This is a genomic window from Amycolatopsis sp. NPDC051903 (assembly GCF_044452505.1).
Classification (GTDB): Bacteria; Actinomycetota; Actinomycetes; order Mycobacteriales; family Pseudonocardiaceae; genus Amycolatopsis.
The window spans coordinates 639,575-696,839 of the sequence record NZ_JBITBT010000003.1 but is presented as its reverse complement, the minus strand read 5'-3'; the positions used below and the strand labels follow the sequence as shown (position 1 = coordinate 696,839).

50 protein-coding genes are annotated in these 57,265 nt (G+C 70.8%); 21 read left to right on the top strand and 29 right to left on the bottom strand.

What is annotated here, in order from left to right; genetic code table 11:
* Positions 1 to 188: 188 nt before the first annotated feature.
* Genes ACIA77_RS10900 through ptsP form a run of 3 tightly spaced genes read left to right on the top strand, consistent with a single transcriptional unit; the run spans position 189 to position 3,448 of the window.
* Positions 189 to 1,058 carry a ribokinase gene (locus ACIA77_RS10900; RefSeq protein ID WP_395885594.1) on the top strand — a complete coding sequence of 290 codons (870 nt, stop codon included), beginning with the start codon at positions 189 to 191 and terminating at the stop codon, positions 1,056 to 1,058.
* 28 nt (positions 1,059 to 1,086) lie between these two features.
* Entirely contained in the window at positions 1,087 to 1,824 is a 738-nt protein-coding gene (locus ACIA77_RS10895; protein ID WP_395885593.1) for a hypothetical protein, read from the top strand.
* Positions 1,817 to 3,448, top strand: coding sequence for a phosphoenolpyruvate--protein phosphotransferase (gene ptsP / locus ACIA77_RS10890; RefSeq protein ID WP_395885592.1), 1,632 nt, complete (start codon positions 1,817 to 1,819; stop codon positions 3,446 to 3,448). The genes ACIA77_RS10895 and ptsP overlap by 8 nt, the downstream gene beginning before the upstream one ends.
* 98 nt (positions 3,449 to 3,546) lie before the next feature.
* On the opposite strand, the gene ACIA77_RS10885 is transcribed toward ptsP, so the two are convergent.
* Entirely contained in the window at positions 3,547 to 4,203 is a 657-nt protein-coding gene (locus ACIA77_RS10885) for a DUF1707 domain-containing protein (RefSeq protein WP_395885591.1), read from the bottom strand.
* 168 nt (positions 4,204 to 4,371) lie between these two features.
* Here ACIA77_RS10885 and ACIA77_RS10880 point away from each other — a divergent pair, with 168 nt between their 5' ends.
* The gene (locus tag ACIA77_RS10880; protein ID WP_395885590.1) at positions 4,372 to 5,334 is read left to right on the top strand and encodes a hypothetical protein; all 963 of its coding nucleotides are present in this window, start codon (positions 4,372 to 4,374) and stop codon (positions 5,332 to 5,334) included.
* A gap of 3 nt (positions 5,335 to 5,337) precedes the next feature.
* Here the strand turns inward: ACIA77_RS10880 and ACIA77_RS10875 are convergent, their stop codons facing one another.
* The 3 genes from ACIA77_RS10875 to ACIA77_RS10865 are packed head-to-tail and all read right to left on the bottom strand — an operon-like array spanning position 5,338 to position 8,328.
* Positions 5,338 to 5,988: a response regulator gene (locus ACIA77_RS10875; RefSeq protein WP_395885589.1), complete on the bottom strand. Its 651-nt coding sequence runs from the start codon at positions 5,986 to 5,988 to the stop codon at positions 5,338 to 5,340.
* Positions 5,985 to 7,133 carry a MacS family sensor histidine kinase gene (gene macS / locus ACIA77_RS10870; protein ID WP_395885588.1) on the bottom strand — a complete coding sequence of 383 codons (1,149 nt, stop codon included), beginning with the start codon at positions 7,131 to 7,133 and terminating at the stop codon, positions 5,985 to 5,987. Before macS ends, ACIA77_RS10875 begins: the two co-directional genes overlap by 4 nt.
* Positions 7,102 to 8,328, bottom strand: coding sequence for an AI-2E family transporter (locus tag ACIA77_RS10865; protein ID WP_395885587.1), 1,227 nt, complete (start codon positions 8,326 to 8,328; stop codon positions 7,102 to 7,104). Before ACIA77_RS10865 ends, macS begins: the two co-directional genes overlap by 32 nt.
* 328 nt (positions 8,329 to 8,656) lie before the next feature.
* Here ACIA77_RS10865 and ACIA77_RS10860 point away from each other — a divergent pair, with 328 nt between their 5' ends.
* Positions 8,657 to 9,736, top strand: a complete 1,080-nt coding sequence (locus tag ACIA77_RS10860; RefSeq protein WP_395885586.1) for a hypothetical protein — start codon at positions 8,657 to 8,659, stop codon at positions 9,734 to 9,736.
* 220 nt (positions 9,737 to 9,956) lie between these two features.
* Entirely contained in the window at positions 9,957 to 13,100 is a 3,144-nt protein-coding gene (locus ACIA77_RS10855; RefSeq protein ID WP_395885585.1) for a PE-PGRS family protein, read from the top strand.
* Positions 13,101 to 13,164: 64 nt separating this feature from the next.
* On the opposite strand, the gene ACIA77_RS10850 is transcribed toward ACIA77_RS10855, so the two are convergent.
* Positions 13,165 to 13,941, bottom strand: coding sequence for a dioxygenase (locus ACIA77_RS10850; RefSeq protein WP_395885584.1), 777 nt, complete (start codon positions 13,939 to 13,941; stop codon positions 13,165 to 13,167).
* Between the two features lie 69 nt (positions 13,942 to 14,010).
* The gene (locus ACIA77_RS10845; protein ID WP_395885583.1) at positions 14,011 to 14,394 is read right to left on the bottom strand and encodes a MarR family winged helix-turn-helix transcriptional regulator; all 384 of its coding nucleotides are present in this window, start codon (positions 14,392 to 14,394) and stop codon (positions 14,011 to 14,013) included.
* Positions 14,395 to 14,462: 68 nt separating this feature from the next.
* Here ACIA77_RS10845 and ACIA77_RS10840 point away from each other — a divergent pair, with 68 nt between their 5' ends.
* Together ACIA77_RS10840 and ACIA77_RS10835 are read left to right on the top strand one after the other, a co-directional pair.
* Positions 14,463 to 14,918, top strand: coding sequence for a MarR family winged helix-turn-helix transcriptional regulator (locus ACIA77_RS10840; protein WP_395885582.1), 456 nt, complete (start codon positions 14,463 to 14,465; stop codon positions 14,916 to 14,918).
* 275 nt (positions 14,919 to 15,193) lie between these two features.
* Positions 15,194 to 15,631 (top strand): hypothetical protein, encoded by a 438-nt coding sequence (locus ACIA77_RS10835; protein WP_395885581.1) that lies wholly within the window; start codon positions 15,194 to 15,196, stop codon positions 15,629 to 15,631.
* Positions 15,632 to 15,807: 176 nt separating this feature from the next.
* Here ACIA77_RS10835 and ACIA77_RS10830 read toward each other — a convergent pair whose 3' ends face one another.
* The 13 genes from ACIA77_RS10830 to ACIA77_RS10770 all read right to left on the bottom strand — a co-directional run bounded on the left by ACIA77_RS10830 (position 15,808) and on the right by ACIA77_RS10770 (position 26,713).
* On the bottom strand, positions 15,808 to 16,122 hold the full coding sequence (locus ACIA77_RS10830) for a hypothetical protein (protein ID WP_395885580.1): 315 nt from the start codon (positions 16,120 to 16,122) through the stop codon (positions 15,808 to 15,810).
* 477 nt (positions 16,123 to 16,599) lie between these two features.
* A complete protein-coding gene (dnaB, locus tag ACIA77_RS10825) occupies positions 16,600 to 18,006 on the bottom strand; it encodes a replicative DNA helicase (RefSeq protein ID WP_204092413.1) in 1,407 nt (468 codons plus the stop codon).
* Between the two features lie 710 nt (positions 18,007 to 18,716).
* Positions 18,717 to 19,520: an ESX secretion-associated protein EspG gene (locus ACIA77_RS10820; RefSeq protein ID WP_395885579.1), complete on the bottom strand. Its 804-nt coding sequence runs from the start codon at positions 19,518 to 19,520 to the stop codon at positions 18,717 to 18,719.
* A gap of 11 nt (positions 19,521 to 19,531) precedes the next feature.
* On the bottom strand, positions 19,532 to 20,881 hold the full coding sequence (locus ACIA77_RS10815) for a hypothetical protein (protein WP_395885578.1): 1,350 nt from the start codon (positions 20,879 to 20,881) through the stop codon (positions 19,532 to 19,534).
* 42 nt (positions 20,882 to 20,923) lie between these two features.
* A complete protein-coding gene (locus ACIA77_RS10810; protein WP_395885577.1) occupies positions 20,924 to 21,517 on the bottom strand; it encodes a DUF3558 domain-containing protein in 594 nt (197 codons plus the stop codon).
* Positions 21,518 to 21,523: 6 nt separating this feature from the next.
* Positions 21,524 to 21,883, bottom strand: coding sequence for a hypothetical protein (locus ACIA77_RS10805; protein WP_395885576.1), 360 nt, complete (start codon positions 21,881 to 21,883; stop codon positions 21,524 to 21,526).
* 242 nt (positions 21,884 to 22,125) lie between these two features.
* On the bottom strand, positions 22,126 to 22,587 hold the full coding sequence (gene rplI / locus ACIA77_RS10800) for a 50S ribosomal protein L9 (protein ID WP_204092416.1): 462 nt from the start codon (positions 22,585 to 22,587) through the stop codon (positions 22,126 to 22,128).
* Between the two features lie 11 nt (positions 22,588 to 22,598).
* Complete coding sequence (gene rpsR / locus ACIA77_RS10795) at positions 22,599 to 22,847, bottom strand: 30S ribosomal protein S18 (RefSeq protein WP_003098744.1); 249 nt, start codon at positions 22,845 to 22,847, stop codon at positions 22,599 to 22,601.
* Positions 22,848 to 22,887: 40 nt separating this feature from the next.
* On the bottom strand, positions 22,888 to 23,406 hold the full coding sequence (locus tag ACIA77_RS10790) for a single-stranded DNA-binding protein (protein ID WP_395885575.1): 519 nt from the start codon (positions 23,404 to 23,406) through the stop codon (positions 22,888 to 22,890).
* A 17-nt stretch (positions 23,407 to 23,423) separates the two neighbouring features.
* Positions 23,424 to 23,750, bottom strand: coding sequence for a 30S ribosomal protein S6 (gene rpsF, locus ACIA77_RS10785; RefSeq protein ID WP_204092418.1), 327 nt, complete (start codon positions 23,748 to 23,750; stop codon positions 23,424 to 23,426).
* Between the two features lie 102 nt (positions 23,751 to 23,852).
* Entirely contained in the window at positions 23,853 to 24,746 is an 894-nt protein-coding gene (locus tag ACIA77_RS10780; RefSeq protein ID WP_395885574.1) for a hypothetical protein, read from the bottom strand.
* Between the two features lie 97 nt (positions 24,747 to 24,843).
* Positions 24,844 to 25,752: a hypothetical protein gene (locus tag ACIA77_RS10775; protein ID WP_395885573.1), complete on the bottom strand. Its 909-nt coding sequence runs from the start codon at positions 25,750 to 25,752 to the stop codon at positions 24,844 to 24,846.
* 133 nt (positions 25,753 to 25,885) lie between these two features.
* Complete coding sequence (locus ACIA77_RS10770) at positions 25,886 to 26,713, bottom strand: hypothetical protein (protein WP_395885572.1); 828 nt, start codon at positions 26,711 to 26,713, stop codon at positions 25,886 to 25,888.
* Positions 26,714 to 26,813: 100 nt separating this feature from the next.
* On the opposite strand from ACIA77_RS10770, the gene ACIA77_RS10765 reads away from it, so the two are divergent.
* Complete coding sequence (locus ACIA77_RS10765; protein ID WP_395885571.1) at positions 26,814 to 27,587, top strand: deoxyribonuclease IV; 774 nt, start codon at positions 26,814 to 26,816, stop codon at positions 27,585 to 27,587.
* On the opposite strand, the gene ACIA77_RS10760 is transcribed toward ACIA77_RS10765, so the two are convergent.
* Positions 27,584 to 29,149 carry a glycosyltransferase family 87 protein gene (locus ACIA77_RS10760; protein WP_395885570.1) on the bottom strand — a complete coding sequence of 522 codons (1,566 nt, stop codon included), beginning with the start codon at positions 29,147 to 29,149 and terminating at the stop codon, positions 27,584 to 27,586. The two genes, ACIA77_RS10765 and ACIA77_RS10760, sit on opposite strands and share 4 nt — an antisense overlap.
* A gap of 36 nt (positions 29,150 to 29,185) precedes the next feature.
* Positions 29,186 to 30,253 carry an ROK family transcriptional regulator gene (locus ACIA77_RS10755; protein WP_395885569.1) on the bottom strand — a complete coding sequence of 356 codons (1,068 nt, stop codon included), beginning with the start codon at positions 30,251 to 30,253 and terminating at the stop codon, positions 29,186 to 29,188.
* Between the two features lie 57 nt (positions 30,254 to 30,310).
* On the opposite strand from ACIA77_RS10755, the gene ACIA77_RS10750 reads away from it, so the two are divergent.
* A complete protein-coding gene (locus tag ACIA77_RS10750; RefSeq protein WP_395885568.1) occupies positions 30,311 to 31,375 on the top strand; it encodes a Gfo/Idh/MocA family oxidoreductase in 1,065 nt (354 codons plus the stop codon).
* Positions 31,376 to 31,515: 140 nt separating this feature from the next.
* Here ACIA77_RS10750 and ACIA77_RS10745 read toward each other — a convergent pair whose 3' ends face one another.
* The 3 genes from ACIA77_RS10745 to ACIA77_RS10735 all read right to left on the bottom strand — a co-directional run bounded on the left by ACIA77_RS10745 (position 31,516) and on the right by ACIA77_RS10735 (position 37,829).
* Positions 31,516 to 34,110 (bottom strand): transglycosylase domain-containing protein, encoded by a 2,595-nt coding sequence (locus ACIA77_RS10745; RefSeq protein ID WP_395885567.1) that lies wholly within the window; start codon positions 34,108 to 34,110, stop codon positions 31,516 to 31,518.
* Between the two features lie 262 nt (positions 34,111 to 34,372).
* Positions 34,373 to 37,327 (bottom strand): transglycosylase domain-containing protein, encoded by a 2,955-nt coding sequence (locus tag ACIA77_RS10740; protein WP_395885566.1) that lies wholly within the window; start codon positions 37,325 to 37,327, stop codon positions 34,373 to 34,375.
* Positions 37,328 to 37,427: 100 nt separating this feature from the next.
* Positions 37,428 to 37,829 carry a DUF5318 domain-containing protein gene (locus ACIA77_RS10735; RefSeq protein ID WP_395885565.1) on the bottom strand — a complete coding sequence of 134 codons (402 nt, stop codon included), beginning with the start codon at positions 37,827 to 37,829 and terminating at the stop codon, positions 37,428 to 37,430.
* 248 nt (positions 37,830 to 38,077) lie between these two features.
* On the opposite strand from ACIA77_RS10735, the gene ACIA77_RS10730 reads away from it, so the two are divergent.
* Both ACIA77_RS10730 and ACIA77_RS10725 read left to right on the top strand, forming a co-directional pair.
* Positions 38,078 to 38,623 carry a PadR family transcriptional regulator gene (locus tag ACIA77_RS10730; RefSeq protein ID WP_395885564.1) on the top strand — a complete coding sequence of 182 codons (546 nt, stop codon included), beginning with the start codon at positions 38,078 to 38,080 and terminating at the stop codon, positions 38,621 to 38,623.
* 71 nt (positions 38,624 to 38,694) lie between these two features.
* Positions 38,695 to 39,783: an inositol-3-phosphate synthase gene (locus ACIA77_RS10725; RefSeq protein ID WP_395885563.1), complete on the top strand. Its 1,089-nt coding sequence runs from the start codon at positions 38,695 to 38,697 to the stop codon at positions 39,781 to 39,783.
* Between the two features lie 75 nt (positions 39,784 to 39,858).
* On the opposite strand, the gene ACIA77_RS10720 is transcribed toward ACIA77_RS10725, so the two are convergent.
* Positions 39,859 to 40,500, bottom strand: a complete 642-nt coding sequence (locus ACIA77_RS10720; RefSeq protein ID WP_395885562.1) for an HAD family hydrolase — start codon at positions 40,498 to 40,500, stop codon at positions 39,859 to 39,861.
* Positions 40,501 to 40,565: 65 nt separating this feature from the next.
* Here ACIA77_RS10720 and ACIA77_RS10715 point away from each other — a divergent pair, with 65 nt between their 5' ends.
* The 6 genes from ACIA77_RS10715 to ACIA77_RS10690 all read left to right on the top strand — a co-directional run bounded on the left by ACIA77_RS10715 (position 40,566) and on the right by ACIA77_RS10690 (position 48,434).
* On the top strand, positions 40,566 to 41,051 hold the full coding sequence (locus ACIA77_RS10715; RefSeq protein WP_395885561.1) for a MarR family winged helix-turn-helix transcriptional regulator: 486 nt from the start codon (positions 40,566 to 40,568) through the stop codon (positions 41,049 to 41,051).
* A complete protein-coding gene (locus ACIA77_RS10710) occupies positions 41,041 to 42,261 on the top strand; it encodes an MFS transporter (RefSeq protein WP_395885560.1) in 1,221 nt (406 codons plus the stop codon). Before ACIA77_RS10715 ends, ACIA77_RS10710 begins: the two co-directional genes overlap by 11 nt.
* A 161-nt stretch (positions 42,262 to 42,422) precedes the next feature.
* On the top strand, positions 42,423 to 44,507 hold the full coding sequence (locus tag ACIA77_RS10705; RefSeq protein ID WP_395885559.1) for a PhoX family protein: 2,085 nt from the start codon (positions 42,423 to 42,425) through the stop codon (positions 44,505 to 44,507).
* A gap of 56 nt (positions 44,508 to 44,563) precedes the next feature.
* Positions 44,564 to 46,000: an SdrD B-like domain-containing protein gene (locus ACIA77_RS10700; protein WP_395885558.1), complete on the top strand. Its 1,437-nt coding sequence runs from the start codon at positions 44,564 to 44,566 to the stop codon at positions 45,998 to 46,000.
* 68 nt (positions 46,001 to 46,068) lie between these two features.
* Positions 46,069 to 47,739: a hypothetical protein gene (locus tag ACIA77_RS10695; protein WP_395885557.1), complete on the top strand. Its 1,671-nt coding sequence runs from the start codon at positions 46,069 to 46,071 to the stop codon at positions 47,737 to 47,739.
* A 17-nt stretch (positions 47,740 to 47,756) separates the two neighbouring features.
* Complete coding sequence (locus ACIA77_RS10690) at positions 47,757 to 48,434, top strand: SDR family oxidoreductase (protein WP_395885556.1); 678 nt, start codon at positions 47,757 to 47,759, stop codon at positions 48,432 to 48,434.
* A 1-nt stretch (position 48,435) separates the two neighbouring features.
* On the opposite strand, the gene ACIA77_RS10685 is transcribed toward ACIA77_RS10690, so the two are convergent.
* Together ACIA77_RS10685 and ACIA77_RS10680 are read right to left on the bottom strand one after the other, a co-directional pair.
* Positions 48,436 to 49,743: an amidohydrolase family protein gene (locus ACIA77_RS10685; RefSeq protein ID WP_395885555.1), complete on the bottom strand. Its 1,308-nt coding sequence runs from the start codon at positions 49,741 to 49,743 to the stop codon at positions 48,436 to 48,438.
* 34 nt (positions 49,744 to 49,777) lie between these two features.
* Complete coding sequence (locus ACIA77_RS10680) at positions 49,778 to 50,248, bottom strand: hypothetical protein (protein ID WP_395885554.1); 471 nt, start codon at positions 50,246 to 50,248, stop codon at positions 49,778 to 49,780.
* A gap of 141 nt (positions 50,249 to 50,389) precedes the next feature.
* Between ACIA77_RS10680 and ACIA77_RS10675 the strand changes: the two genes are divergently transcribed.
* On the top strand, positions 50,390 to 51,421 hold the full coding sequence (locus ACIA77_RS10675; protein ID WP_395885553.1) for a CHRD domain-containing protein: 1,032 nt from the start codon (positions 50,390 to 50,392) through the stop codon (positions 51,419 to 51,421).
* Positions 51,422 to 51,496: 75 nt separating this feature from the next.
* On the opposite strand, the gene ACIA77_RS10670 is transcribed toward ACIA77_RS10675, so the two are convergent.
* On the bottom strand, positions 51,497 to 52,150 hold the full coding sequence (locus ACIA77_RS10670; RefSeq protein ID WP_395885552.1) for a response regulator: 654 nt from the start codon (positions 52,148 to 52,150) through the stop codon (positions 51,497 to 51,499).
* Complete coding sequence (locus ACIA77_RS10665) at positions 52,147 to 53,937, bottom strand: sensor histidine kinase (RefSeq protein WP_395885551.1); 1,791 nt, start codon at positions 53,935 to 53,937, stop codon at positions 52,147 to 52,149. The genes ACIA77_RS10670 and ACIA77_RS10665 overlap by 4 nt, the downstream gene beginning before the upstream one ends.
* 184 nt (positions 53,938 to 54,121) lie before the next feature.
* Between ACIA77_RS10665 and ACIA77_RS10660 the strand changes: the two genes are divergently transcribed.
* Complete coding sequence (locus tag ACIA77_RS10660) at positions 54,122 to 54,817, top strand: ABC transporter ATP-binding protein (protein WP_395885550.1); 696 nt, start codon at positions 54,122 to 54,124, stop codon at positions 54,815 to 54,817.
* Complete coding sequence (locus tag ACIA77_RS10655; RefSeq protein WP_395885549.1) at positions 54,814 to 57,078, top strand: FtsX-like permease family protein; 2,265 nt, start codon at positions 54,814 to 54,816, stop codon at positions 57,076 to 57,078. Before ACIA77_RS10660 ends, ACIA77_RS10655 begins: the two co-directional genes overlap by 4 nt.
* Positions 57,079 to 57,265 lie beyond the last annotated feature (187 nt).

The following is a 57,265-nucleotide window of genomic DNA, read 5'->3' as shown; positions in this document are numbered from 1 at the left end:
GGACAGTGACGCTCCACAAGAGCGGAACCCGTGTCAGAAGTGACGCGTGGGGGACATGGATCCCCCGATCGAGTGACGGGCAGCCGCTACTCGCCTGATTGTCGCACTGGGCGCCGGATAAGTTACAAAAACCTTCACTTTCCCGCTCGCTGGTGGGCTGACCTGCGCGTCGTGGCACAGTGACGGCCATGTGCGCAGCCGTGCTGGTGGTCGGATCCGCCAACGCCGACCTCGTCGTCCCCGTCGACCGCCGTCCCTCCGGTGGCGAGACCGTCCTGGGCGGCGACACGGTGCTGTCGCCGGGCGGGAAGGGCGCGAACACGGCCGTCGCGGCCGGCCGGCTGGGCGCGGACGTCGCGCTGCTGGGCGCCGTGGGCGACGACCCGTACGGCCGGCTGCTGCGCCAGTCCCTCTCCGGCGCGGGCGTCGCGACGGACCACCTGCGGACCGTCGAGCGGCCCACCGGCATCGCCTACATCACCGTGACCCCCGACGGCGAGAACTCGATCCTCGTCTCCCCCGGCGCCAACTCCGCGCTGACCCCGGCCGACATCACCGACGACGTCCTCGACGGGGTTCAAGTCGTGGTCCTGTCGCTGGAGGTACCGCTGCCGACGGTCGAGCACGCCGTCCGCAAGGCCGCCGCGAGGGGCATCCGGGTCGTGCTCAACCTCTCGCCCGCCGCGAAGCTGTCTGCGGAAACCCTGGGCGCACTGGACGTCCTCCTGGTCAACGAGCACGAAGCCGCCTACCTCCTCGGCTCCGCCGCGGACCCGCGCAAGCTCCTGGACCTCGGCCCGCGGGCGGCCGTCGTGACGCTCGGCGCGAAGGGCGCGCTGGTCATCACCCCGGACGGCTCGACGGACGTCCCGTCGCCCCAGGTCACCGCGGTCGACACCACCGGCGCCGGCGACGCCTTCGCGGGCGCCTTGGCCACGGCACTGGCCGCCGGCGCCGACCTCGTGGCCGCCGCCACGCGCGCCACCCGGGTCGCCGCCCTCTCCGTCACCCGCCCCGGCGCCCAGCCGTCCTACCCGAGCGCCGCCGAACTGGAATGACGCGAACCCGACCTGTGTTGTGCGTTACATGGGCGATTCGTTCGGTTCGGCCTGGTGGCGCGGGTACGCCGCGCAGCTGAAGGCGATCGCCGACGCGCGGCGGCCCGACGCACTGGCGTTGCTGCCCCTCGACGAGACGCTGGCGGCGCTCGGCAAGCAGGCCGAGGTCGACGAAGGGGTACGCGACGTGCCCGTGACGGGCGTGGTGGGGACCGTCGCGCGCGTCGGCGACTTCGATCGGCAGTTCCGGCCGCTCAACCGAGCCCTGCGCGGACGGTGGGAGGCACTGGCCGCCACCGCGGCCGACCTGCCGCCGGTGCGCCTCGTGCGGCTGGGCGAGCTCTACTTCGTCGAAGACGGTCACCACCGCGTGGCCCTGGCCCGGGCTCGAGGGGCCGAGACGGTGCGGGCGCGCGTGCGCTGGATCAGCACGGTGGCGTGCGCGTTGAGCTGCCTCACGCTGGCCGACCTGCCGTCGAAGACCGCGGAACGGCTGTTCCTGGAGCGCGTACCGCTCGCCGACGACGTGCGCACCGGCCTCTGGCTCGACGAACCGGCCGACTGGTTCCGGCTCGCGGATTCGGCGGAGGCCTGGGGTTTCCGGCAGACTTTGACCGGCCGCCCCCTGTCCAGCAGGCTCGAACTGGCCGACGCGTGGTGGGGCGAGGAGGTGCGGCCGGTGCTGGCACGAGTGCGCGCCCGCGGGTTGTGCGCGGCACCGCGAGAGATCGAAACGTATCTGAGCTATGGTCTAGACCATGTCTGAGAGTGAGGCGACGGTGCTGAGCGGTGTTGCGGTGAGCCCGGGGCGTGCGAGCGGTCCCGTGGTGCGCGTGGCGGAGCCGTTCGGCGAGCCGGCGAGCACGCCCGCGCCCGCCGATCCCGCGGCGGAGGCCGCGCGCATCGAGCCCGCCGCGCGGGCGGTGGCCGAGCGGCTGGAGGCGCAGGCGGAAGCCGCGACCGGCGAGGCCGCGACGATCCTCATCACGACTGCCGCGATGGCCGCCGATCCGGCGCTGGCCACGCAGGCCCACCAGCTGGTGACGGCGCAGAACCTTCCCGCGGCTCGCGCCGTCTACCAGGCCGCCGAGGGGTTCGCCGAGGCCTTGGCCGCGGCCGGGGGGTACATGGCCGAGCGGGTTCGCGACGTCCGCGACGTGCGCGACCGCCTCGTGGCCGAACTCCTCGGCGTCGCCCCTCCCGGGGTGCCGGAGCTCGCGTCGCCGAGCGTGCTCGTGGCGCGGGACCTGGCGCCGGCCGACACGGCGGGCCTCGATCCCGCGAAGGTGCTCGCGCTGGTCACCGAGGAGGGCGGGCCGACGAGCCACACCGCGATCCTCGCCCGCGCGCTCGGCATCCCCGCCGTCGTCGCCGTCCGCGGGATCCTCGATCTGGACGCGAAAGCGCTGGCCGTCGACGGTGACACCGGCGTCGTGCAGCTCGCCGACCCGGCCGCGCCGATCGTCAAGGCCGCGGTGTCCGGACCGGCCGAGTGGAACGGCACGGGCGCGACCGCCGACGGGCACGTCGTCAAGGTCTACGGCAACGTCGGCTCCCCCGCCGACGCGCAGGCGGCCGCCGAAGCCGGTGCCGAGGGCGTCGGCCTGTTCCGCACGGAGTTCAGCTTCCTCGACGCGCCGACCGAGCCGTCCGTGGAAGAGCAGCGCACGGCGTACGCGGCGGTGCTGGCGCCGTTCCGCGGCAAGCCGGTGATCGTCCGGACGCTCGACGCGGGCGCCGACAAGCCGCTGGCCTTCCTCAACCCCGAAGCCGAGCCCAACCCGGCGCTGGGCGTGCGCGGCCTGCGCGTCGCGTTCGACCGGCCCGAGGTCCTCGACCGGCAGCTGGAGGCCATCGCGGGCGCCGCGCAGGATTCCGGCGCGGTCGTCTCCGTGATGGCGCCGATGGTCGCGACGGCCGAGGAAGCCACGTGGTTCGCCGAACGCGTCCGCGCGGCGGGCATCGAGCGCGCCGGCGTGATGATCGAGATCCCGGCCGCGGCGCTGTCCGCGCGGGAGATCCTCGACGTCGTCGACTTCGTGTCCGTCGGCACCAACGACCTGGCCCAGTACACGTTCGCGGCCGACCGCCAGCTCGGCGCCGTCGCGAAGCTCAACGACCCGTGGCAACCCGCGCTGCTGCGCCTCCTGAAGCTGATCGGGGAAGCGGCGAAGGCCACCGGCAAGCCCGCCGGCGTGTGCGGCGAGGCGGCGGCCGACCCGCGGCTGGCGGTGGTGCTCGCGGGTCTGGGCCTCACGAGCTTGTCGATGAACGCGGCGGCCGTGCGCGCTGTCGGCGCGTCACTGGCGTCGGTGACGCTGGCCGAAGCCCGGGAACGCGCGGCCGGCGCGGTCGCCGCCGCGGATGCGGTGGCTGCACGTCAGGCCTAGCGCAGAAGGCTCAGTGCACAAGGTTCAGCGCCGAAGTTCTAGTACGGAGCCGGACCCGGCCGACGGATGGAAAACCGGGTCCGGCACCGCAACGCTGGTCAGCCGAAGAGGCCCCGCCGAGGGTTGCGGATGACCAGCGAGCCTCCGTGGATGCGGCCCGTGAAGACGTAGCGCGGGCTGCCGGCCCGGCCGTTGCTGCCCGTTTTGTCGTCGAGCGACCCGAACTTGATCTCGGTGATCGCGTTGTAGTCCACGGCCGCGTGCGGCGGGATGATCACCTCGACCGAGCCCCACTTCGAATCCAGCTCGATCTCGACCACCGGCGTCGACACCTGCGCCTCGGTGAAGTCGAGCTTCGTGCTGCCGTACTTGTTGCGCACGACCAGCGCCGGCGGCACCTGCCACGGGCCGCTGCGGTGCAGCGACGAGTACTTGGCGTTGAGCTCGAGCCGCTGGCCCGGTGCGTACGTGGTGGGGCCGGTGAAGGCCGGCGCCTGGTAGGTCGGCATCGCCTCGGGGTGCACGAGCCCGGGCAGGTCGGTGAGCACCGCGTTGAGGTCGCCGCGGGTGCGGGCCGCCAGGGCCTTGTCGGTGCGCTCCGTGAACTCGTCGAGGTTGAGCATCCCCAGCCCGATCGCCTTCTGCAGCACACCGACGACGTGCTCGCGCTCGTCGTCCGACACCCGGATGTCGCGTGCGGTCAACGGCTTCGTCTCGGTCGCGGCCTCCGCGCCGGTGGTCTCTTCCTCGGCCATATGAACGATGGTAGAACCGTAGTTCGCTCGTCAGATCGGGGAAAAACCCTGAACAGACCCGGGTTCCGAGCCGCAGCCGCGCTCGTCGCGGCGGGGTGCCTGCTGGCCGCGTGCACGGTTGGGACGCCGGATCAGCCGCCCACGTCGGCCTCGGCCGCCCCGGCGCCCGTGCCGAGCGGACCGCCGCCGAGCGGGCTGACCGGCTCGGTCACCACGGGCGGGATCGGGGTGGAGTTGCTGCTCGCGACATCGCCACCCACCGTGTTCGACGCGGACACCGGCGCCAAGGGCACGGTGCCCGGCGTCCCGGGCGGTGACCGGCTGGTGTCCGTCAGCCGCGTCGGGCGCACCCCGGTGTTCACGACCGCGCCGCGGTGCCGGCAGGACTGCCAGCCGAGCGACGTCTACGCCTACACCGGTCCGGCTTCGCCACCGACCTCGCTGGGCCAGGCGCTCAGCGTCGCGCCCGGGGCCGACACCCAGAGCGTGTGGCTCGTCCGCCAGGACTCCCCGGACAACTGCCGCCTCGAGCACGTCGCGCTCACCGGCCGTTCGCTCGGCGGTGGCGGCGTCGCGAGCTGCTCGACGATCCCGCGGCAGGAGACCTCGCACGGGCTGCTCATCACCGTCGGCAACGGCGGCCCGGAAACCGTCGACGTCCTCATCGACCCCGAAACGGGCCGCAGCGTGCAGCAGGCCCCGAGCATCCTCGCCGCCACCGGCGACCGGCTCATCCTGGGCGGGCTGACGGACCTGACCGTCGTCGACCTGCGTGACGGGAGCCGCAAGCGGATCCAGCCGCCGGTCGTCCAGACCAACCCGCTGGTCCTCCCCAGCCGTGAGGGCGCCTGGGCGGCCGTGGACTTCGGCTCACCCGCGTGGCACAGCTCGGACATCCAGACGCGCGACGTGTGGCTGCTCAACCTCTACGACCTGACCTGGCAGCAGGCCCCGTCGATGCCGTACAGCACCGACAACCTCAAACACTCCTCACTGGACTGGACCGACCACGGCGACCTCGTCCTCGACGACGGCGTCGTCGCGGCCTGGCACCCGGGCGAACCCTCCTGGCGGCTGGGCAAGGCGAAGCTGACCGATCCGCTGCAGGAGGCCGCGGTCGCGACGTCGTAGCCGTCAGTCCTCGTCGAGGCCGTGTTCGATGGCGTAGCGGGCCAGTTCGACGCGGTTGTGCAGCTGGAGCTTGCGCAGCGTCGACTGCACGTGGTTCTCCACCGTCCGGTGCGACAGCACGAGCCGTTCCGCGATCTGACGGGCGGTGAGCCCTTTCGCGACGAGGCGCAGCACGTCCGTCTCGCGTTCCGTCAGCCGCGGCGGGGTGGCCTCGCCGGACGAGGGCGTGTCGGCCATGCGCCGGTACTCGCCGAGCACGAGGCCCGCCAGGCCGGCCGTGAAGACGGGGTCGCCTTCGGCGGTGCGGCGGACGGCGTCCACGAGTTCCGCCACGGACGCCGACTTGACCAGGTAGCCCGAAGCGCCGGCCTTCACCGCTTCCAGCACGTCCGAGTGCTCGCCGGACGCGGACAGCACCAGCACCCGCGTGTCCGGCAGCTCCGTGGTGATCTCGCGCGTCGCGTCGACGCCGGAGGTGCCGTCCAGGTTGAGGTCCATCAGCACCACGTCCGGGCGGACCGTGCGCGCGATGCGGACGGCCGCGGGCGCGTCGGGTGCGGTGGCGCGCACGTCGAACCCGTTCTCGCCCAGGTCGCGGGCCACGCCGTCGCGCCAGATGGGGTGGTCGTCGACCACCATCACGGAAATCGTCATCGCCCGTCCCTCGTCGTGCCCGGCACCCGCACCTCCCACTCCGTGCCGCGGCCCGGAGCGCTGTCCAGGGTCGCGGTCCCGCCGAGATCGCGCACCCGGCCCCTGATCGACTCCACCACACCGAGGTGGCCCTCCGCCTCCGCGCGTTCGAGGCGTCCTTCGGGGATCCCGGGGCCGTCGTCGCGGACGCTCACCACGATCTCGGCACCCAGGTCCTCCAGCAGCACCCACGCGTGGGCGTCCGGGCCCGCGTGCTTCTCCACATTGGACAGTGCTTCGCGGGTCACCGCCACCAGTTCCGCCGTCACGTGCGCCGGCAGGTCCACGGTGCCCGCGGGCGTCGCGACCTGAACCGACGGCGTGGCCAGCAGCTGGAGCGCCGAGCGCAAGTCCGTCGTGCCGTCGGTGCGGGTCCACGTCGGTTCGGTCGTCACCAGGGCGCGCAACGCGATTTCCTGCTCTCCGGCCAGCTTCGCGAGCTCGGCCGCTTCCCCGCCGACCTCGAGCCCGCGCCGGCGCACGCGCGCGAGCACCTGCAGCACGCTGTCGTGGATCGAGCGCGCGAGCCGTTCTCGTTCCGCTGTCGCGGCTTCCGTGCGCAACGCCTTCGCGAGCGCCTCCGCGGAGCGCCTCGCCGTGGTGGCCGCCATGCCGATCAGCACGCTGCTGGCGCACAGCAGCACGCCGTCGCGGAACACGTCGAGGTCCAGCCGTTCGCGCGCGACACCCGTGCCGATCGCGACGACGAGTCCCGCCACCACTCCGGCCCCCGCGCCGAAGCGCGTCGCGGCCGCGAGTGGTCCCACCGCGGCCCACACGGTGGTGATGAGCGGCGCCGCTTCGGCGTACTGGACGTCGGACAGGATGAACGGCGACGTCAGCATCAACCCGGTCGTCACCACGACGTCGAGCACCACGAGCCACTGCCAGCGGCAGCCTTCACGGGCGTACGCGATTCCGGTGACGAGCGTCCAGACGCCCATCGCCCCGACGACCGCCCACGCGAGCCACTCCCGCTGGAACTCACCGCGGTGCGCGATCACCACACCGAGCGCGAACACCCACGTGACCACGCGCAACAGGACGACGCCGCGCCACAGCGGCGTCGCCGGGTCACTGGGTGTCGTTGTCGTCGTCGTCCTCATCGCCCCGCGTCGCCACTTCGGCTTGGTCCGAACCCGGTTCGGCGTCGTTCGGTTGCGCCGCTTGGTCGTGGAGCACGTCCACCGACTCGGGATCGGGGTTGTGCTCGTGCAGCAGCGACCGGATGCCCGCGTTGAGCACGGCCAGCAGCGGCACGGACAGCAACGCACCGGCGATGCCCGCCGCGACCAGGCCGGTGGCGATCGCGAGCACCACGGCCAGCGGGTGCAGCCGCACCGCGCGGCCGAGCAGGAGCGGCTGCAGCACGTGGCTCTCCAGCTGCATCACGCCGATCACGATCGCCAGCACGATCACCGCGCCGATGAACCCCTTGGTCACCAACGCGATCAGCACCGCGACACTACCGGCGATCACCGCGCCGATGATCGGGATGAACGCGCCGAGGAACACCAGCGTCGCCAGCGGGATCACCAGTGGCACCCCGACGATCCACAACCCGATGCCGATGCCGACCGCGTCGACGACGGCCACCGCGGCCGTCGCGCGGATGTAGCTGACGAGCGAAGCGAATCCGCGGCGGCCGGCGACGTCCACGCGCTTGCGCACGCGCGTCGGGATGCCGCGCACGAGGAACGACCAGATCTGGTTGCCCCCGGCCAGGAAGAAGATCGTGACGAACAGCGTCAGCACGAACCCGGTGAGGATCTCGCCGACGGTGCTCGCCGTCGTCAGCGCCGTGGTGGTCAGCGACGCCTGGTTGTTCTGGATGAAGCCGATCGCCTGGTCCAGGAAGTCCTGGATCTGTTCCTGGCGCAGGTGGATCGGGCCGTTGATGAGCCAGTCGCGGATCTGGTTGAGGCTGTTGTTCAGCTGTTGCTGCAGTTGCGGCAGGCCGCTGGAGAACTGCGTGATGACGAAGGCGAGCAAGCCGCCCAGCACGGCCAGCCCCGCGATCAGCACCAGCGCCGTCGCGAGCCCGCGCGGGAACCGGATCTGCACGAGCTTTTCCACGGCGGGCGCGAGCAGCGCGGAGAGCAACAGGGCGATGGACACGGGGATGACGACCGCGGACAGGTAGCCGAGCAGCCACAGCACGGCGTACAGCGCGGCGATCACCACGATGAAGCGCCAGGCCAGGGCGGCGGAAACCCGCAGTCCGCGGGGGATCAGGTTCGTGACGTCGGGATTCTCGGTGAGGAACGGTGGCTCGCGCCGTCCCCGTGCTGGCTGGCTCACAACGCCACCGTATCGGTCCGCCCCGTCTTTCCGGGCGAATCGCCCCGACGCGAGGGGCCGCGCGTCCCCGCGGTTCGCCCGAAGTGGCGCTTGACAGCCGGTGCTGGAGCGACTCCGGAGTAACCCCGCGCCGCCAGTGGGGATCACGCTTCGTGAGATCTGAGCACACACTGTGTTGTTCACACGATGGTGGCATCAAGTCGTGTCAATGATGCGTGACGGGTGTGGCTGCTGGTTTTCTCGGTTTCGCACCGGCGAGTCAGGACGCAATTCTCGCGTTCGTGAAAGCCGAAAGCCCGAATACATTTCGAGATCAGGAGAAGCACGAGTGACGAACGCTGCGGCGCACGAGAGGCGGGGCGCGAAACGCGTCGGCCGGCTCGCGTCGCGCGCGCTGTTCGTCTTCGGTGGCGCGGTCGCCGCGACCGCCGCCGCGTGGCTCGTTTCCTCCTCCACCGCTTCGGCGGACACGGTTCAGCCCGGTTCGGTTCAGGCCGGTGAGGTCAACGCGAGCGTCACGCCGGTCACCGACGCGTCGGTCGCGAGCCTCGGTGACGTCACGCGCGGCGTCTCGCAGTTCGCCGGCACCGTGGCCGGCACCGCTGCGAGCGCCGCGCAGGACGTTGCCGCGTGCGAGCAGGACGCCACCACGTGGTCCGAGCCGGGCCACGACCGGCCGATCTGCTCGCTCGACCCGCGCGACCACATCGGTGGCCCGCACCGCGACCACGTGCGCACGACCGCCGACCACGAGGTGTCCGGGCGGGTCAGCGACGCCGTCACCGACCTCGGTGAGGACGCGCTCCTGCACCCGGCGCAGCGCACTCTCGGCGCGGTCGAGCACATCGCCCGCAAGCCCGAGGACACACGCCGCGTGATCGACGAGGCCACGGCCCCGTCGCCCGCGGCGCAGGACTTCGGCCGCAAGGTGTGGGACCTGCTCGACCCGAGCCACACCGGCGCACTCGTCGGCCTGCCGGAGCTCCCGGGCTCGCCGCTCGAACCGGCCGCTCCGGTCTCCGCGGCCACCGGCACCACCGGCACCGCGGCGCAGAACCTCGGCGCCGCAGCGGTTTCCACTTCCGACGCGCTGCGGGCGATCTTCGACCGCTCCGCTCACGGGGACCTGAACTCGGCCGGCAGCACCGGTGCGCCGTCGCGCGACGACCACCGCAACCTGCCCGACCCGTTCTCCCCGGCGCAGCTCCCGATCGCGCCGCCCTCCGTCCCGAGCGCTCCCGGCGGCGGCAACAACACCGCCCCCGGTGGTCACCTCGACGGCCTCAACTTCGGTGTGCCCGCGTGGGTCACCGCTGCCGTCGACAACGCCGTGGCGGGTTCGACCCGCGCCGGTGTGCGGCACACGCCGCTGAACACGGGCGAGCAGCCCGGCGTCACTCCTGACTGATTCACCCCACCCGCGGGGTCGCTGACGCGTCCTTGAGCCGGGCACCTTCGTCGTGCCGGCTCGGCGTCACCGACTGAACCCCGCGGGTTTCTCGCGTCGCGCACCTTTTCGCGCACGCACTGCACCACCCCTCTGGTGCGCCTTTCCCTCCTTGCGAAACAAGCGAAAAGCGCACCTCCACAAGCCCGCAAGGGAACCCGAAATGAAGGAGAAAAACCCCATGCAGACCTGGGCAAAGCGCGGACTCCAGACCGCGTTGGTCACGGGTGGGTTGTTGATGCTGGGCACCGGCATCGCTTCGGCCGACGAGAACGTCAACCCGGACACCCCGGCCTCCCCGCTCGACCTCAACGTCACCGTGCCGATTCAGGCGGACAACAACGCCATCGGCACCCCGCTCGGGCAGGTTGACGTCCCCGGTTACCAGGGCGAGGTCAGCACCAAGCCCGTCACCTCCGCTGTGAAGGACGCGCTCGCTTCGGCGAAGTCGCCCGGCGGTGCGGCGAGCAACCTCACGGGCAGCCTGCCGAAGGCCGACGCGCCGCGGCAGCTGACGCCGACCCACGACGCCCTCAAGGGCAACAAGGTCTCGGGCGACGTCGTCGTCCCGATCCAGATCGTCGACAACGCCGTGGGCGTGCTCGGCGACGCGAAGGTCGACGGCACGTCGCACGACCAGACCTACTCACACAACCAGGACGTCGCGACCTCCGGTGAGAACTCCGGGCTCGCGGGCAACGTCGTCGCCCTCGACTGGGCGCTCCCCGTGCAGCTCGCCGGCAACGGCGTCGGCCTCGCGGGCGGCAGCGGTGCGGTGCACGGCGGCTCGGCCAGCCAGAGCGCCACCGAAACCGGCAACATCGACACCACCGGCAAGGGCTCCGGCCTGTCCGGCAACGTCGTCGCCGGCCAGTTCGCCACCCCGGTGCAGGTGACCGGCAACGCCGCCTCCTGGATCCTGGGCAACGCCTACAGCGAATACACCGCCGACTCCTCGGCCACCTCGGGCGGCTCCGCGCTGACCGACGGCGAGGGCGGCGCGGGCACCGGCAACGTGCTGGGCGCGCCCATCGCCCTGCCGGTGAAGTTCAACGGCAACGCCGGTGGCGCGTGGGGCTCGGACGCGGACACGAAGTCCAACTCCTCGGCCGACGCCAAGGCGGGCGACGAGCGGCCGGGCAGCCTGGGCGGCACCCCGACCTACCTCGAGACCAACGGTGACAAGTCGTTCCTCGGCGGCAACGCCGGCGCGGCTCAGCTGAGCCCGATCGCGGACGTCGCGAGCAACGCCGCGTCCTGGATCGGCAACGCCTCCACCGGCGGCGCGCTCGACCGCGAGGCCGGCGGCTCGACCTCCAGCACGGTCGACTCGGGCGGCTTCGTCAAGACCTCCGGCGAGAAGTCGGCCGGCGCCGGCAACGTGGTGGACCCGGCCGTGGCGCTGCCCGTCGACGTCTGCGGCGTGGGCGGCACGTACATCGGCAACTCGCACGCTGCGTGCGACAACACCGTCGACGCCAACGCGGGCGACGGCAGCTACACCCGCGGCAACGACGGGTTCCTGGGCGCCAACGTCGTCAACACGCAGGTCGCGGGCGCGCCCGAGGTCTACGGCATCGGCGGCAGCCACATCGGCAACGCGACCGGCACCGCGACCGAGGACAAGGTCGTCACCGCCGGCGGTTACGACGGCAGCCAGGGCACCAACTCGTCCGGCTCGGGCAACATCGTGCAGGTCCCGGTGGGCGTGCCCGCCGAGGTCTTCGGCATCGGCGGCTCGTTCGTCGGCCAGGGCTCGGGCCAGGCCGACGAGACCAAGGTCGTCCAGGCCGGCGGCGGCGGCAACACCGCCGACGACAACGGCTTCCTGAGCTCGAACCTCGGCACCGTCCCGGTGTCGACCCCGGTGCAGGTCTTCGGCATCGGCGGCGCGTTCGTGGGCCAGGGCCACGGCAACGCCAACACCGACACCACGTCGGGCGCCGGCTGGGACACGCACGCGACCGGCACCGGTGGTGCGGGCGCGGGCAACATCGTCCAGGCCCCGGTTTCGCTGCCCGCGCAGGTCCACGGCATCGGCGGCGCGCTGGCCGGCATCGGCACGGCCGACGCCGAGAACCTGACCGACTCCACCGCCGGCGGCAACTCCAGCACCGACGGCAAGGACGGCGGCCTCGCCGGCAACATCATCAAGGCGCCGGTCGCCGGCTCCGTCAGCCCCGCGGGCACCGGTGTCGCGGGTGCGGCGCTGGGTCACGGCGGCGGCTCCAACGACGTCGCGTCGACCGCGGGCGGCTCCTCGCTGACCAACGGTGACGCGGGCGCGGTGGCCGGCAACATCGTCGGCGCCGACCCGCTCGCGACCGTTCCGGTCGTGGCGGACGCGGTGTCCGCGGCGGGTGTGGCCTCGGGCAAGAGCCCGAACATGCAGACCGTCACCAACGCCGGTGACGACACCACGTCGGGTGTCGAGGGCTCGGTCTCGGGCAACATCCTCGACCTGCCCGTCAGCGCCGTGCCGTACGTCGTGAACGACGCCGTGACCGCGGCCGGTGTGGCGCACGCTTCGGGCGACAACACGATCACCGCCACCAACGGGGGCACCCCCACCACCGACGGTGACGGCAGCGCGCTGTCCGGCTACGACTTCTACCACCACCTCCCGGTGATCGTGCCGATCAACAGCACCGAGCTGCCGGTGCTGGGCACCGCGAGCACGGACGGCACCGACAACACCACGGTGTCCGAGCCGTCGATCGACACCCCGCTCGGCAGCGAGCTGGCTGTCAACGAGCTGCCGGCCCTGCCGAGCATGGCCGCGCTGCCGACTGCGGGCGCGCTCCCGGCTCTGCCGACCGCGGGCGCCCTGCCCGCGCTGCCGGACGCCGGCGCCCTGCCGGGTCTGCCCGCGATGGCGATGCTGCCCGGTGCCCAGCGCGCCGACCTGCCGGTGAACGGCCTGTCCGCCCTGAACGAGCTCAACCAGCTCAAGGGCGCGACCGCGCTGCCGACCGTGTCGGGTCTGGGCAACGGCGTCCACCTGCCGGGTCTGGCCGGTGGCGAGCGCGCCGACGCTCCGGCTCTGCCGCAGCTGCCGACCCAGCTGCCGGTGAAGGCGAACCTGCCGACCCTGCAGCAGCTCCCGGCCGTCACCGCTCTCCCGGCGCTGCCGGGCGTGCCGGCCACGCTGCCGACGTCGGGTGTCCCGGCTCTGCCGACCGCGGGTGTGCCGGCTCTGCCGCAGGTGCCCGCCGTTCCGGCGCTGCCGACGGCTCAGGTGCCGGCCCTGGCGGGCATGGACTCGTCGCCGCTGGGCGCGATCCAGAAGCTGGCCGCCAAGCTGACGGGCATGTTCAAGAAGTGAGCTGAACAGCAGTACTGAAACGGGCCCGGAAGCAGCCAGCTTCCGGGCCCGTTTTCTTGCTGTCTCAGGAAAATTCGAGCGAACGCTTCGCGAGGCCGTGCCAGAACCCGTCGATCACGGTGCGGCCGGCGGCCGCGTCGGAGCTCGCGCCGAGCGTGACGAACAGCGGCGCGAAGTGCTCGGTGCGCGGGTGCGCCACGGCGGCGGCCGGGGCCTTGTGCTGGAAGTCGAGCAACGCGTCGACGTCGCCGGTCCGGACCACTTCGTCGCCCCAGTGGTCGAATTCGGTGGACCACTGCGGCGGCGTGCCGTTCGTGCCGTCGGTTTCGCGCATGGCGCTGAGGTTGTGGGTGAAGAAGCCGCTGCCGATGATCAGCACGCCCTCGTCGCGCAGCGGTGCGAGCTTGCGGCCGAGGTCGAACAGCACCCGCGGGTCGAGCGAAGGCATCGAGACCTGCAGCACGGGCACGTCGGCGGTGGGGTACATCTCGACGAGCGGCACGTACGCGCCGTGGTCCAGACCACGCTCGGGCGATTCGTGCACGGGCGTTTCGGTGGAGTGCAGGAGTTTGCGCACCCGCGTCGCCAGCTCCGGCGCACCCGGCGCGGCGTACTTCACGTCGTAGAAGCGGTCGGGGAAGCCCCAGAAGTCGTAGACGAGCGGGACGGTCGTGGTCGCGCCGAGCGTCAGCGGCGCCTCTTCCCAGTGCGCCGAGACGACGAGGATCGCCTGGGGTTTGGGCAGGTCCGCGGACCAGCCGGCGAGCTGCCGGGTCCACGTCGCGTCGTCGGCAAGCGGCGGCGCACCGTGGCTGAGGTAGAGAACCGGGGTGCCGGCCATGGGTGCCTCCAAGTGTTTGAAACTTCAACTACTACAGTAGCTGACGCACCCGGGTTCCGCGATATTTCGTCAGGAGAGGTTTTCGGCCATCCGTTCGAGCGTGCGGACCGTGGTCACGTAGTCCTGCTCGGCGATGCCGTCGAGAGCCTTGGCGCGGAAGGCTTTCACGCGCTCCTCGACTTCCCGGTGCGCGGCGCGGCCGTCTTCGGTGAGCTGGTTCCGGCGGAGCCAGCCGCGCCTGGCGAACTCCCCGAGGTGCGGCGCCATCGTCCCTTCTGTGGCGACGAACGGCTCCAGCTCTTTGTCGACTTCCTCCATCGTGCCGGCCCCTTGTGCGACGGCGTTGAGCACTTGCCATTGCCGGCGCGTCAGGTTCAGCTCCAGCAGTGGTTGCGTGAAGGCTTGTTCGAGTAGCTCGTGGTTGTGCCGCAGCCAGTAACCGATGGGCTTCATGGATACTCCCTATGTCGAAGCGCAACTACATGTAGCTTTACATGCACTTGGCCAGGAGGAGCAACCCCATGACCGACCCGGTGGCCGACGTCGAACGCGCGATGATCGCCATCCGCCGGAGCCAGCAGCACCGCGCCCTCACTCGCATCGCCCGCGAACGCGGCCAGGGCGCCCCCGACCCGGTGATCGAACTCCTCGACGTCGTCGAAGAATTCGCCGATCGCGGCGAGCCCGCCACCGTGACCTCCCTCGCCACCGCCCTCGGCGTCGACCAGCCGCGCGCCAGCCGCCTCGTCGCCCGCGCCGTCGACCAGGGCGTCCTCCACCGCTCCGCCGACCAAGCCGACGGCCGCCGCACCGTCCTCGCCCTGACGGCCGCCGGCCGCTCCCACCTGGACACCCTGCACACCTTCCGCCGCACGGTCTTCGCCGAAGCGATGTCCCCGTGGTCTCCCGAGGACCGCACCGCGTTCGCCCGCCTGCTCACGAGCTTCGTCTCCAACTACGACGCCCTCGGCCACTGAGGTTTGTGGATTCGGCAGACCATTGGTAGCCACATGGCTACTATTCGTCACGGGACGTCGTCTCGGCGACCACGAAGGCAAGCTGACGCAGGCGGGGTGTTGGAGTGGCTGAAGATCGATGGGCTTTCACGGAAGCGTCCAGCCCGCACCGCCACTAACCGATGCAACCCGCTGCGCCTTGGCCTCCCCATCGCTGGCTCCCCGCCGCGTTCGTCGCGACGGCCCGCCGGGTCACCCTCCGCTCGGGCCTCGCGAGCGTCGTACTCGGCGTTGCCATGGCCCTCGCCGTGCCGATCCTCGGCTACGCCCTGCCGACGGCCTACGACCCGACCACGGTGGTCACCGTCGGGCTCGGAGTGCTGGTCGCCTACGCGCTGCTGATCTCCGGGATCGGTCTCTTGGTCGCGCGCTCGTTCGTCGCGCTGGGATACCTGGCGCACCGCAAGGAGTACTCCGCCCTCGCCCCCCAGCTCGGCACGTGCGTGCCGGCGTGGCTCGCCACGTGCGGCTTCGTCCCCTGGTACCTCCTCACCGTGACGACCTCCGGGGACTCCTCCGGCCACGACCAGCTCCCCTTCACCGCGCCGATCGTCATCTACACCGTGCTGCCGGTCGCCGCGTCGCTACTCATCACGGCGAACCTGGTCACGGTGTTCGCGCTCTTCTTCCCGTCCCAGCGCCGCCTGGCCGAGTACACCGCGCGCCCGACCTGACGGCGGGTTGAGGTTCTCGCGACTCGTGTTATAGAGAACGGCTCTGACCTGAGAGTTTCCGCGCTGTCTCAGCCCGTGCTGGCTGAAGCCGTGAATGGCGGCCGCCTGAGCCATGTCCAGGAGTTGGGCGGTGTCATGCCGAGATGATCCCAGGAAGCCTCCGCAGGGTCGAGAGGTCAGCGGGGCCGGGATTCGATCTGCCGACGGGCAAGACCCCAGACTTTCTCGAACTCCTCGGAGGTAAGTTCCTCGGGGTTGTGGCCGTCCCATTCTGAGATGGGCACCTCGGCTGTGCTCCCGAACCTGCGGTCGTACTCATCGAGGCGGCCGGCGTCGCGGGCCTGCTGCCATTCGTCGAGGGAGGCGGCTGCGATCGGTGTCAGCCCAGGCCCTTGGACTTCGACCTGCCTGGTCACCCAGCCTTCGGCGTCGACCTCGAAGTAGAACCAGACATCTTCCTCGTCCCAGTAGCAGCGAATCCACGCTTTCACGAGCCCATGATGGCAGCGGTCTGCTCACCAGCCGATGCGGTGTCCAATTCCTGTTGGATGGTCATCCCGAGTGCGGGGATGCTTCTGCTGTGACCACCACGACGAGCAACCTGCAGACCGAAGCAAGGTGCGACCCCTATTACCGTGTCCGCGCCGAAGGATTCGAGGCCCGGTTCCTCCCGAGCCCTGATGACGTGAGCCTTTCATCGCCTTTCCGCCCCCGAGTGACCTCCGGATTTCATGACGCTGCAGACCGTCGCAGTGAGGCTGTCCGTCGCGTACCCACACCCCACGGGCAACGACTCGTACAGCCAAGAGCGTCAGCGGAGCGACGACGGGCGGAGCGGGCCGGAACGCCGTCATTCGAGCGAGTGAGGGCCCCGACCAGCGAGTTTCACGAAGACGTCATAAGTGCCGCCGATGTGCCGTCGGACCTGAGACCGTGCCGCGAAATCTGAGATCCTGCAAACAAGTCCGTCAGTCGTGGGCGAGGTCGGCGAAGCGGCTGTAGTGGAGTTGGTGCGCGACGACGATGGTGCTCGTCGGGCCGGCGCGGTGCTTCGCGAGGATCAGGTCGGCTTCGCCGGCGCGGGGGTCGTCGCGTTCCCAGGCGTCGGGGCGGTTGATGAGGATGACGATGTCGGCGTCCTGTTCCAGGGAGCCGGATTCACGGAGGTCCGAGAGCATCGGCTTCTTGTCCGTGCGCTGTTCCGGGCCTCGGTTCAGCTGGGAGATCGCGATGACCGGCACTTCGATCTCCTTCGCCAGCAGCTTGAGCTGACGCGAGAACTCCGAAACCTCCTGCTGCCGCGATTCGACGCGCTTGCCGGACGTCATCAGCTGGAGGTAGTCGACGACCACGAGCTTCAGGTCGTGGCGTTGCTTGAGCCGGCGGGCCTTCGCGCGGATCTCCATCATCGTCATGTTCGGCGAGTCGTCGACGAACAGCGGGGCCTCCGACACCTCGCTCATCCGGCGCGCGAGCCGGGTCCAGTCGTCGTCGGACATCTTGCCGCCGCGCATGTCGGCGAGGCGGATCTTGGCCTCGGCCGAGAGCATGCGCATCACGATCTCGGTGCGGCTCATTTCCAGCGAGAAGATGACGCTGGTCAGGCCGTGCTTGATGGACGCCGAGCGGACGAAGTCCAGGCCCAGCGTCGACTTACCGACACCGGGGCGCGCGGCGACGATGATCATCTGGCCGGGGTGCAGGCCGTTGGTGAGCTCGTCGAAGTCGGCGAAGCCGGTCGGGATTCCCTGCGACTGGCCGCCGCGCGACGCGATCGCGTCGATCTCGTCCATGGTCGGCTGCAGCAGGTCCTCGAGGGCGACGTAGTCCTCGCTGGTGCGCCGCTCGGTGACGTCGTAGATCGCGGCCTGCGCGCGGTCGACGACCTCGTCGATGTTCGCGCCGTCGGCGGCCGCCGCGCCGTAGCCGTACTGGACGATGCGCGTGCCCGCCTCGACGAGCCGTCGCAGCACCGCCTTCTCCGACACGATCTCGGCGTAGTAGCCGGCGTTGGCGGCGGTGGGGACGGTCGCGATGAGCGTGTGCAGGTACGGCGCCCCGCCGACGCGGCCGAGCTCCCCGCGCCGCTCGAGTTCGGCCGACACCGTGATCGGGTCGGCGGGCTCGCCGCGGCCGTAGAGGTCGAGGATGCAGTCGTAGACCGCCTGGTGCGCGGGCCGGTAGAAGTCGCCGGGGCCGAGCGCTTCGATGACGTCGGCGATCGCGTCCTTCGACAGCAACATGCCGCCCAGCACCGACTGCTCGGCCGCCAGGTCCTGCGGTGGCTGGCGGTCGAACCCGCCGGGCCCCGGGTCGCTCGGCCCGGGGTCGGAATCCGCGTCGTACATCGGACCCCGGTCGTCGGTCAGCGCCACCGCCCCGGACACCTCCTCGACCGGCGGGCGAACCCGCGGTCATCCCCTCGACTGTTCACGTGCTGTGCCCGCGCGACCCGCCTGGGCGAGCGATCGTGCGAACACCTGTTCGATTATGCCGGAATCGCTCCGACATTCCCAGCCCGCCGCCGGGCCCGTCTTGATGATGGACCGGCGCCCCCTCGCCGGTGATCCGCCACGCCGGGCGCCACCGTGAGTGCTGGCCGAGACGGCACGCTAGATCCCCCGGACGGACGAGCGCAATTCCGGGTGTTGACCGTCCTGTGGATAACTTGTGGACGACTGCGGGCAACCAGTCACAGGTCTCGTCAACGCTGTGGACAAGTTGGGGACAGTGCTGATCGGCTTTGCTGAATCCGCAGGTCAGACCCTGTGTAGAGACTGTGGAGAACTTTGTCGAAACTCGTCCGGCGTGTCGCGGGCGGTGCACTGTTCGGCGTGTCGCGGCAGTGGCGCGGCTCGGTGTGGACACGTGCCTGTGGATGAATGCTACGGAGCGTAGAGGAGTTACCCGGTGGGCTGAACGAGTGTTGCCGCCCGCCGGGGCCCGCAGTTTCAGTGCGCTCTGTAACCGCTGAGTGAGAAGACGCTGGTAGATCCCCCGCGACACAAAAACCGGGTGGGGTTCACCTGACGGTCACTTGAACGTACCGCAGTCGAAACCCCACCCGGAGTAGCTCCCGGTCTGGTCAGCCCAATGCGCTCTGTGCTGTCCGTAGCCGATCGGCGATCGCCTTGGGCGTGCCCGGCGTGAGCACGATGAGCGAGTCACCGCGCCCGGGCCGCTCCTCCATCAGCCACCGGCCTTCGCTGGTGTCGATGAAGTTGATCGGCTTCGGGATCCGCCGGCGCCGCCCGCCGTTCGGCCGCGACGCCACGTACAGCGCGCCACCGCCGGTGCGCGGCGCCTTGAGGATCCGCTGGATCTCCTTGAGCGGCGCGAAGTCCTCGTTCCGCCCCGGTCCGCTCTGCATGATCGACCGCTGCGACACGTCCTCGGATCCGGCAGCCCGCCCACTCTCGAACTCGCTGCGGCTGGTCACCAGCGGCGACCCGGTGGCGGCCTGGCCTTCGGGGATGATGTCGAGGAAGGTCTGGAGCAGCAGGTCCGGGCGTTGCCGCGACACCGTCACGGTGGGGTCACCGATGACGCGCACCAGCGCGAACCCGCCGCCGTTGCCGCTGCCGACCAAGGCCGCGTAGTTCGAGGGGCTGCCGTCGTCGAACGCGCCGTCGAACCACCCGTAGTACTCGATCTGCGGGTGGCAGATCGATTCGACGAGCGCCAGGAGGTCGCGGTCCATGCCGCGTGGCCCCATCAACCCGAGCTCGGTGAGCACCGCGTTGACGTCCTGGTCGATCCGCCGCTCCGCGGTCGGGTCGTAGAACGTCGCCATGTCGGCGAACGTCTGGTGCGGCTCGCCGCCCCGGCGCTTGATCAAGTTGAACAGCGTCGGGGCGGTGAACTTCGTCGGTCGGTCGAGAGTGATCACGTCGTCGGTCCTCATTCACCGATCACGGGCGGGGCGGTCATCTCGTCGGTGCCGAACAGCTCGTTGGCGTCCTCCTCGACGAGGTACTTCGTCTGGTGTTCCTCGTCTTCGGTGCCCTTGCCGCCACCCCGCGCGCCGGCGCCCATGCCGCCCATGCCCGAGGTGCCGGCCTTGCCGGCCGCGCCCATGGCGCCACCGCGAAGACCCGCGGCGCCCGCGCCGGCACCGGCGCCGCCCATTCCCGCGGCAGCGCCCGACGCCGCTCCGCCGGCACCCATGCCGCCACCGAAGCCACCGGGGCCGAAGCCCGCGACGCCGCCGCTGAACGCACCGCTACCGGCCCCGCCACCGCCGCCCGGCCCGAAGCCGGCACCGCCACCAGGCCCGAAGCCCGCGCCGGGCCCGAAGCTGCTCCCGTCAACCGACGACGGCGTGAACCCCTGCGCCGACGTCGAGTCCGAACCCGGCGGGTTGAACGTGGAGTCGGTCGGGTAGTGGCCGTTGGGGTCGTTCACGCCGCCGCCGTTGATGTCCGTCGGCTTGGCGTCGAACTTGGGCGTGTCACCCGGGCTGAAGCTGCCGCCCCCACCGCCGGGGCCGCCGCTGAAGCTGGGCGTCTTCGGGCCACCGCCGGGCCCAACGGGCGTCTTCCCGCCGGGCGGCGTGTTCGACAGGTTGTTCCCCTGCCAAGCGCTGTACTGCGGCAGGCTCTGCGCATTCGTGCCCGAAGCGTTGAAGTAGTTCGTGTAGGCCTGAACGTTGGCCTTGGCGTTGTCGTTGTACTGGTTGATCTGGTCGTCTTTGTCGCTCAGCGGGTTGATCCCGTCGAGGAACCCGGCCGACGGCGGGTCCTTCGGCATTTCCTGGACCTTGCCCTTGACCGTGTGGAAGCAGTCGACCTGGTTGCCCAAGTACATGTCGCTCTTGCCGAGGTTCTGGGCCGAATCCTGCAGCCACGTGCTCAGCGGGTGCGCCCCGGCCTGCGCGGCGGTTGCAGCGCCACCCTGCCAGGCCTCGTCCATCTTCTTGTTCAGGGTGTCGATCTCGGTGACCCGGTCGCTGTGCACCGTTTTCAGGCTGCCGGCGGCCTTCGCGCCGCGTTCCAGCGACGAGGCGTCGCCGGCGTGGATCTTCTCGTAGATCGTGTACGCGTCAATCGAGCGGCCTCCCAGGTCCGCCGACTGGTTCTGCGCCTCGGGCCCGCCACTGACAAGACCGACCAAGCCGCCGACGACCGCCCCGACACCGGCACCCACCGCCGTCCCCACGCCGGGCACGACGGAACCGATCGCGGCACCGTAGCCGGCGCCGATCGCCATGCCCTTGACTTCCTTGCCGAGCGTGTTGGCGTCATTCCCCATGATGAGCCACTCCTTCCGAGCAGGGGATCAGGTGCGTGGTGATCACGCCGCCCCCTTGAGGTGTCCGACCATCACGGTCGCGAACTTCTGTGCGAGCCCGCACGGGTCGTTCTTGTTGTCGCCCACGCCGATCGCCGGGATCACGGCTACGGCGAGCTGGTCGGTCACGCCCACCCACAGGGTGCACGTGCCGGACGGTCGGCCGTCCTGGACGTCGGCGAACGCGCCGGGGTACCCATCGATCGTCGCGGGTTGAAAGTAGGCGTCCTTGGCCTTCTGGTCGTAGATGTCGCTGATCCCGCCCTTGTTCTGCGGCAGCGCCCGGATCGAGATCGCGTTCTGTTCGCTGCGCGTGGACGTCCAGGTGCAGCCGCCGAGCTGACCAGTGTCCTTCTTTCCGGGCGAAGCCAGGCCCACCGTGGTGGCTTCATCCGACGACAGCACGCTGCACGGGTCGTTCAGAATCGCGTCGGTCGGCAGCGGCGAGGGCACCTTCGGCCCTGACCCCGCGGCCTGGCTGGGTGCCGGCGCAGAGGACGAGGGCGTTGTGCCGTTGCTGCCACCACCACTGCACGCCGTAAGACAGGCCAAAGCAGCTACGGTTCCGGCGGCAACGCGGACGGTGCGGGAGATCATGCGGGCCTAGGCTCCAGACTTGAGATTATCGCGGGCGTTCTGCTGGTCGACGGTGATCTTGTTCTTGGCCGCTCTGAGTGCCGTGATGAAGTTGTTCACGTAGTCGTACATGCGCTGGTGCTGCTGCAGCAGTGTCTGTCCCGATGGGTCCGCGCCACCTTTGACGAAGTCGCTGCTGGCGAACTCATCGGCGGGCTTTTGGACCTCTGCGATCGCCCGGGCGTCAGCGAGATCTGACCTCATGTTCGTGAGAAGGTCTTCCCACTGCTTGATGACGCCGTCGACCTCGTCGTCGCTGAACTTGTACCCGCCGCCAGAGCCGTAGCCGCCGACCATGATCGGCGGAGTCGGTGGAACATCGGACATCGGCGTCGCCCCCTTTGGCTACTTCTCGCTCCCCAAACGGCGAGATCAGCAGGTTGGATGGTAACGCACGGCGGTTGGTTCCCGCTGGGAATCGGATGACCTTGTGCGCAGGTCGAAGCCGATCTTGTCGTTCGCTCGGACGGGTGGTTCAGGACGACGCACCGAGGTGGTCGACCGACGCCACCCAAAAGAGAAGCGCCCCCGGCAGTGTGCCGGGGGCGCTTCTCGCAAGAAAACAACCGTCAGTTCGAAGTCGCCTTGACTTCGAGGCGGACGTCGACCTTCACGTCGGGGTGGAGGCGGGCGTTGACGGAGTGCTTGCCGACCGTCTTGATGTGGTCGCGGAGGTCCAGGACGCGCTTGTCGAGCAGCGGGCCGCCCTGGGCCTTGATCGCGTCGACGATCTCGGCGGCCGTGATGGAGCCGAAGAGCTTCTTCGAGCCCTCCGCGGCCTTGCCGGCGAGCTGGATCGGGCCGAGACCCTCGAGCGTCGCCTTGATCTCCTTGGCGTGGTCGAGGTCGCGGATGCGGCGGGACTCCTGCGCGCGCTGGATGGTGCGCACGTTCTTCTCCGCACCCTTGCTGGCGACGATCGCGTAGCCGCGGGGCAGCAGGTAGTTGCGGGCGTAGCCGTCCTTGACCTCGACGATGTCGCCGGGGCCGCCGAGGTTCGCCACGTCGGTGGTGAGAATGATCTTCGCCATGACGAGCCTCCTCAGCGCGCAGTCGACGTGTAGGGCAGCAGCGCCATCTCGCGCGAGTTCTTCACCGCGATGGCGATGTCGCGCTGGTGCTGGCTGCAGTTGCCGGTGACCCGACGGGCACGGATCTTGCCGCGGTCGGAGATGTACTTCCGCAGCAGGTTCGTGTCCTTGTAGTCGATGAGCTCGGGACGGCCCTTCTTCTCGGCCTTGCAGAAAACGCAGACCTTCTTCTTGGGCTTACGAATGGGTGGCTTCGCCACTGTGTACTCCTGGAATCAAATCTTGAGGAAGAACGAAAGATCAGAACGGGGGCTCGTCGGAGAAGCCGCCGCCGCCGCCACCGCCGGCCGGCGGGGCCGAGCCCCACGGGTCGTCGGCCGGCATGCCGCCGCCACCGCCGCCGCGGTTGCCACCGCCGCCGCCACCGCCGAAGTCACCACCGCCGCCGCCACCGCGGCTGACCTTGTTGACCTTCGCCGTCGCGTAGCGCAGCGAGGGCCCGATCTCGTCGACCTCGAGCTCGACGACGGTGCGCTTCTCGCCTTCCTTGGTCTCGAAGGACCGCTGCTTGAGCCGGCCCTGCACGACCACCCGGGCACCGCGCGTGAGCGATTCGGCGACGTTCTCCGCCGCCTGGCGCCAGATGTTGCAGCGAAGGAAGAGCGCTTCGCCGTCCTTCCACTCGCCGGTCTGCCGGTCGAGCGTGCGCGGGGTGGACGCGACGGTGAAGTTCGCGACCGCCGCACCCGACGGGGTGAAACGCAGTTCGGGGTCGGAAGTCAGGTTTCCGACCACCGTGATGACGGTGTCTCCGGCCACGGGGACGTCCCTTCGGCTCAGGCCTTGGCGGCGACGGGCTTGGCCGCGGCGCGCTTGACCTCACGCCGCATGACCTTGGTGCGCAGCACGGTCTCCTGCAGAGACAGCTGCCGGTCGAGCTCCTTGACGGCGTCCGCGTCGGAGTTCAGGTCGAGCACCGCGTAGATGCCCTCGCCGTGCTTCTTGATCTCGTACGACAGGCGACGGCGGCCCCAGACGTCGACCTTCTCCACGCTTCCGCCCGAATTGCGGATCACGTTGAGGAAGTTGTCCAGCGTGGGGGCGACCGTGCGCTCGTCGAGCGTGGGGTCCAGGATGACCATTACCTCGTAATGGCGTGACACAACCACTCACCTCCTATGGGCTCTGCGGCCACGGCGGATCCGTGGCAGGAGGGTTTGTCCAGGTAAGGATACCCGGCGGGGCCGACAGCCCCGGCAAGCGGGTCAGGACACGCGGCGCAGTACCCAGGTGCGGACCAGCCCGGCCGTCACACCGGCGAGCACGATCACCGCCAGCAGCATCGGCAGCTGCACGCTCGACGCGCTGTCCGCCGAAGCGACCGACTCCGCGTCGCCCGCGTTGCGGATGTCCGGCCCCTGGCCCTGCGGGTTCTCGCCGCCGGTCACCGGCGCGGCGGAGCCGGGCAGCGTGCCCGCGCCGTAGCGGACGCCGGGCGCGACGGCGACGCCGGGCGTCGCGGTCGGGATGCCGTTGTAGTCGCGCCGCGGTGCGGTGCCGCCGGTCGAGCCCGGCACGAGGTTGGCGAGCGGGTCTTCGCCAGAGCCGGACGAAGACGGCGCGTTGGCGGACGCCGAGCTGGGCGCCGAGGACGACGTCGGCGGCTGGTAGTTCGTGGCGAGCGTGGTCAGCCCGCAGTTCGACGTGACCGCGCTGGTGATCGCGTCGAGGACCTGCTTCTTCGTGTCGGCGCTCCAGCCGAGCGCGGAGTTGCCCTGCAGCGCCTGCCCGACGGCGGCGCCGATGGCCTTGCCCTCGATCGTCCCGCCCGCGGAGCTGGGCACCTGCCCGACGGTGAGCGTCTTGGCGGCGAGCGCGTTCGCGACGCCGGTGGGGTCCACGCCGTTGAGCGGGATGAGCCCCAGCAGCGACTGCTGCTTCGCGGCGGCGGCCTGCTTCGCGATGGTGCTGACGGAAGAGCCCGGCACCGCGACCGTGTCACCCATGCTGCCGCTCACCGAGCCCGTGCACTGGCCCGCCAGCGTCGTCGCCGCCGACGCGGTTCCCGAGCCGAGGAACGCGCCGCCGGTCAGGAGTGCGGCGAGCGCGGTGACGCTGAGTGCACGCCGGGATCTCAGCCAGGTGGGGTTCGTCGGCACGAGCGCAGTCCTCCAAGGTCCGTGGGCGGGTCCGCGGGCAGGGACCATCGCGACAGGTAAAACGAACGGGACCTCGAAAAGATACTGGTGAGTCGGGCTAAGCCGCAGCGGCCATTCGGCGGAGCACCCAGGTCCGAACCAGTCCGGCGCTGACTCCGGAGAGTGCAAGAACTGCCACCAGCACGGGCCAGTCCAACCCGTTCGTGTGGTTGTCCCCGGCCGGCGGTAACGCCTGCGCCTCGCCCGCGTTCTGCACGCTCGCGTTGCCGGCCGACGGGGCCGGGTTCGCGAGGCCGTACTGCGGCGCGTAACCCGGGATCTGGCTGCCGTAGCGCAGCGCCGGCGACGGCGAGAACAGCCCAGCCATCGCCATCGGGATGTCGCTGTAGTCGCGCATCGGCGCGTACCCCGTGCTGAACGGCAGGTTCGAGAAGCCCGGGAAGAGCGACGCGAACGGACCGCCGCCGCCCGCGCCGGGCAGCAGCGGGCTGTTGGAGTCGGGGATCGGCTTCTGCCCGGACGGCGTGCCGCCCTGCGGCGCACCCGTCGCGCCCGACGGCGGCTGCTGCGGGCTGCCCGGGTTCTGCTGCGCGGGCGAGCCGCCGGTGAGCGTGCGCTGCGTGGAATCGACGCCCTGCTGCAGCGTGTTCGTGGTGCCCGCGACGGTGTTGTTCAGCGCCCCCGCGGCGGGCGCGCCGACGACCGGCACCGGGGCGACGGCGGTGTTGACCACGTTCACGGTGACCTTGCAGACCGTGCCGAGCAGCGCGTTGACGGTCCCCGTCAACACGCCGGACGCCTGGCCGACCACGCCGAGGTCGAGCGGGAGCCCGAGTAGCGGAGTCGTGCCCTTGACCTGGTCTCCGGGCTTCGCGGTGATCGTCGAGCCGCACGGGGCCGTGAGGGTGTCGGCGGACGCGGTCCCCGGCGCGGCGAACACGGCCGAACCGGCCAGCACGAAGGCCGCGGCGCCCACGGCCGTGGCCCTGCGTGTGCGGTGCTGCATGGCCGTCTGCTCCTTCGCGCGTCGCGGCGGACCCCGTCTCCCCAGGACAACGACGGTAACGGGAACGGGTGACGCCCGCTCAGCCACCGATGTCAGGCGTTCGGGTGCAAGTACGGGTCACGTCCCGTGAGCGTCAGGCGGGCTTGCGGCGCAGCCACGCCCGCACGAGCGCGGCCGCGACGATGGCCAGCGCCAGCACGGCGAGCAGCATCGGCAGCTTCGCCGGGGGCGTCACGGCGGGCAGCGCCTGTGCGGTGCCGGACTTCTTCGCGTCGACGGTCGGCACCTGGTCGGCGGGCAGCTGTCCGGGGATGACCTGCGTGATCACCGGTGGCGCCTGCACGAGCCCGGACGGCAGCATCGCGGCGTTGGTGAAGATGCCCGCGATGGACTCGAGGTCGCCCAGCTGGTCGCCGGGGCCGGTGACCACGGGGTTGAGGCTGCTGCCGGGCGGGTTCTGGCCCGGCGGAGTCTGCCCGGGCGGGTTGTCGCCCGGCGGGTTGTCCTCGGGCGGGTTGTCCTCGGGCGGGTTCTGACCCGGCGGGTTGCCGGTCGCGCCGCCGATCACGTTCTGCGTGGTGTCGCCGACGGTGTTTACGGTGTTCTGCGCGGCCGGGCACACGCCGTTCGCCGCCAGATCACCCACCGCCGGCGTTTCGCCGACGCCGAGCGTGCGCACGACGTCGCCCACCGGGAGCGTGAACAGCGGCTGCTGCCCGTCGGCTTGCTGCGCCTTCGAATCGAGGCCGACCGTGAGCCGGTCGGGGGCGTTGAGCGGGGCGCCGGCGTCGACGGACAGGCCCGTGCCGGACTTGCCGTTCTGCAGCGTGGCCGCGCAGTCGCCGTCGATCGTCGGGCTCGGATCCGCGGAGGCCGTGGCGGGGAACGTGAGCGCGGCCGAGAGAACCGGCACCGCGACGGCGAGCCCCAGGGTGGTGATCCGGCCGGCGTTCTTCCCCATGCAAACCCTCCGAGGTGGTTCACGGAACGCGCTCACGGTACTCGACGAGCGTGACCAACTGGGGCGTCAGGTGCGGATTCACCCGGGGTAGCGTGCTGTCATGCAGATTGGCGCCCATGTCCGCGACGACGATCCGCTGGCCGCCGTCGCCGAGCGAGAAGCCGACGTCGTCCAGTTCTTCCTGTCCGACCCGCAGGGGTGGAAGGCTCCGAAGCCGCACCCGCACGGCGAGGCGATCAAGGAGTCGCCCGTCGAGGTGTTCATCCACGCGCCGTACCTGATCAACGTCGCGTCGCTCAACAACCGCATCCGGATCCCCTCGCGCAAGAACGTCACGCAGCACGCCGACGGCGCCGCCGCGATCGGCGCGAAGGGCCTGATCGTGCACGGCGGGCACGTGGGCGCGGGCGACGACGTGGCCGAGGGGCTGACCAACTGGCGCAAGCTCTTCGAGCGCGAGGCCGAAAAGGGTGGCTTCGCCGTGCCGATCCTCATCGAGAACACGGCCGGCGGCGAGAACGCCATCACCCGCGAGCTCGACGTGATCGCGCGGCTGTGGGACGAGGTCGGCGAGTTCGGCGCCGGGTTCTGCCTCGACACCTGCCACGCCTACGCCGCGGGCTGGGAGCTGGCCGACGCCGTGGAGAAGGTCAAGGCCATCACCGGCCGCATCGACCTCGTCCACCTCAACAACTCGCGCGACGAGTTCGGCTCCAACCGCGACCGCCACGCCAACGTCGTCGGCGGCGACGGCACGATCGACCCCGAGCTGCTCTCCGAGGTCGCCCGCAAGGCCGGGGCCCCCGTCGTCGTCGAGACGCCGAGCGAGGGCCAGGCCGCGGACATCGCCTACGTGCGCAAGCAGGCCGGTTAGGACGTTCCGGGCACCGCCGGCGCGGATCGGCGGTGCCGGAACCCGGCGAACTTCACCCGGTCGCGGGTGCGCTCCAGCACGCCGCCGGCGGGGTCGTCGTCGCCGGCCAGGCGGACGAGGTCCGTGCGCGGGCGGTAGATCTCGCGGATCACGAGCACGCACAGGCCGACCACGGCGAGGTCGCGCACCGCGACCGTGCCGAGGAACCAGCCCTCCGGCAGGCCCTTGTGGTCGACGCCGAGGTAGTAGAACATCCGCGGCGCCCAGACCAGCGCGTCGATCACCATCCAGCCCAGCAGCAGGCGCCAGCGCGGGATCGCGAGTACGGCCAGCGGCACGAGCCACAGCGAGTACTGCGGGCTCCACACCTTGTTCGTCAGCAGGAACGCGGCCACCACGAGGAATGCGAGCTGGCCGAAGCGCGGGCGCCGCGGCGCGGTCAGCGCGATGTACGCGATGCCGGCGCAGCAGGCCAGGAACAGCACGGCGATCACGGTGTTGAGCACCGCCGGCGGCTGCCCTTTTTGGAGTACGCCGTCGAAGCCGGTCCAGCCGGTGGCGTACGAGAGCGCGTTGAAGAGCGAGTCCGGGTCCATCGGGCGCAGCGTGTTGAGCCGGAAGAACTCCCACCAGCCGCGCGTGGCGACGAGGATGAACGGCACGTTCACCACCAGCCACGCCAGCACGGCGAAGCCCGCGGTGCGGCCCCACGCGCGCAGCTTCCCGGCGCGCAGGCACAGCACGAACAGCACCCCGAGCAGCAGCAACGGGTACAGCTTCGCCGCGGCTCCCAGCCCGAGCAGCACGCCGGCGATCTCCGGTCGTCTGCGCGACCACGCGAGGATCCCGGCGGCCGTGCACGCGGTGGCGATCGCGTCGAAGTTCGTGAACGCCTGCACCAGCACCAGCGGCGAGATCGCCACCAGCACGGCGTCCCAGGGCCGGCGTTTCACGGTCCGCCCGGTCGCCCACACCGTGACGAGCCAGGCGAGGGCGAGCCAGAACGCGGAGATGTTGAAGTAGATCGCCACCGGCAGCGCGCCGGGCAGCCAGCCGGAGTCCGCGATGGACAGCCAGCCCGCGGCGAGCTTCGCGTTGATCCACTGGAACAGCCCCGTGAGCACGGGGTACTCCATGTACCGGGTCTGGTCCTCGGCCGTCTGCGTGTCCTCTTTCCAGGACGAGACGTACGGGAACGTACGCGGGTCGTTGAGCCGCTCCGAGCTGTAGAGCGGCACGATGTCGGAGTAGCACATCGCGACGAACGGGCGGCCCGCGCGCCAGTCGAGCTGGTTCACGCCCGCCGAGTCCGTGTACTGCTGGATGCAGGAGGCCTTGCCGAACCAGCACAACACCAGTGCGAGCACCGCGAGGCCGAGGCCCACGCGCTGGGGCGACCAGAACCAGTGCCGCCCCACGGCGGCGTGTTCGCCCAGCGGGCCGCCGATCGGTCTCGTCGCCGCGGCGGCCAGCGGGTCGTTCCAGCTGGGCACGATCCGCTCCGCTGGGGTCAGCGTGCGGGGAGCCGCGTCCGGCTCTTCGGCGGTGGCTTGGTCGGGCACGTCGCGGATGCTATCTGCCCGCAGGTCAGGCGCCTGTCATTTCGGGTCCTCGTAGAACCGGGCAAGTACCTCGAACGCCCCACCGAGGGCCACGGCCTCCTCGCCGAGGTCGCTCAGCTCCACGTCGGTGCGCTGCCACTGCGGCACCGGCAGCAGGTCACGCAGCTGCGCCGCCACCGTGTCGCGGTAGACGTCCGGCGCCGCGCGGATCGTGCGGCCGAACAACACGACGCGCTCCAGGTCGAGGACCTGCACGAGGTCGGCGAGCCCGATCCCGAGCAGCCGCGCGGCCTCGGCCGGCGTGGCCGCCGAGCGGTGCATGATCTCGACGCAGCCGCGGCGGCCGCAGGCGCAGCGCGGGCCGTCGTAGGCGATCGTGGTATGGCCGAACTCACCCGCGTTGGTGCGCGGTCCGCGGTACACGGTGCCGTCGACCAGCAGTCCGACGCCGATGCCCGTGCCGACGAGGACCACGGCCGTGGCCGTTGCCGGCGGGTCCGGCCACGTGTGCGCGACGGCGGCGGAGTTGGTGTTCTTGTCGAGCGTCACGGGCAGTCCGGTGCGCTCGGCGAGCAGGTCGCGAAGGGGCACGTCGTGCCAGCCCGGCATGTTTGTGGCGTCGCGGACGCGGCCCTCCCGGTGATCGAGTGGTCCCACCGCGCCGACGCCGAGGCCGAGCACCCGCTCGGGGGCGACGCCGGCGAGCAGCTGGTGCGTCGCGTCGGCCACGGCGGTCACGGCCTGCTCGGGCGTGAAGCCGGCGGGCAGCGCGCCCTCGGCCGACGCCTCGACCTCACCGGACAGGCCGGTGCGCAGCACGAGGAACCCGTCTCGGTCCAGCTGCGCGCCGAGGGCGCACCGCGCGCCGGGACGGATGCGCAGCAGCGTGCGCGGCTTGCCGACGCCGGCCGAGGCTTGGCGCTCGACGTCGAGCAGCTGCGTCTCGAGCAGCTCGGCGACGATCTTGGACACGGCCTGCTGCGTCAGGCCCGTGCGCTCGGCCAGCTCGACGCGGCTGAGCCCGCCCGCGCGCAGGATGTGGCCGAGCAGCAGCGCCCGGTTGTGGCGGCGCAGCCCGCGCAGGTTGACCCCGGTCTCTGCCATCCGGTGATCCTCCCGAAGAACTGGCCAATTACGCAACAGTGTTGTTTAATGTGGCCCATGGCTGATGACTTGCGGGTGGGCATCCTCGGGTACGGCATCGGTGGCCGCGTCTTCCACGCGCCGCTGGTCGCGGCGACGCCGGGGCTCACCCCGGCGGTGATCGTGACGAAGAACCCGGAGCGATCTTCGCAGGCGCGCGCGGAGTACCCGGACGCCGAGATCGTCCCGGACGCCGACGCGCTCTTCGCCCACGCGGAGGACCTCGACCTGGTCGTGGTGAGCACCCCGAACCGCACCCACGTGCCGCTCGCGCTGCAGGCGATCGAGCTGGGCCTGCCGGTGGTCGTCGACAAGCCGTTCGCGCCGACCGCGGCCGAGGCCGAAACGGTCGTCGCCGCCGCGAAGGCCAAGGGCGTCGGCCTCACCGTCTTCCAGAACCGCCGCTGGGATTCCGACTTCCTCACCGTCCGCAAGGTCATCGACTCCGGCCGGCTCGGCGACGTCTTCCGCTTCGAGTCCCGCTACGACCGCTGGGTGCCGAAGATCAAGGACAACTGGCGCGAACTCGGCGACCCCGCCGAAGCCGGCGGCCTGCTCTACGACCTCGGTGCGCACATCGTCGACCAAGCGCTGCAGCTGTTCGGCCCGGTCACCCAGGTCTACGCGGAGGTCGACCGCCGCCGCCCCGGCGTGCAGGTCGACGACGACGTGTTCGTCGCGCTGCACCACGCGAGCGGCGTCCGCTCGCACCTGTGGAGCTCCGCTCTGGCCGCCACGCGCAACCCGCGCTTCCGCGTGCTCGGCGACCGCGCCGCGTTCACCAAGTACGGCCTCGACGTCCAGGAACCCCAGATCAAGGACGGTCTGCGCCCCGGCGACCAAGGCTGGGGTGTCGAGCCCGAGGCCGACGCGGGCGTCCTGGGTGTCGACGACGGCACCGACCACACCGAGGTCGTGCCCACCGAGGTCGGCCGCTACGAGGACTTCTACGCGCAGGTCCGCGACGCGCTGCGCGGCGAAGGGGCGTTCCCCGTCGACCCGGCGGGGTCGGTCGCCGCGCTGCGCGTGATCGAAGCCGCGCACCGCTCCGGCACCGAAGGCCGTGTCATCACGCTCGACTGACCGCGGTCACCAGACCCGGCCGCGAACTCGGCGACCCCCAGCGTCGAACTCGCGGCCTCCCGCTCTACTGGCGGGCGCGAAAAGAGGCGCCCCCACCCGGTTTCCCGGATGGGGGCGCCTCTTTCTCGTGCGACTCCCGGTCATGGGGTGGGTGCGCCGCCCGTATCCGTCGGCGTCGGGTCACCCGTGGGTGTGTGCTTCGGCGGCTTCGGGATGTGCGAGGGGAACGACGGGAAGCTGCCGTCGGTCGGCCCGTTCGGGTCGCCCGGGTTCACGGGGTTGTTGCCGTCGCCATTACCCGGGTTGGGATCCGGCGTGTCGGTCGGGGTGATGCCCGTGGGCGGGACGCCTGCGTCCGTGGACTGGTCGGACGGCGGCACCTCGTTGCCGATGAGCGGCACCTGGTCGAACCTCTCGCCCGGCTTGCCCGTGAAGTAGGTGTTCATGAACTTCTGCCACAGCGGACCGGCGATCGTGGACCCGAAGATCGGCGAGCTGCCCTTGCCGTGCAGCGCCTGGTCACCGTCGGCGCCGACCCACACCGCCACGGAAACCGACGGCGTGTAGCCGACCATCCACGTCTGCGCGTTGGCGTTGGCCGCCGAAGCCGGCTCGTCCGGGCGCCGGGTGTGCTGCTGCGTCCCCGTCTTGCCGGCGCACTCGTGGCCGGTCGGGCACTTCAGCTTCGAGAACCCGATCACGGGCTCGAGCGTGTCGGTCACGTTGCCCGCGATCTGCTTGCTCAGCTCCGGGTCGCCGTCGGCGAACGCCGACTTGCCCGGCTGCGCCTCCGCTTCGTAGGCGACCTCGTTCTGCGAGTTCGTCACCTTCAGCACGAAGTGCCGGTCGCGCTGCTGGCCGCCCGAAGCGAAGGTGGCGTACGCCGAAGCCTGGTCGGCCGGCGTGATCTTGGTGTCGCCACCGCCGAGCGAGATGTTGTTGTTCGAGATGTCGATCTGCGAGTTGCCGCCGCCGTTGTCCTTGGTCTTCACACCGGCTTCCTCGGCGGCCTGCTTGACCGGGCCCTGCTTCGTCTGGTTGAGGACCATGTCGTAGAACACCGTGTTCGCCGAGATCTTCATGGCCTCCGCGACGGTGCACTGCTCCGAGCAGCTGTCGCTGTCACCGGCGTTGCGGACGATGCGCCCGTCGAACTCGCGGTTGTTGCGGCCGTCGAAGGTCGAGTTGATCCCCTTGCCCATCTTGAGGAACGCCGTCAGGTCGTACGGCTTCATCGACGAACCGGGGTTCTGCGGCGTGTCGGCCCAGTCGCGCGCGGCCTGCTTCTGGCCGTCCACGTCGACGATCGTCGGACCGCCGTAGTACGCGAGCACGCCGCCGGTCTTCGGGTCGACGGCCACGAGTGCGTCGAGCAGCCGGTTGTCCGACTGGTCCTTGAGCGCGTCGGTGCTCAGCTGCTCGGCCGCCGCCTGCGCCTTCGGGTCGATGGTGGTCTGGATCGTGTAGCCGCCGGAGTAGTACTGGTCGTCCGAGATGCCGTGGGCCGCGAGTTCGGCCTTCACCTGGTCGGTGATGAAGGCGTACGGCGCGCCCGAGTCGTCCTTGCTCTCCGACAGCGGGATCGGCGTGGGGAACTGCGCGGCCTTGCGGTCGGCCGCGGTGATGTAGTGGTTCTCCACCATGCGGTCGAGCGCGGTGTTCCACCGGTCGTGCGCGACCTTCGAGTTCTCCGACCGGCCCGGCTGCTGGATGAGGCCGGCCAGCAGCGCCGCTTCGGAGAAGGTGAGGTCCTTGACGTCCTTGTGGAAGTAGGCCTGCGACGCCGCGCCGACGCCGTACGCCCCGCGCCCGAAGTAGATGATGTTCAGGTACGCGGTGATGATGTCCTGCTTCGAGTACGTCTGGTTCATCTTGAAGGACTTGGCCAGCTCGGTCCACTTGCGGGTCAGCGTGGGCGCGTCGTTGTCCGTGGCCTTCTTGATGTACTGCTGCGAGATCGTCGACCCGCCACCGGTGCCGCCGGTGACCTGGTTGTAGACCGCGCGCAGGATGCCCGTGACGTCGAAGCCCGAGTTGGTCTCGAACGACGAGTCCTCGGTCGCGATCGCGGCGTGCTTCATGACGTCGGGGATCTGGTCGGCGGTGAGGATCTGCCGGTTGCCGCCGGACGGTACGTCCTTGCCCATCGGGCTGCCGTCGGCGTAGAGGTACGTCACGGCCTGGCTCTGCCCCTGCGCGACGCTCTGCGGCGAGGGCACGTCGACGCTGAAGTACGTGATCACGAACGCGATCGCGGGGATGACGATGAAGATGCCGACGAACGCGTACGCGCAGCGGCGGATGATCTTCCAGCGGCGCTTCTTGCGCTGCGCCGGCGTGAGGACGCGTCTGCCCTTCGCGTCGAGCGCCGGCTCGGCGGGGAAGACGTCGTCCGGGTCGAGGGGACCCTCGCCGTACGGGTCGTTGCCGTACTGGTCGTCCACGGTGCCGTTGTGCACGTGGTGCGTCATCAGCTCCGGCTCGCGCCGCGGCTGCTGCGGGCCCTGCCCGGGCCGGCGCGCGCCCGGCGGCGGCTGCCGGAACCCGGGCGGCGGTGTGCCGGGCCGGTTCGGCTGCACCCGCGGCCCCGGCGTGCCGGGTGGCGGTGTCCGCGGCGCACCGCCTTGCGGCTGGTTGCGGGCCCACGGCGGCGGCGCCTGCCCGCCCGGAGGGGGTGGTTGACGCCGCGGGTCGGGATCCCGGTCGGGCCAGGAGCGGTTGCGGTCGTCGTTCACGTGCGGATCCTCTTCTCGGACTCGGGCGTGCTGCGGGCGCAGAGCCCCTCTTCACAAGGGGACGCACCGAGGGTGGGGTGGGTTCACTCAACCGGCGGAATCTGTCTCTGCGTGACCACGCCGGCACGACGTGAACCGGACAAAAATACGGCAACTGTACCGGCTGGGCGATGTAGTCTGCGTCACTCGCGGGCGGGGTCCGACACGACGACGGGCTCCCCTCCGGCTGGAGAGGAGCCCTCGCGTTCGTCGGAACGGGCCGCTACCCGGTCGGTCTCGGCTCGGCGCCGGCCTCGCCACCTCCGCCGGTGATCGGACCACCGCCTTCGCCGGGACCACCCGGACCGCCGCCGAAGATCCCGGTTGGGCGGGTGCGCGAGGTGGTCGTCTCCGACGTGGTGGTCTCGCTCGTCGACGTGCTCGACGTGGTGGTCGGCGTCGACTTCGTCGTGGTCGGGCTGGACGTCGTGGTCACGGCGCTCGAGGTGCGGCTCGTGGTGGTCACGGTGTCCGCGTCCTTGCCGATGGGCTGGACCTTCGGGAACTTCTCGCTGGGCTTGCCCTTGAGGTAGGTGTCCATGAAGTCCTGCCACGCCGGGCCCGCGATGGTCGCACCGAAGATCGGCTTGTTGTTCTTGTCGTGCAACGGCTTGTTGCCGTCGCCGCCGATCCACACCGCCGCGGAGACGGACGGGGTGTAGCCCACCATCCAGGTCTGGGCGTTGCGGTCGTCGTAGGACGCCGGGTCGGTCTTCTTCGGGTCGTACTGCTGCGTACCGGTCTTGCCGGCGCAGTCGTGGCCGGTCGGGCACTTCAGGTGGGATTCCTTGATGACCGGCTGGAGCGCGTCGGTGACGTTGCCCGCGATCTGCTGGCTCTTCTGCTCGTCGGGGTCGAACGCCGGCTTGCCCTGCGTCTGGGTGTCGTCGAACTCCACCTCGTCCTGCGAGTTCGTGAGCTTCGAGACGAAGTGCTGGTCGCGACGGATCCCGCCCGACGCGAAGGTCGCGTAACCCGCGGCTTGGTCCTCCGGGGTTACCGCCGTCGCACCACCGCCGAGCGCGATGTTGGCGTCGTCGATGCCGAGCCGGGCCTTGCCGTTCGGAGCCGGCTGGACACCGGCTTCCTTCGCGGCTTCCGCGACCGGGGCGGGCTTCGTCACGTTCAGGACCATGTCGTAGAACACGGTGTTGGCCGAGACCTCCATGGCCTTCTTGACCGTGCACTGCGGGCCACAGCTGGCGCTTTCACCCGCGTTGCGCACGACGCGACCGCCGAGCTCACGGTTGTTGGTGCCGTCGAAGGTCTCGCCGAGGCCCTTCCCCATCTTGAGGAACGCGGTGAGGTCGTACGGCTTCATCGACGAGCCCGGGTTCTGCGGTGTGTTCGCCCAGTCGTTGGCCAGCGCGGTCTTGCCGTCGTCGCCCTTGACCGTGTTCGGGCCACCGTAGTACGCGAGGACCCCGCCGGTTCTCGGGTCGACGGCGACCAGAGCTCCCAGGATGTTCGAGTCGGTTTGACCCTTCATGTTGTCCTGCACCGCCTGCACGGCGGCTTGCTGCGCGGCGGGGTCGATCGTCGTGTAGATCTTCGCGCCGGTGGAGTAGAGCTTGTCCTGGTCGTAGCCCCTGGCTTCGAGCTCGTCCATGATCCGCTGCTGGATGAAGTAGTCCAGCGTGCCGGCGTCCTGCTTGCTCTGCGAACCCTTGGGCACCATCGTCGGGAACGTCGCCTTGGCGCGGTCGGCTTGGGGGAGCCAGCCGTTCGCCACCATCTGGTCCATGACGTAGCTCCACCGCTTCTGGGTGTACGCCTGGTCCTCGGAGCGGCTCGGGCCCTGGATCAGACCGGCCAGCAGCGCGCTCTCCGACGCGGACAGCTGGTTCACGTCCTTGCCGAAGTACGCCTTCGCGGCTGCCGCCACGCCGTTGGCACCGCGGCCGAAGTAGACGATGTTCAGGTAGCCCGTGATGATGTCCGATTTGGACTCTTCGTTGTTGAGCTTGAACGACTTCGCGAGCTCGGTCCACTTGCGGGTCAGCGTCGGGGCGTCGTTCTCCGTCGCCTTCTTGATGTACTGCTGCGAGATGGTCGAACCACCACCGGTACCGCCGGTGACCTGGTTGAACACCGCGCCCAGGATGCCCTTGATGTCGAAGCCCGAGTTGGTCTCGAACGTCTTGTCCTCAGCCGCGTACACGGCGTGCTTGACCACGTCGGGGATCTGGTTCGGCTGCAGCAGTTCCCGGTCGCCGCCGGGCGGGACGCTGCGGCCCATCACCTGGTTGTTGGCGTAGAAGAAGGTGACCGGCTGGCTCTGCAACGCCTTGACGTCCTGCGGGGAAGGAACCTTCACCAGGAAGTACGTGATGACGAATGCGACGGCCGGCAGCACGATGAACAGACCCACGAACGCGTACGCGCAGCGCCGGATGATCTTCCAGCGGCGCTTCTTGCGCTGCCTGGGCGTGAGCGGCTGCTTCACCGGCTTGCCGTTCTCGTCGAGCTCGGGGCCCTCGTCCTCGAAGTCGTCCTCGTCCGAGTACTGCGCCAGCGAGGTACCGTCGCGGTCGTAGTCGTCGTCGTAGCGGTCGTCGTACGGGTCGTAGCCGAAGCTGTCCATGCCGGTGTGCGCGGCGTGGGTGATCAGCTCCGGTTCGCGGTCCGGGTACGACGGCTGCGGGGGCGGCGGAGCCGGACGGCCCTGCGGCGGACGGCGAGCCGGTCCGGACCCGTTCGGGCGGCCTGGACCACCCGGAGCCGGCTGGCGGAAACCCTGTGGCGGGCTCGCGGGCGCGCCGTTCGGCCCCGGCGGGCGGTTGCCCGGGGGCGGCGGCGGTGGTTGCCGGCGCGGCGGCATCCCGCCCTGGCCGGTGGGGCGTTGCGGACGCTGGGGCGCCTGCCGCTGCGGCCGCTGCGGACGGCGGGGCGCGTCGTCGGACGATGGCCACTGTGGGTTCTGCTGGGGCTTCTGGGTGTTCTGCTCGTCGGAGCTCGGCCATTCGGGACCGCCACCGCCACCGCCACCGCCGCGGGCGGCTCGCTGCGGACGCGGTCCGCCGCCGTTCGGGTTGCGGCGCGGGGGCGCTTGCCGTTGCGGGCGGCGCGGCGCGTCCTCACCCGGCCACGCGGGTCCCGGTTCTTCCTCCGGCCACTGGGCACGGCGAGGTGCATCGGGCTCCTGGCCGGGCCAGGAGCGGTTGCGGTCGTCGTTCACGAATGGGCCTCCGAAGACGGCACTGTCGGCACTGCCGGCACTGACGGCCGGGAACAGCCGAAGCGCGCCGCCCTGTGCTCTGCAGCGGTCGTGGTACTCGTCACTGGCCCGCTGTCCTCCGCGGCCGGGTGGGTTGCGGCTCGCCCGTGCCGAGGACGTAGGACAGGACCAGGTGGTTCCAGTGGCACGTCCGGCACACCTCTACGTCGTAGACGGTGAACTCGCCGAACAGGCCCGCCATGCGGGTCAGTTCGTCGGGTGTCCGCGCCGATCCCGAGACGTGCTTCAGCTCGTCCCCGTAGACCCACGACACGAGGGTCAGCGGTGACCGGCGGCACATCGGGCAGGCGCGCTCGTCCGGCCTCCCGTGGAACTTCGCCGCCCTGAGCAGGTAGGGGCTCGCGTCGCAGACCTCGTGGTCGCCGACGCGTCCGGAGCGGACGCCGGCCAGCAGCGCACGGCGCTGTAAGGCGTAGTCCACAACCTGCCGCTGGTTAAGCACGAGGAACAGAGTACGGGCTCTTTCTGTGCGCGCAGTGCCCCCCGCGAATGGGCACCCAGGGCAACCGGTCGGACACGCCGTCGCTTCGATAACTGTCTGGTGACATTTGCCCTGGTCTGACTACTGCCGGGGGTTACTTCCGCCACTTCGATGTATCGGCGCGATATAGTCGGCGAGTAGGTTGACCGAGCCGTACGTCGTTTTGGCAACGGCGGCGGCCGCGGTTTGTTCCCGTGAGGAGGTGTCTTGTGCTCGAACTCGCGATCCTCGGGTTGCTCCACGAGGCGCCGATGCACGGGTACGTGCTGCGCAAGCGCTTGCACGAGACGCTCGGGATGTTCAGGACGTTCTCGTACGGCTCGCTGTACCCGACGTTGCGTCGGCTGCTGCGGGCGGGCTTCCTCGTCGAGGAGCTCGACGAAGCGGACGACCGGGCCTGGTCCCGGCGCGGCCGCCGCGTCTACAAGCTCACCGCCGAGGGCAAGGAGCGGTTCGCCGAACTGCTCGGTGACGCTGGTCCGCAGACCTGGGACGACGAGGGTTTCGGCGTCCACCTGGCGTTCTTCTCGCGGACACCGGCCGACGTCAGGATGCGGATCCTGGAGGGCCGGCGGCGTCGCGTGGAGGAGCGCCGCGAGGGATTGCGCGAGGCGCTGTCGAGGGCCGAGGAGAAGATCGACCGCTACACCCGCGAGCTGCACCGGCTGGGGCTCGAGTCGAGCGAGCGGGAGGTGCGCTGGCTCAACGAGCTGATCGCGCACGAACAAGCCGAGCAGCGCGACCCGAAGGACTAGGGGTGCGCCGTTCGGGCCGCAACGTCGCGGCAGACCTGCAGATGAAGAAAACGGATTAAGGAGACACCGGCATGGGCGAGAACCGCCGCGTTCGGGTGGCCATCGTGGGCGTCGGCAACTGCGCCTCCTCGCTGGTCCAGGGTGTGCAGTACTACCGCGACGCGGATCCCGGCACGCGCGTCCCCGGTTTGATGCACGTCCAGTTCGGGGAGTACCACGTGCGCGACGTCGAGTTCGTCGCCGCGTTCGACGTCGACGCCAAGAAGGTCGGTCGCGACCTCTCGGAGGCGATCTTCGCCAGCGAGAACAACACGATCAAGATCGCCGACGTGCCGCCGCTGGGCGTCACGGTGCAGCGCGGGCACACCTACGACGGCCTCGGCCGCTTCTACCGCGAGACCATCGCCGAGTCCGACGAGGCGCCGGTCGACATCGTCGGCGCGCTGCGCGACGCGAAGGTCGACGTGCTCGTCTCCTACCTGCCCGTCGGGTCCGAAGAGGCCGACAAGTTCTACGCGCAGGCCGCGATCGACGCCGGCGTGGCGTTCGTGAACGCGCTGCCCGTGTTCATCGCGTCGGACCCGGTGTGGGCCAAGAAGTTCGAAGACGCCGGGGTGCCGATCGTCGGTGACGACATCAAGTCGCAGGTCGGGGCCACGATCACGCACCGCGTGCTGGCGAAGCTCTTCGAGGACCGCGGCGTGCAGCTCGACCGCACGATGCAGCTCAACGTGGGTGGGAACATGGACTTCCTGAACATGAAGGAGCTCGAGCGCCTCGAGTCGAAGAAGATCTCGAAGACCCAGTCGGTGACCTCGCAGGTCGACCGCGAGCTCGGCAAGGGCAACGTCCACATCGGACCGTCGGACTACGTGCAGTGGCTCGACGACCGCAAGTGGGCCTACGTGCGCCTCGAGGGCCGCGCGTTCGGCGACGTGCCGCTGAACCTGGAGTACAAGCTCGAGGTGTGGGACTCCCCCAACTCCGCGGGCATCATCATCGACGCCGTGCGCGCCGCGAAGATCGCGAAGGACCGCGGCATCGGCGGCCCGATCCTCTCCGCGTCGTCCTACTTCATGAAGTCGCCGCCGGAGCAGTACGACGACTCCACCGCGCGCGACGCGGTCGACAAGTTCATCCGGGGCGAGCTCGAGCGCTGAGTCCCCCGCGACGAAAGGCCCGCCGATCCTTCGGCGGGCCTTTCAGCTTGTCTGGGGCAGGCTTGTCCAGGCTGGTCAGAGACCCAGCGCGGCCGGCAGTTCGTTGATGTCGCGCACCACCGCGGTGGTCTGGGCCAGCACCGCCGGGTCCGGCGGGAAGTGCGGGTTCGGGACCGCGTACACGGCCATCTCCGCCGCGAGCGCCGCGCGCAGGCCGTTGGTCGAGTCCTCCACGGCAGCGCTGCGGTCGGCCGCGACGTTGAGCAGCGTCGCCGCGCGCAGGTAGACGTCCGGCGCGGGTTTGCCGGCGCCGACCTCCTCGCTCGACACCGCGACGGGCACCAGCGACGTGAGGTCACAGGCGTGCAGGAACGCCTGGATCAGCGCCGGCGGCGACGAACTCGCGATCGCCACCGGGTACCGGCGGGCGACGGTCCGGACCACGTCCGGGGCGCCGTCGATCACGGGCGGGCCGGCTTCGTAGCGCTCGGCCATCCGGCTGACCACGACCTGGGCGATCTCGTCCGGCGTCAGTTGCGCGCCGAGCGTGTTCACCAGGTACGAAGCCCACTCCGGGGTGCTCATCCCTTGCTGTTTCCTGGTCGAGTCGGGTAACCAGGTACCGCCGTGCGCTGCGACGACGTCGCGGCGCACCTCGTCCCACAGTTTTTCCGAGTCCACCAGTACGCCGTCGAGGTCGAAGATCACCGCGTCCACCGCTACAGCGTAGCGTGTGAGCCGAATTACTTCGCCACCCTAACTAAATTTGTTAGCATGGCTAAGTGACTTCCCCGATCGTCGACCTCGCGCACCGGCTCTGGCCGGTCGTCTTCCGGCTCTACTACCTGGTGCGCCGCGAGACCTCGCAGGCGTTGACGCCCACGCAGGGTTCGGTGCTGTCCGAGCTCGTGCGCGTCGGGCCCAGCCGCATGAGCCGCCTCGCTCAGCTCGAAGGCGTGCGCATGCCGTCGATGACCGACGTCGTCGGGCGCCTGGAGCGGTTCGGGCTCGTGACCCGCCGCCCCGACCCGGACGACGGGCGGGCCGTGCTCGTGGAAGCCACGGAAGAGGGTGAGCGCTTCTACGCCGAGCTCGTCGCGGCCCGGGAAGCGCAGATGCGCGAACGGCTGCTGGAGCTGGACGACGAAGAGCGCGCCGCGATCGACGCCGCGTTGCCCGCGCTCGGCAAGCTGATCCGCGACTTCCACCTCGAACCCTCGAACAACCCCAAGAAGTCTGAGGAGGAACTGATCAGCGATGAGCGCTGAGCACCACTCGAGCCTGCTGGACGCGGTCAAGGGCCAGCCCAAGCAGGTGTGGATCACGGCGTTCGCCGCGGTCATCGCGTTCATGGGCATCGGCCTGGTCGATCCGATCCTGCTGTCGATCGCCAAGGGCCTGAACGCGTCCCCGTCGCAGGTCACGCTGCTGTTCACGTCGTACCTCGGCGTGCAGGTGATCGCGATGCTGTTCACCGGCTCGATGTCCGCGCGCTTCGGCGCGAAGCGCACCGTGCTGGTCGGGCTGACGCTGATCGTCGCCGCGACCGCGCTGTGCGCGGCGGCCGGTTCGATCGAGCAGCTCGTGGGCCTGCGGGCGCTGTGGGGGCTGGGCAACGCGTTCTTCATCGCCACCGCGCTGTCGGTGATCGTCGGCGCCGCCACGGGCGGGCAGTCCGGTGCGATCCTGTTGTACGAGGCCGCGTTGGGTGTCGGCCTGTCGGTCGGCCCGCTGCTGGGTGCGCTGCTCGGCACGATCTCGTGGCGCGGCCCGTTCCTGGGCACGGCCGTGCTGATGGCCGGCGCGCTCGTGCTGTGCACGGTGTTCCTGAAGAGCGATTCCCACGAGAAGCGCACCCCGATCAAACTGCTCGACCCGATCCGCGCGCTCAAGCACCCGGGCCTGCTGCGCACTTCGGTCGCTTCGGCGCTGTACACGGCCGCGTTCTTCGCGGTGCTGGCGTGGTCGCCGTTCGTGCTGGGCTGGAACGCGATCGCCGTCGGCCTGATCTTCTGCGGCTGGGGTCTGTGCGTCGCGGTCGCCGGCGTGGTGTTCGCGCCGAAGCTCGCCGCGCGGTTCGGCGAACGGCACGCGGCCGCGCTCGCCGTGGTCGGTTACACGGTGCTGATGCTGGTGCTGGCCGTGCCCAGCAAACCGGTCGTGGTCATCGGGATCGTGCTCTCCGGGCTCGTCTCGGGTCTGCTGAACACGCTGTTCACCGGCACCGCGATGTCGATCAGCGACGCGCCGCGGCCGGTCGCGAGCGCGGGTTACAACTTCTGCCGGTGGCTCGGCGGTGCGGTGGCCGCGACACTCGTGGGCCACGTCGCCGACTGGCTCGGCTGGGAGCAGGGCCCGTTCGTGATCGCGGCGGTGCTGTGCCTCGTCGCCGCGGTGCTGCTGTCGCTGCGGGAGAAGCAGGCCGACGCGCGTGAGCTGCCGAAGGAAGCCGCGCTCGTGGGTGAGGAAGAGCTCTGACCCACGCTCCGACAGAGCCCCGGACTGTCCGTCCGGGGGCTTTCACGTAGTTGGTGCCCATTGGTCGTAATACACCTGCTGTTCACCTGTTGGCCCGATTTGGTCACGTTTGGCCGCATACGGTCGCTTTTGTTCCCCCACTGAAGTGACCTGGAGGCCCTGTGTCCTTGGAGCGCGGGCGACTGCTGCCCCTGTTCACCACCCACCCCGGCGGCCGATCTCCCCTCACGTGCGAGTACCGCTGCGGCAACGCGTGTTCCCACGAAGCCCCGAACCCCTCGGGCAACGAGTACTTCGGCGACGTCGCCAAGAGCGTCTCGCGTCGCGGTGTGTTCAAGGCCGGTGCGGTCATGGCCGCGGCCGCGGGCGGGTTCGCCGCGCTGTCGGGCACCGCCGCCGCGGCGCCCGCCGAGAAGAACGGTCACGGCGGCGGGCACCCGCGGCCGGTCCCCGGCACGGACTTCGACGCGGTGCCGCCGAACAAACTCGACCGCGTCAGCATCCCCGAGGGCTACGACCAGCACGTGGTGATCCGCTGGGGCGACGCCGTGGTGCCGGGCGCGCCGGAGTTCGACTTCCGCCGGCAGACCGCGGCCGCGCAGGCCAAGCAGTTCGGCTACAACAACGACTTCGTGGGCTTGATCCCGCAGGATTCCCTGGGGCTGCGCAACCTGCTCGTCGTCAACCACGAGTACACGACCGAGGTCCACCTGTTCCCGGCCGACCAGTACGACCCGGCGAACCCGACCGAGGAGCAGGTGAAGATCGCGTGGGCGGCCCACGGCCTGTCCGTGGTCCAGACCCTGCGCGACCCGATCGGTGGCGCGCTGCGCACGGTGGCGAGCCCGCTCAACCGCCGCATCACGCTCGACACGATCTTCGAGGTGCGCGGTCCGGCGGCGGGCTCGAAGTACCTCAAGACGTCGGCCGACCCGTCGGGCAAGCGCGTGCGCGGCACGCAGAACAACTGCTCCGGCGGGGTCACGCCGTGGGGCACCGTGCTTTCCGGCGAAGAGAACTTCCACCAGTACTTCGCCAACGCCGACGAGGTGACGGACCCGCAGCAGGCGGCGCGGCTCAAGCGCTACGTGATCGGCACCGGCGAGAGCACGCGCAAGTGGGAGCGCTTCGACAAGCGCTGGGACGTCGCGCAGGAGCCCAACGAGCCCAACCGGTTCGGCTGGGTCGTGGAGATCGACCCGAACGACCCGCACTCCGCGCCGATCAAGCACACCGCCCTCGGCCGCTTCAAGCACGAGGCCGCGAACGTGAAGATCACCGCCGACGGCCGCGTCGCCGTGTACTCCGGCGACGACGAACGGTTCGAGTACATCTACAAGTTCGTGTCGAAGGGCAAGTACAGGAAGGGCAACTCCGCCCAGGCCCGGCGCCACAACTCGGCGCTGCTCGACGAGGGCACGCTGTACGTCGCGAAGTTCACCGGCGACAGCCCTTCGGCGGAGATCGACGGGACCGGGAAGCTCCCGGCCGACGGCGAGTTCGACGGCGCCGGCGAGTGGCTTCCGCTGGCCAGCGGAAGCAAGTCCTTTGTGGAGGGTTTCACCGCCGAGGAGGTGTACGTCTTCACGCGCCAGGCCGCCGACAAGGCGGGCGCCACCAAGATGGACCGGCCCGAGGACATCGAGCCCAATCCCGTCAACGGCCGGATCTACGCGGCGCTCACCAACAACACCGACCGCGGCGCGGCGGGCAAGGCGGGCGTCGACGAGGCGAACCCGCGCGTGGGCAACAAGAACGGCCACGTGCTCGAGTGGGCAGAGGCTCGCGGCGACGCGGCGGCGACCCGGTTCTCCTGGCGGCTGCTGCTCGTCTGCGGTGACCCGGCCACGGCCGACACGTACTTCGGCGGCTTCCCGAGGAACCAGGTCAGCCCGATCTCGTGCCCGGACAACGTCGCGTTCGACCCGCACGGCAACCTGTGGATCTCCACCGACGGCAACACGCTCGGCGCGAACGACGGCCTGTTCTCCGTGCCCGTTTCGGGTCCGGAGCGCGGGCACGTGAAGCAGTTCCTGTCCGTGCCGGTGGGCGCGGAGACGTGCGGTCCGGTCGTCACCGACCACCTCGTGCTCGTCGCCGTGCAGCACCCGGGTGAGAACGCGGCGAGCTCGGCCAGCCCGTCGTCGCACTGGCCCGACGGGGGCACCACGCAGCCGCGGCCGTCGATCGTTTCGGTGTGGCGCAAGGGCCGCTTCGGCCTCGCCGGCCGCATCGGCGTGCGGTAACTCTTTGGGGTGTTTCCCGCTGCGCGGGCCCGGCGCGGGGCAATAGCGTCGGGCCCGTGAGGCGGGTTGGGAAAGTCGCGATCGGACGTTCGGCGGGCGCGTCGGCCTGCACCTTCGTGCTGGCGGGCGCGCTCGTCGTGGTCCTCCCCGGTGCGTTTTCGGTCAGCGCGGCACCGGCCGCTTCCGCGAACAGAGCCGCGCCGGCGTGCGGTGGCGTGGCCCCGAACCCGAGCCTCGAGCAGGCGACCGCACCCGGCGGCCCGCCGCAGGGGTACCTGTTCACCCCCGCCGCGCCCGTGCCGCGCAGCACGCCGCCGGACAAGGTGCCGAAGCTCGTCACCGACGGCGCGCACGCGTCGGACGGCAAGCTGAACGCGCAGATCCAGACGCCCGACGGCCGCGTCAGCTCCGCGAGCCAGACGGTGCCCGCGGCGCCCGGCGCGATTTTCACGCTCTCGGCGTACACCGGTTCCGTCGGCTCGGCCTTGGCCGAGCGCGGGAACGCGCAGTCGACCGGCCTGCGTTTCACGGATTCCGCGGGCCGGACGCTGCTGGAGAAGGCGCAGGACGTCACGCACGACGTGACCTCGGACGGCAAGCTCGCGCGCCAGGACTTCCCGGCGCAGACGGCGCCGGACAAGACCGCGAACGTGACCTTCTTCGCCACCACCAACCACAACTGGGTGCTGTGGGACTGCGTCGACCTGCAGGAAGCGGCGTACACGGTGAAGGAAGAGGTGCAGAACCCCGTGACCGGCGAGTGGGGTGCGTCCGCGACCATCCCCGCCGGCGAAACCGCGCACTACCGCACGACCGTGACGAACTCGGGCTCGGAAGCGCTGACCGGCGTGCTCGTGAAGGATTCGTGGTGCACGGGCCTGCCGGGCGCGTTCGACCTGGCGCACGGAGCGTCGCGGCAGCTGCCGTGCGACCACCCGAACCTGGCCGAGAACGACACGGGCCACGTCAACAAGGTCACGGTCACCGGCGTCAAGGCGCCGAGTGGCCCGGTCACCGACCAGACGGCGACCGCGGCGATCACCGTGACTCCCCTGCCGCTGATCGACAAGGTCGGCGATCGTGCGTGGCGCGACGACAACCGCAACGGCCTGCAGGACGACGGCGAGCCGGGCGTTGCCGGCATCCCCGTGACGCTGAAGGACGGCTCGGGCAGCACCCTGGCGTCCACGAAAACGGGCGCCGACGGCACGAATGTCTTCGACAAGCGCAAGGACGGCACGTACCAGGTGTGCTTCGACGTTTCGCACTTGCCGGACGGGCTGACCGTCACGAAGACGGCGGCCGGCGACCCGGCCAAGGACTCGGACGCCGACGCCGGAACCGGCTGCACCCCGGCGTTCACCCTGGGCGGCGACCACCGCGAGAACCTCGATGAGGACCTCGGCCTCGCGCCGCCGCCCCCGCCGCCTCCGTCGCCGGCCCCGAGCTCGACGCCGAGTCCGACACCGCCGCCGCCCCCGCCGACCCCCTGAACGGCTCTGCCCGTTCCACCGTCTGCCCGAGTGGGAGACTGGCAGCGGAGAAGTCGGGGAGAGGGGCCATGACCACTGCTGCACCTGCCACCACCACCGGCGGGGCGCCCGCGAAGCCGTGGTTCAGACACCCCACCAGCTGGCTCATCGCCGCCACGCTGATCGTCTACGCGTACCTGGCGTGGCGGCGACGGTGGATGTCGGACGACGGGCTGCTGGTGCTGCGCACCGTCCGGCAGATCCTGGCCGGGCACGGGCCGGTGTTCAACGTCGGCGAGCGCGTCGAAGCCAGCACGAGCCCCCTGTGGACCTGGCTGCTGGCCGGGCTCGGCACGATCCCGGGGCCGGCGCTGGAGTGGTTGTCGGTGGTGACCGGGCTGGTGTGCTCGGTCGCGGGGCTGTTCTTCGCGATGGACGGCGCGCGCCGGCTCTACGCCGGCCCGGTCGTGCCGGCGGGCGCGCTGATCGTGTGCGCGCTGCCGCCGTTCCGCGACTTCGCGACGTCGGGCCTCGAAACGGGACTGGCGATGCTGTGGCTCGGGCTCACGTGGTGGCTGCTCGTGCGCGGCGGGGCGCCGAAGACGACGGCGTTCGTGATCGGGCTGGGGGTGCTGGTGCGCCCGGACCTGGCGTTGTTCAGCATCGTCGCGTTCGCCGCGCTGGTGCTGCTGCGGCGCCCGTCGCTGCGGACCGGGTTCGGCTGGCTCGGGGTCGGGCTCGCGTTGCCCGTCGCGTACCAGGTGTTCCGGATGGGCTACTACGGCCTGCTGGTGCCGAACACGGCGCTGGCCAAGGAAGCCGGCGACGCCAATTGGCCGCGCGGTTTCGCGTACCTGCTGGACCTGATCGACCCGTACTACCTGTGGCTGCCGCTGCCGTTGCTGGCGGTCGCCGCGTACCTGAGCCGGAAGTCGCGGATCCTCACGCTCGCGCCGGTGGCCGGCTCGGTGCTGCTGGCCGCGTACGTCGTGCGCGTCGGCGGGGACTTCATGCACGGCCGGATGCTGCTGCCGGCGTTGTTCGCGCTGCTGCTGCCGGTGATGGCGCTGCCGTTGACGCGCCGGACCTGCGCGCTGCTGGCGGGGGTCGCCGTGTGGTCGGTGGCCGCGGCGGGGTGGCTGCGCGTGCCGTACGCGAACCTGCACTCGGCCGTCGGGGTCACCGACGAGCGCGCGTACTGGTCGTGGGCCACGGGCAACGCGCACCCCGTGCTGGCGGCGGATTTCATGGGCGAGCCGGTGATGCGCGCGGCCGTGGACGTCACCGACGCGACGCACTCGCCGGCCGTGCTCGTGTACAGCTACGGGGAGAAGCGCTGGTACGCGTTCCCGACGGACCGGCCGTACGTGACGCTCGCGGCCGACAGCATGGGCGCTATCAGCAACCTGGTGTCGCTCGACGTCCGCATCCACGACGGCTACGGACTGGCCAGCGACCTCGGCTCGCACTCCACGTCGATCCCCGGCGGGCGGCCGGGCCACTCGAAGTGGCTCACGGCCGCGTGGGACATCGCCGAAGCCGGCCGCGGCGACGTCGCGGTCGACGGGCAGGTCCACGTGTACACGCCGTCGGAGATCGAAGCGGCGCGGCAAGCGTTGCGCTGTCCGGGCGAGCAGGACGTGCTGACCTCGACGCGCGCCCCGCTGACGTTCGGTCGCTTCGTCGACAACTTCGCCGGTTCGGTGAGCCGCACGGGCATCCGCTTCGACCGCGACCCCCGAGCGGCCGCCGCCTGCTGACGCCTACGGTGGATCGCATGACCGATCTTCCGCTCGCCCTGGTCACCGGTGCCTCGCGCGGCATCGGCGCCGCCGTCGCCCACCAGCTCGCCCCGACCCACCGCCTCCTGCTGGGCGGGCGCGACGAGGCCGCGCTCGAGAAGGTGGCCGCCGAACTGCCGGGCGCCGAGCCGTGGCGGGTCGACCTGACGGACACCGCGTCGCTGGCCGAAGCCGCGGCGCGGATCGATCGCCTCGACGTGCTCGTCCACTCGGCGGGCGCGGCCGCGCTGAACCGCATCGCCGACGCGACCGCCGAAGACTGGCGCGTGAACTACGAGGTCAACGTCGTCGCCGTCGCCGAGCTGACGCGCCTGCTGCTGCCCGCGCTGCGCGCCGCCCGCGGCCACGTCGTCGTGATCAACTCCGGGTCGGGCCGCACGGCCCGCGCGGGCTGGGCGCCGTACGCCGCGTCGAAGTTCGCCGTCCGCGCTTTCGCCGACGCCCTTCGCGAAGAGGAGCCGGACCTGCGCGTCACCACCGTCTACCCGGGCCGGACCGACACGGACATGCAGCGCTCCGTCATCGAGCACGAGGGCGGCGAGTACGACCCGAGCCGGTTCCTGCGCGCGGATTCCGTCGCCACCGCTGTGCTGACGGCCGTGTCGGCGAGCCCGGAGGCCCACGTCACGGAGCTGATCCTGCGGCCGCGGTGACTCAGGCCCGCAGCCGCGCCGCCGTGTCGGCGGCCGCGGCCTGCACCTTGGCCCGGTCCACCCGCGTCGGCTCGGCGTCCGCGACGACCTGCTCGCCCGCGACCCACACGTCGCGGACGCGGCGGGAACCCGCGGCCCACACGAGGTTCGACAGCAGCTGCTCGTCCGGCACGTCCACGCCCGCCGCGAAGGCGGGGTCGTCGAGGTCGACGTGGACGAGGTCGGCCCAGCGGCCCGGTTCGAGGGCGCCCAGGTCCGGGCGGCCGAGGGCGTCGGCGCCGCCGCGGGTTGCCATCAGCAGCACGTCGGCGGCGGTGAGGACCGTGGAATCGTTGGTGGCCAGGCGGGCGAGCATGGCCGTGAGCTGCAGCTCTTCCCACAGGTCGAGGTCGTCGTTGGACGCGGGGCCGTCGGTGCCGAGGCCGACGGCGACGCCGGCGTCGCGCAGGTCTTTGATGCGGGCGATGCCGGAAGCCAGCTTGGCGTTGGACCCCGGGCAGTGGGCCACGCCGACGCCGCGCGCGGCGAACAGGGTGATGTCCTCGTCGGACAGGTGGATGGAGTGCGCGGCGAGCGTCCGCCCGGCGAACACCCCCAGCGAGTCCAGCAACCGGGGCACCGAGCCGTACTTCGCTCGCTGGGCGACGTCTTCGTTCGCTGCCTCCGCGACGTGGATCTGCACCAGCGCGCCGCGCGCGGCGGCCGACTCGGCGGTGGCGCGCACCCCGTCCGGGTTCAGCATGTAGGCGGAATGCGGGCCGTAACCCAGCTCGATGCGGTCGCCCGGGCCGAAGCGCAGGCCGTCGGCGTCGATCCAGCGGTCGATCGCTGCCAGGGACGTTTGCCACTTCATCCCCGGCAGCTCGATCACCGGCGGCGCCACGAGCGCGCGCCCGCCCGTCGTCAGCACGGCGTCCACGACCTGCTCGCCCTCGAAGTACATCTCGGCGCTGGTCGTGACGCCGTGACGCAGCATCTCGACCGAACCCAGCAGCATCCCCGCCCGGACGTCGTCCGGGCGCAGCTTCGCCTCGGTCGGCCAGATGATCTCGCGCAGCCAGCGCAACAGCGGCAGGTCGCCACCCATGCCGCGCAGCAGCGTCATCGGGCTGTGCGCGTGGGTGTTCACCAGGCCGGGCAGCAGGATCCCGCCGAGTCTGCTCACCTCACCGGTGAACTCCGGTGCCTCCGCAGCCTGGCCCACGAACGCGATCCGCCCGCTGTCGTCGACGTCCACGACGGCGTCGCGCAGCAGCGAACAGGCGGGATCGGCGGGCAGGACCACGGGTGCGTGGAAGCGGTGTGACATGCCGAGATATTACGGGCGTCGCGGACCCGCGCGCTCACGGCGTCTTCTTGATCAGCTTCCCGTCGGCGCCGACGACGAACCACAAGTCGTCCACGCCCTGGCCGTCGATGTCGCCCGGCCTCTGGTCGCCGACGAAGTAGTACAGCGGCCACTTCCCGTACTTCGCCTGTTCGACACCCGGCGTCCGCTCAGTGGCCGTCAGCAGTTTCTGATCCGCGCCGTCGGCGGCCTTGAAATCCTTGCCGCCGGTGAGCGCCGGCCACGTTTCCAGGCACCCCTCCTTGCAGGTGCTGATGCCCGAACTGTCATCCGCGAAGGCATAAAGGGTCCTTCCCGCGGAATCCGTGAGAATGGGGCCGAGGCTGGATTGCCCGACCACCACATCCCCGGCCGGAGCGGGCGCCGAGCCCGCTGGTGCGTAAGCAGAACCGCTGGTCGTGGCCGTGCTGCACGCGGCGAGGGTGCCGAGCAGGGCGGCACCGGCCAGGACGATCGAGACACGCATGACGAACTCCTCCACCGATCACGTCGAATTCGCGACGACACACGGCAGCGGCGGCGAAACGGTTCAGGTGAATTTTCCGCTGAACCACTTCGAGCCGGCTTGCGTGTCCGACTGCGAATCCGTCGTGAAAGGACGAAACCCATGCGAGCACGAATCGCGATCGCGGCAGCGCTGACCGCCGGCCTCGGCCTCCTCGGCGCCGCCACGGCCACCGCGAGCCCGATGAGCACCGACCCGACCGCGCCGACGACGCCGACGACGCCGGACATGCCCGGCATGAGCATGGACATGCCCGGCATGAACATGCCGAGCACGGGCACGCAGGCGAAAGCCAAACCCCCGGCCAGTCTCTCGGCCGCGATGCAGCGGTCGCAGCAGAAGCCGATCTTCCTGCAGGCCAAGCTCACCGGTGCCAACGAGGTGCCCGTGGCCGGCAAGCCCGCCGTCGGCGACCCGAAGGGCAGCGCCACCGGCATCGTCGAGGTGCAGGGCAACAAGGTCACCTACGCGTTTTCGTGGAAGGGCATCAGCGCCCCCACGCTCGGCCACATCCACGAAGGCGTCGCCGGCGTGAACGGCGACGTGAAGGTGCCGCTGTTCGGCACGCCGATGCCCGACACCGTCAACGCCGCCGCCGGCACCGCGACGATCACCGACCAGGCCACCGCCGACGGCCTGCGCAAGAACCCGGCGGGCTTCTACCTCAACCTGCACACCAAGGAGTTCCCCGGCGGCGCCGTCCGCGGCCAGCTCAGCCCGCTGCGTGCCACGCCGGACATGCTGAAGCTGCTGCAGATCGGCGGCCTGCACGCGCTGATGTCCGGGTTCCAGGAGGTCAAGGCCGCCCCGGGCGAGCCGAAGGCCGGTGACCCGAAGGCCAACGCCGTCGCGTTCGTCCGCCCGAGTGGCACGCAGGTGTCGTTCTCCTTCGCGTGGTTCGGCTTCCAGCCCACCCTCGCGCACATCCACAAGGGCACGTTCGGCAAGAACGGCCCGGTCGTCGTGCCCCTGATCGGCACCACCGTGCCCGAGGGCGTGTTCGCCGTGTCCGGTACCGCGACCGGCCTCGACCGGGCGCTGGTGAGCGACATCGCCCGCCACCCGCTGTCGTACTACGCGAACCTGCACGACGCTGCCTTCCCCGGTGGCGCCGCGCGGGGCCAGCTGTTCTGATCCCCGCTCACCGACAAGGGGCCGGCACACCACGTGCCGGCCCCTTGTCGTTGTGAAGAATGTCGTCTGCGGACTTCAGTCCACGACCCCGCTGCGCCACGCCCACGCGGCGATCTCCACGCGGTTGCGCGCGCCGACCTTGCCCTGCACCGAAGCCAGGTGGGTCTTCACCGTCGAGAGCGACAGGTACAGCTCCTTCCCGATCTCCGTGTTCGTCAGGCCGCGAGCGGCGGCCTTCACCACGTCGAGCTCACGCGCGGTGAGCGGTTCGGCCGGGGGCGGCACGTTGCGCTTGTGCCCGTTGGAGCCGTCGAAGTGCTTGAGCAGCCGCACGGTGATCTGCGGCGAGACGAGCGCGTCGCCGCGGTCGGCGGCGCGGATGGCCTCGATCAGCAGCGCCGGGCCCGCGTCCTTGAGCAGGAAGCCGCTGGCGCCGTTGCGCAGCGCGGTGTGCACGTACTCGTCGAGGTCGAACGTCGTGACCACCACGACCTTCAACGGGTCGGTGACCTCCGGGCCCGCCAGCTGCCGCGTGACCTCGAGCCCGTCGAGGCCGGGCATGCGGATGTCGAGCAGGCAGACGTCCGGGCGCAGCTCCCGCGCCTTGGTGACCGCCGAAACGCCGTCCGCGACGTCGGCCACCACCTCGATGTCGTCCTGCGCGTCCAGGATCATGCGGAACCCCATCCGCACCATCTCCTGGTCGTCCGCGATCAGTACCCGGATCACTCGTCATCCCCGTTCGCCTCGAGTGGCAGCCACGCTTCCACGCGCCAGCCGCCGTCGGGCCCGCGCCCGGCCTTGAGCCGTCCGTGCAGCAGGGCGACGCGCTCGCGCATGCCGACCAGACCGTAGCCGCCCGACCCACCGGCCGGTCGGTGAGCCCGTTCCTGGCCGTTGTCGCGCACTTCCAGGTGCAGTTCGTTGCGGATGACCTCCGCGTGGACCAGCGCTTCCGTCGCGTCGGCGGCGTGCTTGCCGACGTTGGTGAGCGACTCCTGCACGAGCCGCAGCGCCGAGCGGCCGACCTCGTGCGGCAGGTTCGGCGGCAGGTTGAGCACCAGCGTCGTCTCGATGTTGTGGTTGGCGCCCTCGACGAGCTTGCGCAGGTCGGCGTCCAGGTCGGTGGTCGCCTGCTCGCTCAGCTCGCTGGCGCCGGCGGGCGCGTCGCCACGCATGCTGCGCACGAGCCGGCGCATCGCCGCGAGCGCCTCCGTGCCGGCGTCTTCGATGCGGCCCATCGCCTCGAGCGCGAGCTGCGGGTTCTTCTCGCCCATCATCCGCGCGGCCTGCGCCTGCACGACGATGCCGGTGACGTGGTGCGCGACGACGTCGTGCAGCTCCCGCGCGAGCGCCATCCGCTCGGTGGTCTGCGCGTCGGTGACCGCCGCCTTCATCACCTGCGTGCGCTCGGAGTCGCGCGAGCGGAGGAAGAGCCCGACGGCCACGGAGATGCCGAGCACCAGACCGGCGGCCACCACGAGCGAGCCGAGCTCCTGCGGGTCGGTCATCAACCGGTAGGGCCCGGGGTGCGTGTTCAGGAAGGCGCCGATGGCCACCGGGATCGCCAGCACCGCGATGCGGGGCCACGCCTTCGCGAGCGGCACCGCGCGCACGAGGTTCACCACCACACCGATCCCGGCGACTATCTGCGTCGGCGAGGTCCCGGCCACGAGCGGGTAGTCGTAGCCGAGGTGCAGGAAGGGCGTCACCAGCGACGACAACAGCAGCAACCCGGCCACGCCGAGGATCGCGTCGCCCGGCCGCCGCGGCGAGAGCACGGCGATCACGGCTGCGCCGATGGAGCAGAAGAGCACCGGGAATCCGCGCGTGCCGCTGTCGTAGCTGTAGCCGAACTCGAACAGCAGCGCGATCGCGAGCGCGCCGATCAGCGGCCACTGCCCCATCGCCAGCGCGTTGACCCGCCGCAGGCGCCGCATCCGCTTCTCGCGCGGCCCGGTCCGCGTGCGGCCCGACACCCCGATCACCACGGCCGCCACGAGCAGGAAGCTGCCGAACAGCAATACGGACAGGATCGTCGAGTCCGAGATGTCGCCGTAGTAGGTGTAGCGCCCGAACACCGCGATCAGCGCACCGACCACGAGCGACGAGATCGCCGCGAACGCCACGCCCGGGCGCGCCCGGCGGGCGACGTAGTAGACCATTTCGACGCCGGCCACGACGTCCGTGATCGCCAGGTTCGCGAGCACGCTCGAATACGCCGGCGTGTGCAGGTAGCGCTGGAAGATCGTGAAGAGCACGAGCGCGAACGCCGCGACCATCGCCGCCACCACGGCTCGCCGGCGCGCCCAGATCGCGCACCCGACCATGGCGAGGATGCCGGGCAGCAGCTCGAAATCGACGAACCGCGGGCCGAAGTTGTCGAGCGCCGCGTCGGTCACGAACACGAGGTCGAACAACAGCGCCGCGAGCAGCACCACCACGGGCATGCCGAGGCGGCGCACGAGTTCGGCCGTGCGCGCGGAGAAGGACTGGACAGGTGGGGCTTCGGGCACAACCGAACGGTAGAGGATCCACGCCCGCGCGCACCTTGGCCAGGTGGTTCGAGCCGCATCGGCCGATCGGCCGATGCCGGTGCTCGGCGGACTGGCCGTCTGCCCGAAGTGGACACCCGCGCCGTTGGGCGAAGGTAGTTGCCAACGCAGTCAGACGAGCTACGACCAGGGGAGAGACTCCCGGATGAGCAATCCACAGTGGACTACCGGCCCGGTGCTTTCGGGGCGGGGGTTGGTGAAGCGGTACGGCGGGCAGTACGCGCTGGCCGGCATCGACATCGACATCCAGCCGCGGGACGCGGTGGCCATCGTGGGCCCGTCCGGATCGGGCAAGACGTCGCTGCTGCACGTGCTGGCCGGCATCCTGCGCGCAGACGGCGGCGAGATCCACCTCATGGGACAGCGCATCGACAACCTGAACGAGAAGCGGCGCAGCGAACTGCGGCGCACGGAGTTCGGATTCGTCTTCCAGTCCGGGATGCTCGTGTCTGAGCTGACGGCCGAGGAGAACGTGGCGCTGCCGTCGCTGCTGGCGGGCAAGACCCGCCGCGAGTCGATCGCCGCCGGCCGCGAGTGGCTCGCGCGCCTCGGCCTCGGCGGCAAGGAAGCCCGCCGTCCGGGTGAGCTCTCCGGCGGTGAGGCGCAGCGCGTGGCCATCGCGCGGGCGCTCACCCACCGGCCGAAGGTGATCTTCGCCGACGAGCCCACCGGCGCCCTCGACACCCGCACCGGCCGCGAGACCATGCAGGCCCTGCTCGGCGCGGCCCACGAATCCGGCGCCGCCGTGATCGTCGTGACCCACGACCGCGAGCTCGCCGAGTCCATGCCCAAGACCGTCGCCATCCGAGACGGCCTCATCGCCACGAGGCTCGCCGCATGAACTCGCTCCAGCTCGCCTTGCGCGTGCTCCGCGTCGACCGGCGGACCCGCACCTCGGCGATCCTCACCGCGGTCGGCGTCGCGGTCGCGACCGGGCTCGTGCTGCTGCTCGCGTCGCTGCCCTTCGCGACGCAGGTGCGCGAGCAGCGCGCCCTCTGGCAGGACGCCTACAACTACGACAGCCAGGGCACGCCCGCGCTGGCCGTGACCAACTCCAAGGACTACTTCGACGGCCAGGAGATCATCCGCGTCGACGTGGCCGCCACGGGCAACTCGGCCGGGATCAAGCTCCCGGCGGGCATCCCGAAGCTGCCCGGACCGGGCGAGGCGATCGTGTCGCCCGCGCTCGGCCGGCTGCTGAACAACGCGCCGGCCAACCAGCTCGGCGACCGCTTCGGCAAGCCCGTCGCGGCTCTCGGCGACCAGGCGCTGCGGTACCCGGAGCAGCTCGTCGCGTTCGTCGGCCACAGCCCGCAGGAGCTCACGGGCACCACGGCCCAGCGCTCGATGGGCAACGACGCCATGCCCGCGGTGGGTTTCCCGACGCAGCAGGCGAAGGCCGATCCGCTGCTCACCCTGCTCGCGTGGGTCGGCATCATCGTGCTGCTCGTGCCGAGCCTGGTGCTCGTCGCGTCCTCGGCGCGGCTGACCGCGGCCCGGCGCGAACGCCGGCTCGCCGCGATCCGCCTGGCCGGCGCGACACCGGGACAGGTGACGTCGATGGTGGCCGGGGAGACGATCCTCTCGGCCGGTGTCGGGGCCCTGCTCGGCCTGGCGCTCAGCCCGGCGCTGCACGGCCTGGCGACCTTCGTCCCGTGGGCCGGCGGCACGTGGCTGGCCTCGGACTTCGCGCTGCCGACCGCGCTGACGGTCTTCATCGTCATCGCGATCCCGGCACTGGTCGTGCTGGCCGGCGTGCTCGGGTTGCGCCGGGTGCTGCGCAATCCGCTGTTCGCCACCGGCGGCCACACCAAGAAACCGCTGCGCTGGTGGCGCCTGCTGGCCCTGCCGGTCGCGGGCCTGTTCTTCCTCTACGCCGTGGCGACCTCGGGTGACGCCGGCGGTCCGGAGTCGGTGCTCATCGGCCTGTTCCTGGTGATCGCCTCGGCGGTCCTGGTCGGGCCGTGGGTGACCTCGGCGGTCGGCGGCACGTTCGTGCGGTCCTGGCGACGGCCGTCCGCGCTGCTGGCCGGGCGCCGGCTGCGCGACGACCCGAAGGGCGCCTACCGCGCCACGGCGGGCATCGTGCTCGCGGTCTTCACCGGTTCGATGGCGCTGACGCTGCTGCCCTCGTTCGAATCGCTCGCCGGCGGCGGGCGGACCTACTCCGACGCGGTGCTCTACGCGGACACCAGCCCCGACAAGGCTCCGGAGGTCGTGGACCGGGCGAACGCCGCGCTGGCCCGCTACGGCCAGCAGGAGCGCGCGATCTCCGTCGGCGAGGTCTACCTCGTGCAGGGTTCCGGCGACCAGCGGTCCTACCAGCGCGCGCTGGTCATGTCGTGCACCGACGCGGCCCGGCTCACGCGGCTCGGGATCACCGCGGCCGACTGCAAGCCCGGTGCCGGCCTGTACGCGCCGTACGAGCTGAACCCGGCCGAGTACCACGTTGTCGGCGACCCGCAACCGAACGACCCGGGCAAGCCGCTCGGCGCCGTGCCGGTGGGGACGTTCACGATGGGGCACGACGTCAGCAGTTCGTACCTGCTCGACCCCTCGGCGCTGCCGGCCGGGGTGCAGGTGGGCGCGGCGACGGTGATCGCGCCGACGACACCGCAGAACCGCGAGATCGTCCGCACGGCGCTGGCCTCGGCCGCGGCGGGCGCGGAGATCGGCAGCCGCGAGCAGTACCTGTACAACCAGCAGACGCAGCTGGCGGACCTGCGCCGGGTGACCGTGATCGGGCTCGTGGCCGCGGGAATCCTCGCCGGCTGCAGCGCGGCGGTCGCCACGGCGGGCTCGATCATGGACCGGCGCAAGACGTTCGGCGCCCTGATCGCGGCCGGGACGCCGGTGAAGGTGCTGGCCAGGGCCCTGCGGATGGAGACGGCGCTGCCCGCGCTGGTCGCGACGATCGGGGCCGGCGTGATCGGGGTCCTCGTCGGGATCGGGCTGTTCAGCACGGCGGACGAAGGCAGCGTCGCGTTCAGCCCGTGGATTTTCGCCCCGGTGGTGCTCGGCATCGGGGTGGCGCTGCTCGGGGCCTCGGTCTGCACGCCCGCCCTGCGGCGCGTGCAGTCGGAACCGCTGGCCGACGAGTAGCGGGGCGCGAGCCCGCCCCTTCATCGGGGGAGGGACGGGTTTCACACGGGGGTGTGAAAAAGGGAAGAGGGGCCGGGGGGGGGGGGGGGGGCGGGCCCCCCCCCCCCCCCCCCGCCCCCCCCCAAAAAAAATTAAAATATAAAAACCATGAAGAGAAAAAAGATTGTGGGGGGGGCGCCCGACCACC

Bases quoted from the DNA above. Each gene is read 5' to 3' on its own strand.
- ACIA77_RS10875 (WP_395885589.1), bottom strand. From the start codon at position 5,988: ATGACGATTTCCGTGATGGTGGTCGACGACCACCCCATCTGGCGCGAC.
- ACIA77_RS10765 (WP_395885571.1), top strand. From the start codon at position 26,814: ATGCAGATTGGCGCCCATGTCCGCGACGACGATCCGCTGGCCGCCGTC.
- ACIA77_RS10655 (WP_395885549.1), top strand. From the start codon at position 54,814: ATGAACTCGCTCCAGCTCGCCTTGCGCGTGCTCCGCGTCGACCGGCGG.
- ACIA77_RS10725 (WP_395885563.1), top strand. From the start codon at position 38,695: ATGGGCGAGAACCGCCGCGTTCGGGTGGCCATCGTGGGCGTCGGCAAC.
- rplI (WP_204092416.1), bottom strand. From the start codon at position 22,587: ATGGCGAAGATCATTCTCACCACCGACGTGGCGAACCTCGGCGGCCCC.
- ACIA77_RS10900 (WP_395885594.1), top strand. From the start codon at position 189: ATGTGCGCAGCCGTGCTGGTGGTCGGATCCGCCAACGCCGACCTCGTC.
- ACIA77_RS10895 (WP_395885593.1), top strand. From the start codon at position 1,087: ATGGGCGATTCGTTCGGTTCGGCCTGGTGGCGCGGGTACGCCGCGCAG.
- ACIA77_RS10855 (WP_395885585.1), top strand. From the start codon at position 9,957: ATGCAGACCTGGGCAAAGCGCGGACTCCAGACCGCGTTGGTCACGGGT.
- ACIA77_RS10885 (WP_395885591.1), bottom strand. From the start codon at position 4,203: ATGGCCGAGGAAGAGACCACCGGCGCGGAGGCCGCGACCGAGACGAAG.
- ACIA77_RS10850 (WP_395885584.1), bottom strand. From the start codon at position 13,941: ATGGCCGGCACCCCGGTTCTCTACCTCAGCCACGGTGCGCCGCCGCTT.
- ACIA77_RS10680 (WP_395885554.1), bottom strand. From the start codon at position 50,248: ATGCGTGTCTCGATCGTCCTGGCCGGTGCCGCCCTGCTCGGCACCCTC.
- ACIA77_RS10750 (WP_395885568.1), top strand. From the start codon at position 30,311: ATGGCTGATGACTTGCGGGTGGGCATCCTCGGGTACGGCATCGGTGGC.
- ACIA77_RS10685 (WP_395885555.1), bottom strand. From the start codon at position 49,743: ATGTCACACCGCTTCCACGCACCCGTGGTCCTGCCCGCCGATCCCGCC.
- ACIA77_RS10755 (WP_395885569.1), bottom strand. From the start codon at position 30,253: ATGGCAGAGACCGGGGTCAACCTGCGCGGGCTGCGCCGCCACAACCGG.
- ACIA77_RS10805 (WP_395885576.1), bottom strand. From the start codon at position 21,883: ATGTCCGATGTTCCACCGACTCCGCCGATCATGGTCGGCGGCTACGGC.
- ACIA77_RS10710 (WP_395885560.1), top strand. From the start codon at position 41,041: ATGAGCGCTGAGCACCACTCGAGCCTGCTGGACGCGGTCAAGGGCCAG.
- ACIA77_RS10845 (WP_395885583.1), bottom strand. From the start codon at position 14,394: ATGAAGCCCATCGGTTACTGGCTGCGGCACAACCACGAGCTACTCGAA.
- ACIA77_RS10660 (WP_395885550.1), top strand. From the start codon at position 54,122: ATGAGCAATCCACAGTGGACTACCGGCCCGGTGCTTTCGGGGCGGGGG.
- ACIA77_RS10840 (WP_395885582.1), top strand. From the start codon at position 14,463: ATGACCGACCCGGTGGCCGACGTCGAACGCGCGATGATCGCCATCCGC.
- ACIA77_RS10690 (WP_395885556.1), top strand. From the start codon at position 47,757: ATGACCGATCTTCCGCTCGCCCTGGTCACCGGTGCCTCGCGCGGCATC.
- ACIA77_RS10695 (WP_395885557.1), top strand. From the start codon at position 46,069: ATGACCACTGCTGCACCTGCCACCACCACCGGCGGGGCGCCCGCGAAG.
- ACIA77_RS10770 (WP_395885572.1), bottom strand. From the start codon at position 26,713: ATGGGGAAGAACGCCGGCCGGATCACCACCCTGGGGCTCGCCGTCGCG.
- ACIA77_RS10775 (WP_395885573.1), bottom strand. From the start codon at position 25,752: ATGCAGCACCGCACACGCAGGGCCACGGCCGTGGGCGCCGCGGCCTTC.
- ACIA77_RS10815 (WP_395885578.1), bottom strand. From the start codon at position 20,881: ATGGGGAATGACGCCAACACGCTCGGCAAGGAAGTCAAGGGCATGGCG.
- ACIA77_RS10835 (WP_395885581.1), top strand. From the start codon at position 15,194: ATGGCCCTCGCCGTGCCGATCCTCGGCTACGCCCTGCCGACGGCCTAC.
- macS (WP_395885588.1), bottom strand. From the start codon at position 7,133: ATGAGGACGACGACGACAACGACACCCAGTGACCCGGCGACGCCGCTG.
- ptsP (WP_395885592.1), top strand. From the start codon at position 1,817: ATGTCTGAGAGTGAGGCGACGGTGCTGAGCGGTGTTGCGGTGAGCCCG.
- ACIA77_RS10810 (WP_395885577.1), bottom strand. From the start codon at position 21,517: ATGATCTCCCGCACCGTCCGCGTTGCCGCCGGAACCGTAGCTGCTTTG.
- ACIA77_RS10675 (WP_395885553.1), top strand. From the start codon at position 50,390: ATGCGAGCACGAATCGCGATCGCGGCAGCGCTGACCGCCGGCCTCGGC.